At 62.3% G+C, this 57,671-nt stretch carries 47 protein-coding genes (1 of these 47 only partly in view); 27 read left to right on the top strand and 20 right to left on the bottom strand.

Annotated features, from left to right (window positions below; genetic code table 11):
- Positions 1 to 348 carry the beginning of an alpha/beta hydrolase gene (locus tag B9A19_RS04945; protein WP_084089482.1) on the bottom strand. The gene continues 474 nt to the left of window position 1, outside the view, so 348 of the gene's 822 nt are visible here — the first part of the coding sequence; its start codon is at positions 346 to 348; the stop codon falls past the left edge of the window.
- 96 nt (positions 349 to 444) lie between these two features.
- Between B9A19_RS04945 and B9A19_RS04940 the strand changes: the two genes are divergently transcribed.
- The 4 genes from B9A19_RS04940 to B9A19_RS04925 all read left to right on the top strand — a co-directional run bounded on the left by B9A19_RS04940 (position 445) and on the right by B9A19_RS04925 (position 6,961).
- Positions 445 to 954, top strand: coding sequence for a TIGR00645 family protein (locus B9A19_RS04940; protein WP_084089582.1), 510 nt, complete (start codon positions 445 to 447; stop codon positions 952 to 954).
- Positions 955 to 1,039: 85 nt separating this feature from the next.
- Positions 1,040 to 4,498 (top strand): FtsK/SpoIIIE family DNA translocase, encoded by a 3,459-nt coding sequence (locus B9A19_RS04935; RefSeq protein WP_245804270.1) that lies wholly within the window; start codon positions 1,040 to 1,042, stop codon positions 4,496 to 4,498.
- A 157-nt stretch (positions 4,499 to 4,655) separates the two neighbouring features.
- Positions 4,656 to 5,411 (top strand): pseudouridine synthase, encoded by a 756-nt coding sequence (locus tag B9A19_RS04930; protein WP_084089480.1) that lies wholly within the window; start codon positions 4,656 to 4,658, stop codon positions 5,409 to 5,411.
- A gap of 218 nt (positions 5,412 to 5,629) precedes the next feature.
- Positions 5,630 to 6,961 (top strand): MFS transporter, encoded by a 1,332-nt coding sequence (locus B9A19_RS04925; protein WP_084089478.1) that lies wholly within the window; start codon positions 5,630 to 5,632, stop codon positions 6,959 to 6,961.
- A 51-nt stretch (positions 6,962 to 7,012) separates the two neighbouring features.
- Here B9A19_RS04925 and fumC read toward each other — a convergent pair whose 3' ends face one another.
- Positions 7,013 to 8,413, bottom strand: a complete 1,401-nt coding sequence (gene fumC, locus B9A19_RS04920; RefSeq protein WP_084089476.1) for a class II fumarate hydratase — start codon at positions 8,411 to 8,413, stop codon at positions 7,013 to 7,015.
- Positions 8,414 to 8,545: 132 nt separating this feature from the next.
- Here fumC and ettA point away from each other — a divergent pair, with 132 nt between their 5' ends.
- From ettA to B9A19_RS04895, 5 genes are all read left to right on the top strand, one after another.
- Positions 8,546 to 10,213 (top strand): energy-dependent translational throttle protein EttA, encoded by a 1,668-nt coding sequence (gene ettA, locus B9A19_RS04915; protein WP_084089474.1) that lies wholly within the window; start codon positions 8,546 to 8,548, stop codon positions 10,211 to 10,213.
- 54 nt (positions 10,214 to 10,267) lie between these two features.
- On the top strand, positions 10,268 to 10,507 hold the full coding sequence (locus B9A19_RS04910; RefSeq protein WP_084089472.1) for a VF530 family protein: 240 nt from the start codon (positions 10,268 to 10,270) through the stop codon (positions 10,505 to 10,507).
- The gene (locus B9A19_RS04905) at positions 10,504 to 11,049 is read left to right on the top strand and encodes an NADPH-dependent FMN reductase (RefSeq protein ID WP_084089470.1); all 546 of its coding nucleotides are present in this window, start codon (positions 10,504 to 10,506) and stop codon (positions 11,047 to 11,049) included. The genes B9A19_RS04910 and B9A19_RS04905 overlap by 4 nt, the downstream gene beginning before the upstream one ends.
- Positions 11,050 to 11,122: 73 nt before the next feature.
- Positions 11,123 to 11,305, top strand: coding sequence for a hypothetical protein (locus tag B9A19_RS04900; protein ID WP_139798659.1), 183 nt, complete (start codon positions 11,123 to 11,125; stop codon positions 11,303 to 11,305).
- A gap of 320 nt (positions 11,306 to 11,625) precedes the next feature.
- Positions 11,626 to 12,738, top strand: coding sequence for an HD-GYP domain-containing protein (locus B9A19_RS04895; RefSeq protein ID WP_084089467.1), 1,113 nt, complete (start codon positions 11,626 to 11,628; stop codon positions 12,736 to 12,738).
- A gap of 63 nt (positions 12,739 to 12,801) precedes the next feature.
- Here B9A19_RS04895 and B9A19_RS04890 read toward each other — a convergent pair whose 3' ends face one another.
- Both B9A19_RS04890 and B9A19_RS04885 read right to left on the bottom strand, forming a co-directional pair.
- Positions 12,802 to 13,905 carry a hypothetical protein gene (locus tag B9A19_RS04890; RefSeq protein ID WP_084089466.1) on the bottom strand — a complete coding sequence of 368 codons (1,104 nt, stop codon included), beginning with the start codon at positions 13,903 to 13,905 and terminating at the stop codon, positions 12,802 to 12,804.
- A 1,448-nt stretch (positions 13,906 to 15,353) separates the two neighbouring features.
- Complete coding sequence (locus B9A19_RS04885) at positions 15,354 to 15,632, bottom strand: hypothetical protein (protein WP_139798658.1); 279 nt, start codon at positions 15,630 to 15,632, stop codon at positions 15,354 to 15,356.
- Positions 15,633 to 15,809: 177 nt separating this feature from the next.
- On the opposite strand from B9A19_RS04885, the gene pflB reads away from it, so the two are divergent.
- The 5 genes from pflB (at position 15,810) to B9A19_RS04860 (ending at position 23,650) form a co-directional block, all read left to right on the top strand.
- Positions 15,810 to 18,068, top strand: a complete 2,259-nt coding sequence (pflB, locus tag B9A19_RS04880; RefSeq protein ID WP_084089462.1) for a formate C-acetyltransferase — start codon at positions 15,810 to 15,812, stop codon at positions 18,066 to 18,068.
- Between the two features lie 593 nt (positions 18,069 to 18,661).
- The gene (gene pflA, locus B9A19_RS04875; protein WP_084089460.1) at positions 18,662 to 19,462 is read left to right on the top strand and encodes a pyruvate formate-lyase-activating protein; all 801 of its coding nucleotides are present in this window, start codon (positions 18,662 to 18,664) and stop codon (positions 19,460 to 19,462) included.
- A 115-nt stretch (positions 19,463 to 19,577) separates the two neighbouring features.
- The gene (gene adhE / locus B9A19_RS04870) at positions 19,578 to 22,220 is read left to right on the top strand and encodes a bifunctional acetaldehyde-CoA/alcohol dehydrogenase (RefSeq protein WP_084089458.1); all 2,643 of its coding nucleotides are present in this window, start codon (positions 19,578 to 19,580) and stop codon (positions 22,218 to 22,220) included.
- A 120-nt stretch (positions 22,221 to 22,340) separates the two neighbouring features.
- Positions 22,341 to 23,177, top strand: coding sequence for a threonine/serine exporter family protein (locus B9A19_RS04865; RefSeq protein ID WP_176216779.1), 837 nt, complete (start codon positions 22,341 to 22,343; stop codon positions 23,175 to 23,177).
- 11 nt (positions 23,178 to 23,188) lie between these two features.
- On the top strand, positions 23,189 to 23,650 hold the full coding sequence (locus B9A19_RS04860) for a threonine/serine exporter family protein (protein WP_084089454.1): 462 nt from the start codon (positions 23,189 to 23,191) through the stop codon (positions 23,648 to 23,650).
- Positions 23,651 to 23,703: 53 nt separating this feature from the next.
- Here the strand turns inward: B9A19_RS04860 and B9A19_RS23390 are convergent, their stop codons facing one another.
- The gene (locus B9A19_RS23390) at positions 23,704 to 24,882 is read right to left on the bottom strand and encodes a chitosanase (RefSeq protein ID WP_308418218.1); all 1,179 of its coding nucleotides are present in this window, start codon (positions 24,880 to 24,882) and stop codon (positions 23,704 to 23,706) included.
- A 704-nt stretch (positions 24,883 to 25,586) separates the two neighbouring features.
- On the opposite strand from B9A19_RS23390, the gene B9A19_RS22765 reads away from it, so the two are divergent.
- Positions 25,587 to 27,410 (top strand): glycoside hydrolase family 19 protein, encoded by a 1,824-nt coding sequence (locus B9A19_RS22765; RefSeq protein ID WP_217806985.1) that lies wholly within the window; start codon positions 25,587 to 25,589, stop codon positions 27,408 to 27,410.
- Positions 27,411 to 27,574: 164 nt separating this feature from the next.
- Here the strand turns inward: B9A19_RS22765 and B9A19_RS04830 are convergent, their stop codons facing one another.
- The 4 genes from B9A19_RS04830 to B9A19_RS22475 all read right to left on the bottom strand — a co-directional run bounded on the left by B9A19_RS04830 (position 27,575) and on the right by B9A19_RS22475 (position 31,127).
- Complete coding sequence (locus B9A19_RS04830; protein WP_176216778.1) at positions 27,575 to 28,306, bottom strand: substrate-binding periplasmic protein; 732 nt, start codon at positions 28,304 to 28,306, stop codon at positions 27,575 to 27,577.
- Between the two features lie 297 nt (positions 28,307 to 28,603).
- Complete coding sequence (locus B9A19_RS04825; RefSeq protein WP_084089450.1) at positions 28,604 to 29,110, bottom strand: DUF934 domain-containing protein; 507 nt, start codon at positions 29,108 to 29,110, stop codon at positions 28,604 to 28,606.
- Positions 29,110 to 30,786: a nitrite/sulfite reductase gene (locus B9A19_RS04820; protein ID WP_084089449.1), complete on the bottom strand. Its 1,677-nt coding sequence runs from the start codon at positions 30,784 to 30,786 to the stop codon at positions 29,110 to 29,112. Before B9A19_RS04820 ends, B9A19_RS04825 begins: the two co-directional genes overlap by 1 nt.
- 170 nt (positions 30,787 to 30,956) lie before the next feature.
- Positions 30,957 to 31,127, bottom strand: coding sequence for a hypothetical protein (locus B9A19_RS22475; RefSeq protein WP_176216777.1), 171 nt, complete (start codon positions 31,125 to 31,127; stop codon positions 30,957 to 30,959).
- 195 nt (positions 31,128 to 31,322) lie between these two features.
- Between B9A19_RS22475 and pepN the strand changes: the two genes are divergently transcribed.
- From pepN to fabI, 4 genes are all read left to right on the top strand, one after another.
- Positions 31,323 to 33,959, top strand: a complete 2,637-nt coding sequence (pepN, locus tag B9A19_RS04815) for an aminopeptidase N (RefSeq protein WP_084089447.1) — start codon at positions 31,323 to 31,325, stop codon at positions 33,957 to 33,959.
- Positions 33,960 to 34,185: 226 nt separating this feature from the next.
- The gene (locus tag B9A19_RS04810; RefSeq protein ID WP_084089445.1) at positions 34,186 to 36,600 is read left to right on the top strand and encodes a DUF3141 domain-containing protein; all 2,415 of its coding nucleotides are present in this window, start codon (positions 34,186 to 34,188) and stop codon (positions 36,598 to 36,600) included.
- 17 nt (positions 36,601 to 36,617) lie between these two features.
- A complete protein-coding gene (locus B9A19_RS04805; RefSeq protein ID WP_084089443.1) occupies positions 36,618 to 37,793 on the top strand; it encodes an acetate/propionate family kinase in 1,176 nt (391 codons plus the stop codon).
- Complete coding sequence (fabI, locus tag B9A19_RS04800) at positions 37,790 to 38,569, top strand: enoyl-ACP reductase FabI (protein WP_084089441.1); 780 nt, start codon at positions 37,790 to 37,792, stop codon at positions 38,567 to 38,569. Before B9A19_RS04805 ends, fabI begins: the two co-directional genes overlap by 4 nt.
- Before the next feature lie 346 nt (positions 38,570 to 38,915).
- Here the strand turns inward: fabI and B9A19_RS04795 are convergent, their stop codons facing one another.
- Entirely contained in the window at positions 38,916 to 39,590 is a 675-nt protein-coding gene (locus tag B9A19_RS04795) for a carbonic anhydrase family protein (RefSeq protein ID WP_084089439.1), read from the bottom strand.
- Between the two features lie 105 nt (positions 39,591 to 39,695).
- On the opposite strand from B9A19_RS04795, the gene B9A19_RS04790 reads away from it, so the two are divergent.
- On the top strand, positions 39,696 to 40,610 hold the full coding sequence (locus B9A19_RS04790) for a LysR family transcriptional regulator (RefSeq protein WP_084089437.1): 915 nt from the start codon (positions 39,696 to 39,698) through the stop codon (positions 40,608 to 40,610).
- Between the two features lie 156 nt (positions 40,611 to 40,766).
- Here B9A19_RS04790 and B9A19_RS22470 read toward each other — a convergent pair whose 3' ends face one another.
- The 4 genes from B9A19_RS22470 to B9A19_RS04775 all read right to left on the bottom strand — a co-directional run bounded on the left by B9A19_RS22470 (position 40,767) and on the right by B9A19_RS04775 (position 44,334).
- Complete coding sequence (locus B9A19_RS22470) at positions 40,767 to 40,928, bottom strand: hypothetical protein (RefSeq protein WP_176216776.1); 162 nt, start codon at positions 40,926 to 40,928, stop codon at positions 40,767 to 40,769.
- 2 nt (positions 40,929 to 40,930) lie between these two features.
- Positions 40,931 to 41,440 carry a hypothetical protein gene (locus B9A19_RS04785; RefSeq protein WP_084089435.1) on the bottom strand — a complete coding sequence of 170 codons (510 nt, stop codon included), beginning with the start codon at positions 41,438 to 41,440 and terminating at the stop codon, positions 40,931 to 40,933.
- 71 nt (positions 41,441 to 41,511) lie between these two features.
- Positions 41,512 to 43,257 carry a caspase family protein gene (locus B9A19_RS04780; protein ID WP_084089433.1) on the bottom strand — a complete coding sequence of 582 codons (1,746 nt, stop codon included), beginning with the start codon at positions 43,255 to 43,257 and terminating at the stop codon, positions 41,512 to 41,514.
- A 180-nt stretch (positions 43,258 to 43,437) separates the two neighbouring features.
- Positions 43,438 to 44,334: a LysR family transcriptional regulator gene (locus B9A19_RS04775; RefSeq protein WP_084089432.1), complete on the bottom strand. Its 897-nt coding sequence runs from the start codon at positions 44,332 to 44,334 to the stop codon at positions 43,438 to 43,440.
- A gap of 148 nt (positions 44,335 to 44,482) precedes the next feature.
- Here B9A19_RS04775 and B9A19_RS04770 point away from each other — a divergent pair, with 148 nt between their 5' ends.
- Together B9A19_RS04770 and B9A19_RS04765 are read left to right on the top strand one after the other, a co-directional pair.
- Positions 44,483 to 44,860, top strand: coding sequence for a VOC family protein (locus B9A19_RS04770; protein WP_084089431.1), 378 nt, complete (start codon positions 44,483 to 44,485; stop codon positions 44,858 to 44,860).
- Positions 44,847 to 45,650 carry an SDR family NAD(P)-dependent oxidoreductase gene (locus tag B9A19_RS04765; protein WP_176216775.1) on the top strand — a complete coding sequence of 268 codons (804 nt, stop codon included), beginning with the start codon at positions 44,847 to 44,849 and terminating at the stop codon, positions 45,648 to 45,650. Before B9A19_RS04770 ends, B9A19_RS04765 begins: the two co-directional genes overlap by 14 nt.
- A 352-nt stretch (positions 45,651 to 46,002) precedes the next feature.
- On the opposite strand, the gene B9A19_RS04760 is transcribed toward B9A19_RS04765, so the two are convergent.
- Together B9A19_RS04760 and B9A19_RS04755 are read right to left on the bottom strand one after the other, a co-directional pair.
- Positions 46,003 to 46,323, bottom strand: coding sequence for a DUF2325 domain-containing protein (locus tag B9A19_RS04760; protein ID WP_084089429.1), 321 nt, complete (start codon positions 46,321 to 46,323; stop codon positions 46,003 to 46,005).
- Positions 46,324 to 46,476: 153 nt separating this feature from the next.
- Positions 46,477 to 47,724 (bottom strand): MFS transporter, encoded by a 1,248-nt coding sequence (locus B9A19_RS04755; RefSeq protein WP_084089427.1) that lies wholly within the window; start codon positions 47,722 to 47,724, stop codon positions 46,477 to 46,479.
- 80 nt (positions 47,725 to 47,804) lie between these two features.
- On the opposite strand from B9A19_RS04755, the gene B9A19_RS04750 reads away from it, so the two are divergent.
- Complete coding sequence (locus tag B9A19_RS04750; RefSeq protein ID WP_084089425.1) at positions 47,805 to 48,059, top strand: hypothetical protein; 255 nt, start codon at positions 47,805 to 47,807, stop codon at positions 48,057 to 48,059.
- A 268-nt stretch (positions 48,060 to 48,327) separates the two neighbouring features.
- Here the strand turns inward: B9A19_RS04750 and B9A19_RS04745 are convergent, their stop codons facing one another.
- Both B9A19_RS04745 and B9A19_RS04740 read right to left on the bottom strand, forming a co-directional pair.
- A complete protein-coding gene (locus B9A19_RS04745) occupies positions 48,328 to 49,377 on the bottom strand; it encodes an NADP(H)-dependent aldo-keto reductase (RefSeq protein ID WP_084089423.1) in 1,050 nt (349 codons plus the stop codon).
- Complete coding sequence (locus tag B9A19_RS04740; RefSeq protein WP_084089421.1) at positions 49,332 to 50,495, bottom strand: sigma-54 interaction domain-containing protein; 1,164 nt, start codon at positions 50,493 to 50,495, stop codon at positions 49,332 to 49,334. The genes B9A19_RS04745 and B9A19_RS04740 overlap by 46 nt, the downstream gene beginning before the upstream one ends.
- A 258-nt stretch (positions 50,496 to 50,753) precedes the next feature.
- Here B9A19_RS04740 and B9A19_RS04735 point away from each other — a divergent pair, with 258 nt between their 5' ends.
- The 4 genes from B9A19_RS04735 (at position 50,754) to B9A19_RS04720 (ending at position 55,673) form a co-directional block, all read left to right on the top strand.
- Complete coding sequence (locus tag B9A19_RS04735) at positions 50,754 to 51,089, top strand: PadR family transcriptional regulator (RefSeq protein ID WP_084089419.1); 336 nt, start codon at positions 50,754 to 50,756, stop codon at positions 51,087 to 51,089.
- On the top strand, positions 51,086 to 51,919 hold the full coding sequence (locus tag B9A19_RS04730; RefSeq protein ID WP_084089417.1) for a DUF1700 domain-containing protein: 834 nt from the start codon (positions 51,086 to 51,088) through the stop codon (positions 51,917 to 51,919). Before B9A19_RS04735 ends, B9A19_RS04730 begins: the two co-directional genes overlap by 4 nt.
- Before the next feature lie 76 nt (positions 51,920 to 51,995).
- Positions 51,996 to 53,765: a monovalent cation:proton antiporter-2 (CPA2) family protein gene (locus tag B9A19_RS04725; RefSeq protein ID WP_084089415.1), complete on the top strand. Its 1,770-nt coding sequence runs from the start codon at positions 51,996 to 51,998 to the stop codon at positions 53,763 to 53,765.
- A gap of 63 nt (positions 53,766 to 53,828) precedes the next feature.
- A complete protein-coding gene (locus tag B9A19_RS04720; RefSeq protein ID WP_084089413.1) occupies positions 53,829 to 55,673 on the top strand; it encodes a sensor domain-containing diguanylate cyclase in 1,845 nt (614 codons plus the stop codon).
- A 15-nt stretch (positions 55,674 to 55,688) separates the two neighbouring features.
- On the opposite strand, the gene B9A19_RS04715 is transcribed toward B9A19_RS04720, so the two are convergent.
- Entirely contained in the window at positions 55,689 to 56,228 is a 540-nt protein-coding gene (locus tag B9A19_RS04715; RefSeq protein WP_084089411.1) for a hypothetical protein, read from the bottom strand.
- 97 nt (positions 56,229 to 56,325) lie between these two features.
- Entirely contained in the window at positions 56,326 to 57,540 is a 1,215-nt protein-coding gene (locus B9A19_RS04710; RefSeq protein WP_084089409.1) for an MFS transporter, read from the bottom strand.
- Positions 57,541 to 57,671 lie beyond the last annotated feature (131 nt).

Genomic DNA, 57,671 nt, shown 5'->3' with positions numbered 1-57,671 from the left:
CAGTGCAATGCCCGGCACCGGCTGGCGGCGCGCCACACTCTGCACCACATAGCCGCCCAGCGAATGCCCCACCAGCAGCGGCGTGCGCGGCAAGCTGGCCATCACTTGTTGCACGTCTGCTGCGTAATCGTGCAGGCCGAAGGTATCGAGCCGGTCGCGCCCCTCGCTACCGGCGTGGCCCGACAGGCTGAGCGCGTGCACATCGAAGCCGCGCGCGGCCAGCCAGGGCAGAAAGGTCTGCGACCAGCACCAGGCACCGGTATAGGCGCCGTGCACCAACAGCAATGGCGGCGCATCCAGCGCTTTGCCCTGCGGCGGATGGTGCAATACTTCAAGCTGGCGACTCATTCAATATTTCCTGTGTTGCGCACGCTGCCTAAGCACCTCGTGCGCGGTACAATTGCGGGCCGGATCATTGCTGCCCGCCCGAAGGAACTGCCTGCCATGCGCGACAAAATCGAATCCTCGCTTGAAAGCGCGATCTTCAACAGCCGCTGGCTGCTGGCCCCGTTTTATCTGCTGCTGATCCTTGGCATTCTGGCCTTGTTCGTCAAGATGCTCAAAGAGGTTGCCGGGCTGTTCCACATCCTGATGACCGGCGAGGGTAACCTGATTATTGCCATTCTGGGCATGGTCGATGTGACGCTGGTGGCCAACCTGCTGTTGATCGTGGTGTTCAGCGGCTATGAAAACTTCATTTCCAAGCTGGATGTCGCCCACAACTCGGTGGATAAACCCAGCTGGATGGGCAAGGTGAGCTATGCCGACCTCAAGCTCAAGCTGATCGGCTCCATCGTGGCCATCTCGGCCATCGACCTGCTCAAGGCCTTCGTCAACATCCAGTCCACCGACCAGACCCAGCTGGCCTGGCAGATCGGCATCCACCTCACCTTCGTGGTGTCGGGCGTGCTGTTCGCGGTGATGGACCGCATTGCCTTTGGCGGCAAGCACTGATTAGCCGCACCGGGCGCCCGCGCGGCGCCCAGCCTTCCGATTTACCGGCCCTGCGCGCGCAAGGCCATGCACCACAGCGACACGCATGACCGACGTTCCCGAACCTACCCCCGCCACCGGCAACGAGCCACGGCAATTTGCCCTCACCCTGGCTTGGGTGTTTGCCACAGTCACCATCGCCCTGATGTGCTGGCCGGGTGGCCCGCTGTTTGCGCTGATCGGCCATGCCGCCCCGCTGCTGCTGATTCCGGCCGCCCGTGCCGGCTGGCGCAGTCACCGCGGCTTGCCACTGCACCCGGCCCGCTGGCAGCCAGCGGCAGGTTTCGCGCTGCTGTTGCTGGGCTTTGCCTGCACCGATTTTCTGGCCGGCAACGACAGCCGGCCGCTGCTGGGTGCCTGGCTGTTGCAACCGTTGGGGCTGCACGCCGACAACGCCATCGCCACCGTGCTGACACTGGTTGCCACCGCTGCTGCCTGCGTGCCACTGCTGACCGGCCACGGCTGGCAGGCGCTCTGGAAGCTGCTGCGCCCCGAGACGAAAAGCAGTGACGAGATTGCCGACGATGCCGAACCTTTTGCCGCCGAATCGGCTGCGGCAGCAACGCCAGCCAGCCCGCTTGCCGCAGTGCGCGCCTGGTGGCAATCGCTGCGCAGCACGCCCTATTACACCCCGGAAACACCTGCACAGCCTGAACCCGTATTCACCACCGCCACAGACCACGATGATGATCTTGACGACAAGGTGGCGGAAGAAGAAGCCGCAGCACCATCGGCGTTGCAGCGCATGCGCGCCAGACTGCAGCAATCGCTGTCGCCCGAGCACCTGCGCAACACCGCGCAAATCGAGGCACCGGCACCCGCTACAGTAGCGAGCACGCCAGCGCCTGCCCCGGCTGTCGCCAAAGCTGCGGCCACGCCTGCCCCTGCGCCGGAAATCATCAAGCTGGCCCCGCCGCCGCCCAAACCGGCCACCCGCCCAACCGCCGGCAAGCCGGTGTCGACCATCGAACTGCCGCAAGTGCTGAACAACCTGCGCCGTGCCACCATTGCCAAGCACGGCGAGCTGCCACAGCCCCCCGCTCCGACCGAGCTGCCGGTGATCAGCCCGAACGAAATCCGCGCACGCCTGCGCGAGATTCATGGTGAAAAGCTGGATGATGCAAGCCCTGTACCGGCCGCCGCACCCGCCCCGGTGGCCACACCCCGCTCCACCAGCCAGACCGGCAGCCGCTCGCGGCTGATCCGCCCGGCCACCCCCATCGCCGCGAGCAGCAATGAGGCAACAGGTGCCGCGTCGGCCCCACCCCTCGAAGCCGTACCGGCCACGCCCCCCCCGCCACCGGCTGCCGAGCTTGCCCCGTTGCTGCCACCGCTGGACGTTGCGACAGAAGACTTGCTGCCGCCCATCACGCTGCCGGCCGCAAGCACGACCGTGGCCGCCCCGCAACTGCCTGCCACAGACATCGTGGCAAGCCCGATGTCGGCTATTCATGCTGCCGCGCCGGCAGCTACCGGCCTCATCCCCGAATTGCCGCCAGTAGCGCCGGCATTGATCGATGTGCCAGCACCCGAACTGGCTGCGCAAATCACTCCCCCTCCAGCCACGCCGGCACCTTATGCATATGGCGAGGTAGTCGAAGAGCCCACGGTGGCAGCGGTGGAAACCGTGCCGGAGGCTCAAGTCGGGCACGCAGCAAGCGAACCCGCCTACGCTCCAGCGGCACTGGATGACATCGTCTTGCCAGAGAGCTATCACGCGCAGGTCCGTGCCGCCTTTGCCGGCAACTTCGCGCCTTGGCAGGATGAGGAAGAGGCCGAATCCCCTGCGTTGGCCACAACACCAGAAAACCCTTGGGCACCCGCTGCGGCATTGCCGGAAGCCGAAGTGGCCACGCTGCCCTGGCAAACAAGCACCGCGCCAGATACGGCCCTTGGCCACGCCCTGGCCGCAGCAGTAGCCCGCCAGCAAGAGGCTGCGCCGACCAGCAGCATGCCGACACCTGCCGTTGCGCCGTGGCAAGCCCCGCAGGCCGCAGCACCGACAGCGCCAGCCGCACCGCGCTTCGATTTTTTCATGCTGCCGCCGCTGACTTTGCTGCGTGAGGCCGCCGCAGCGGTTGCCGCCCAATCGGAAGAAGAGCTGATCGAACGCGGCATCGTCATCGAAGAAAAGCTGGCCGAATTCCGCGTGAAAGTGCGCGTGCTGGATGCCTATGCCGGCCCGGTGATTACCCGCTACGAGATCGAACCTGCCGTGGGCGTGCGCGGCGCACAGATCGTCAACCTGATGAAGGATCTGGCGCGCGCACTGGGGCTGGCGTCGATCCGGGTGGTGGAAACCATCCCCGGCAAGACCTGCATGGGCATGGAGCTGCCCAACCCGGTACGGCAGATGATCCGCCTGTCCGAGGTGCTGGCCGCCGATGTATTCCTGCAGTCCGAATCACGCCTGACCATGGCGCTGGGCATGGATATCACCGGCAAACCCATCGTCACCGATCTGGCCCGCGCACCGCACATGCTGGTGGCCGGTACCACCGGCTCGGGCAAATCGGTGGGCGTGAATGCCATGATCCTCAGCCTGCTCTACAAGGCCACGCCTGAGGAAGTTCGCTTCATCATGGTGGACCCAAAGATGCTGGAGCTGTCGGTGTATGACGGCATTCCGCACCTGCTGGCCCCGGTGGTGACCGACATGAAGCTGGCCGCCAACGCGCTCAACTGGTGTGTGGCCGAGATGGAAAAGCGCTACCGGCTGATGAGCGCGCTGGGTGTGCGCAATCTCGCCGGTTACAACCAGAAAATCCGCGAAGCCGCTGAATCAGGCCGCAAGCTGACCAATCCGTTCACGCTGACGCCGGACAACCCCGAGCCGCTTGAGCACCTGCCCTTCATCGTGGTGGTGGTGGATGAATTTGCCGACCTGATGATGGTGGCCGGCAAGAAGATTGAAGAACTGATCGCGCGGCTGGCACAGAAGGCGCGCGCCGCCGGCATCCACTTGATCCTCGCCACGCAACGCCCGTCGGTGGACGTGATTACCGGCCTGATCAAGGCCAATATCCCGACGCGCATTGCCTTCCAGGTCTCGAGCAAGGTCGATTCGCGCACCATCCTCGACCAGATGGGCGCCGAGGCGCTGCTGGGCCAGGGCGACATGCTTTACCTGCCGCCGGGCACCGGCTATCCGCAGCGCGTGCATGGCGCGTTCTGTACCGACGAAGAAGTGCATGCGGTGGTCGAGCACCTCAAGCAGTTCGGCGAGCCGGATTACGTCGATGGCGTGCTCAACCCCGGCTTCGATGCCGAAGCCGCGCCAGGCGCAACTGGCGCACCGGCCGATGCCGAAGCCGATCCGCTCTACGATGAGGCCGTAGCCTTTGTGCTGCAAAGCAGGCGTGCATCCATTTCGTCGGTACAGCGGCAATTGCGCATTGGCTACAACCGCGCGGCAAGGCTGATCGAAAGCATGGAAGCCGCTGGCCTGGTCAGCGCGATGGAGAGCAACGGCAACCGCAGCGTGCTGATGCCAGCAGGAGAATAAGCACCGCTAACACGATCTGGTCAACGGCAAGCAGCAGCTTGCCGTTCATCCAGATCACATTCCGACCCGGGCTGCAGCGGCAGATTTTTTCCGCCAGCCCGCTATCATTTGATCTTCCGCTGCGGCAGTTGGCCGCAGCGTTTCCGGTTTTTGCATCGTGAAAGAAACGCTCCCGGTCCTGTATCAGGACGACCAAATCATCGCCGTACACAAACCGTCGGGCCTGCTGGTGCATCGTTCGATGATAGACCGGCACGAAACCCGTTTTGCCATGCAGATCGTGCGTGACCAGATCGGCCAGTATGTCTATCCGGTACACCGGCTGGACAAGGGCACGTCGGGCATCCTGCTGTTTGCGCTCAACCCGCAAGCCGGCCGCGTGCTGTCGGAAGCCTTCGAAGCCAAGACCATCGGCAAGGAATACCTGGCCGTGGTGCGCGGCTGGCTGCCCGAGGCCGGCCATATCGACCACCCACTCACCCGCCAAGCCGATGACTACGGCAACCAGCTGGGCCTCGCCTCGCAGGAACTGGCGGTGCAGGATGCGGAAACGCGCTTCACGCGGCTAGCCACCGCCGAGCTGGCCGTCGCCAATGATCGCTACCCCACCAGCCGCTATGCGCTGGCGCACCTGCACCCGCTCACCGGCCGCCGCCACCAGTTGCGCCGGCACATGAAGCACCTGAGCCACCCCATCATCGGTGACGCCACCTATGGCAAGGGGCCGCACAACCGCATGTTTGCCGAGCGCTTCGGCATCCAGCGCATGCTGCTGGCGTGCACGCGCATGTATTTTGCCCACCCGGCCACCGGCATCCAGGTAGACATCCACTGCCCGCTGGCCGCCGACATGCACAGCATCATCGATGCCTTGGGCTGGCACGATGCGCTGCTACCCCAGCAGCAACCCTGATCACACGGGCAAACACACCACATCCGGACTAGCGGCAACTGCCGCCACACCGTAAACGCGCTTACAATGCACGCTGGCTGTGCATGCCGGCTCCCCACCGGGGCAACACCCCTGCCCCGGCCCACGCGCCCCCACCCAGGGCCACCACCCATGCCGGCAGGCCCACCCCCGCCATGTCAACGTGCAGCCGTTTGATCGACTCTGCCTGCGATACAACCATGACCACCACCTTTACCGATGCCGAACTGCACCGGCCGCTGAACCGCTCCGACTACAAAACCATGGCGCTGTCCGCCTTGGGCGGCGCGCTCGAATTCTACGATTTCGTTATTTATGTGTACTTCGCCAACGTAATCGGCCAGCTGTTTTTCCCGCACAATATGCCGGACTGGCTGATCCAGTTGCAGACCTACGGCATTTTCGCTGCCGGTTATCTGGCACGTCCGCTGGGCGGCATCATCATCGCCCACTTTGGCGACAAACTCGGCCGCAAGCGCATGTTCACGCTATCCATCTTCCTGATGGCCGTGCCCACCCTGGCCATCGGCCTGCTGCCAACCTATGCCACCATCGGCGTCGCCGCACCATTGCTGCTGCTCTTGCTGCGCATCCTGCAAGGGGCAGCTATCGGTGGTGAGGTACCTGGAGCCTGGGTCTTCGTTTCCGAACACGCGCCTGCACGCAAAACCGGTTTGGCAGTAGGTACACTGACTGCCGGTCTGACCTTCGGCATTCTGCTCGGCTCGCTGATCAAGCTGTATCTGAATACCCACTACACTCCGGCTGAAATCGCCGCCCAGGCCTGGCGTTATCCCTTCCTGCTGGGCGGCATCTTTGGCTTCTTCGCCGTTTACCTGCGCCGCTTCCTGGACGAAACGCCCATTTTCAAGGAGCTGCACGCCCGCAAGGCACTGGCCGATGGCCTCCCGCTCAAGCCCATACTGGAACGCCATCTACCCGCAGTCGGCGTGTCGATGCTGCTGACGTGGGTACTGTCTGCCGCCATCGTCGTCGTGATCCTGATGACGCCGAACTACATCCAGAAGGTGTTCCACGTCACCGATGCCATGGCGTCCGAAGCCAATGCACTGGCAACGCTAGCGTTGACCATAGGTTGCGTCGTGTTCGGCTGGGCGACCGACCGCTTTGGTGCACGGATCACCATGCTGGTGGGTTTTACCGGCCTGCTGCTCACAAGCTGGCTGTTCTACGGCAGCCTGCCTGCCGCCGATGATGTGCTGCTGCGCAATTACACGCTGGCCGGCTTCTTTGTCGGCGCCATCGCCACCGTACCTTATGTGGCCGTGCGAGCCTTCCCGGCTACGGTGCGCTTCACCGGGCTGTCGTTCTCATACAACGTGGCCTACGCGATCTTTGGCGGCATGACCCCTGTGGTGCTCGCTGCCTGGATCAACAAGAATCCGCAAGCACCAGCCATCTACGTGGCTGCGCTGGCGGTGCTGGGCTTTCTGCTCGCATTCAGCCCGCAAGTCACCAGCACCCTGCCGTCTGCCGAGGCAGATCGCAAACTGGCCAGCAAGGCGGCGTGATTTGACACATGGCTCCTGACACACAGCCCGGCCCAGCCGGGCTGCGTTGTTTCAGGCACTGGGGTGGGTCATGTCGAGTGGCACGATCCAGCGCTCATAGTCCGCTTCACTCAGCGCCCCCAGCGCCAGCGCTGCCTGCTTGAGCGTCAGCCCCTCCTTGTGCGCTTTCTTGGCAATCGCTGCCGCCTTGTCATAGCCGATGTGGCGGTTGAGCGCCGTCACCAGCATCAGGTTACGCGCCAGGTTTTCATTGATGCGCGGCAGATTGGGTTCAATGCCCAACGCACAATGGTCATTGAAGGCGGCGCACGCATCGGCCAGCAGCTCGATGCTCTCGAGCACGTTATGCACCATCACCGGCTTGTAGACATTGAGCTGGAAATTACCCTGCGTGCCGGCAAAGGCCACGGCGGCATCGTTGCCGAACACCTGTACGCAGACCATGGTCAGCGCCTCGCACTGGGTGGGGTTGACCTTGCCAGGCATGATGGATGAACCCGGCTCGTTCTCGGGGATATTCAGCTCGCCAATACCGCAACGCGGGCCGGAGGCCAGCCAGCGCACATCGTTGGCCATTTTCATCAGCCCGCCCGCCAGCGTGCGCAACGCGGCCGAGGTTTGCACCAGCGCATCGTGCGCAGCCAGTGCAAAGAACTTGTTGGTGGCATCCGCAAAGGGCTGGCCGGTGATGGCAGCGATTTTCTGCGCAGCCAGCCTGCCGAATTGCGGGTGGGCGTTCAGCCCGGTGCCGACCGCCGTACCGCCGATGGCCAGTTGCAGCACGCCAGGCAAAGCCGCCTTTATCGCCTCTATACCGAAGTTGATCTGCGCCACCCAGGCGCCGATTTCCTGCCCCAGCGTGATCGGCGTGGCGTCCTGCAGATGGGTGCGGCCGGTCTTGACGATGCGTTCGTATTCCTCGGCCTTGTGCGCCAAGGTGTCGCGCAAGTCGCGCACGGCAGGCAGCAGCCGGGCATGCACTTGCTCCACCACCGCAATATGCATGGCAGTGGGAAAGGTATCGTTGGAGCTTTGTCCGCGATTGACATGATCGTTGGGGTGCACCGGCTGCTTGCTGCCCATCACGCCGCCGGCCAGCTCGATGGCGCGGTTGCCGATCACCTCGTTGGCATTCATGTTGGACTGCGTGCCGCTGCCGGTCTGGAACACCACCAGCGGGAAATGCGCATCCAGCTTGCCGGCGATCACCTCGTCGGCCGCCTGCACGATCAGCGCCGCCACATCGCCCGGCAGCTCGCCCAGCTCGCGGTTGGCTTCGGCCGCAGCGCGCTTGAGGATGCCCAGCGCGCGGATCATCGGCCGCTGCCAGCGAAAGCGTGCCACGCCGATGGGGAAATTGATGATGGAGCGCTGCGTCTGCGCGCCCCAATAACGATCTGCCGCCACGTCGATAGCGCCCATCGAGTCGGTTTCGCTGCGGAATGTGCTCATGGCCTTGGCTCCCGGCAGGGGAATGCTTCCACGCTAGACCGCTTGCGCAGCAAAATGATGGTCAAGAATGCATCGAAGCCGACCGGCGCCTGTTAAAATCGCGCATCGTTCATTCCAACCGGTTGTTTGCAAATGGCTCAATACGTGATGTCCATGCTCCGCGTGAGCAAGATTGTTCCGCCCAAGCGTCAGATCATCAAGGATATTTCGCTGTCGTTCTTCCCTGGCGCCAAGATCGGTTTGCTGGGCCTGAACGGTGCGGGTAAATCCACCGTGCTGCGCATCATGGCCGGTGCGGACAAGGAATTCGACGGCGAAGTGCAGCATCTGGCTGGCGTGAAGATCGGCTATCTGGAGCAGGAACCCAAGCTGGATGCCGACAAGACCGTGCGCGAAGAAGTAGAAAGCGGCATGGGCGAAGTCATGGCGGCGCAAAAGCGCCTCGAAGAGGTGTATGCCGAATACGCCATGGAAGACGCGGATTTCGACGCACTGGCCGAAGAACAGGCCAAGCTGGAAGCCATCATCTCGGCCGGCGCTGGTGACAACACCGAGCTGCAACTGGAACTCGCTGCCGATGCGCTGCGCCTGCCGCCGTGGGATGCCAAGATCGGCAACCTCTCCGGCGGTGAAAAACGCCGCGTGGCACTGTGCAAGCTGCTGCTGTCCAAGCCGGACATGCTGCTGCTGGACGAGCCGACCAACCACCTGGACGCCGAATCGGTGGAGTGGCTGGAGCAGTTCCTGGTGCGCTTCCCGGGCACCGTGGTGGCGGTAACCCACGATCGCTACTTCCTCGACAACGCCGCCGAGTGGATTCTGGAACTCGACCGTGGTCATGGCATCCCCTGGAAGGGCAATTATTCGAGCTGGCTGGAGCAGAAGGAAGCCCGCCTGAAGCTGGAAGAGTCGCAGGAATCGGCCCGCCAGAAGGCGCTGAACAAGGAACTGGAATGGGTGCGCCAGAACCCCAAGGCACGCCAGGCCAAGTCCAAGGCGCGGATTGCCCGCTTCGAGGAACTGTCCAGCTTCGAGCACCAGAAACGCAATGAAACGCAGGAAATCTTCATCCCGGTGGCCGAGCGCCTCGGTGACAAGGTGATCGAATTCAAGGGCGTCTCCAAGTCGTTCGGCGACCGCCTGCTGATGGACAACTTCAGCTTTGCCGCCCCGGCTGGCGCCATCGTCGGCATCATCGGCCCCAACGGCGCCGGTAAATCGACGCTGTTCAAGATGATTGCCGGCAAGGAACAGCCGGATTCGGGCGAAGTGGAAATCGGCCAGACCGTGCAGATGGCCTTTGTCGAACAAAGCCGCGAAGGGCTGGAAGACGACAAGACCGTGTTCGACGATGTCTCGGGCGGCAACGACCTGATCACCGTCGGCAAGTTCGAAATGAGCAGCCGCGCCTATCTGGGCCGCTTCAACTTCAAGGGCGGCGACCAGCAGAAGAAAGTCGGCTCGCTGTCGGGCGGTGAACGCGGCCGCCTGCACCTGGCCAAAACCCTGCTCAAGGGCGGCAACGTGCTGATGCTGGACGAACCGTCCAACGACCTCGACGTGGAAACCCTGCGCGCACTGGAAGACGCACTGCTGGAGTTCGCCGGCACCGTGTTCGTGATCTCGCACGATCGCTGGTTCCTCGACCGTATCGCCACCCACATCATCGCAGCGGAAGGCGACAGCCAGTGGACCTTCTTCGACGGCAACTATCAGGAATACGAAGCCGACAAGAAAAAGCGCCTGGGTGAAGAAGGCGCCAAACCCAAGCGTATCCGCTACAAGCCGGTTACCCGCTAAATCGCACCGACGAGACGGGCTGGCTTCGGTCAGCCCGTTTTGCTTTTACCACCTATGAACACCCCACAAAACAACAACCCGCTGCACGGCATCAAGCTGGAAACCATGCTGCTTGATCTGGTCGATTTCTTCGGCTGGCCGGAGCTGGGCCGCATAATCAATATCCGCTGCTTTCAGGACAACCCCAGCATCAAGTCCAGCCTGGTCTTTCTGCGCCGCACGCCATGGGCGCGCCAGCAGGTTGAGGACTTGTATCTGGAATGCCTGCGGCGCTATGGCAAGGAGTCACGATGACCACCATTCTTACCGTCTGTGGCAGCTTGCGTGCTGCCTCGTATAACCGGGGCGTGTTGCGGGCTTTGCATGGGCTGGCGCCTGCCGGTGTCACTTTGCTCGACTACACCGGCCTAGCCCATTTGCCGCCGTTCAACCCGGATCACGATGCCGACACCGTACCGGCAGCGGTGCGGGATTGGCGGGCAGCGCTGGCCGGAGCAGATGCGGTGTTGATTGCGTCACCCGAGTATGCGTTTGGCGTGCCGGGCGCACTCAAGAATGCACTGGATTGGGTGGTGTCATCGGGTGAGTTCGTCGATAAACCCACGGCCGTGGTTACTGCATCGTCATCCAGCGCCGGTGGTGACAAATGCAATGCCGCACTGGTGCAGACGCTGCGGGTGATGAGTGCCGTAGTGGATGAAAACGCCATCCTGACCATTGCGCAGGTGGCCAAGCGCTTCAGCCTGCAGGGTGAGATACTCGATCCCGAACACGCTGCCGCACTGCGTTGCGTGTTGCTGACGCTGGATACGCAGACGCGCCTGGCGTCACGCTAGTCTTTTCTCACCCGGTTTTACGGCCACCACTGCGCTTGGCTACACTGTTGCCATCACAACACGGATCATGATCATGAAATGGATTGCTTTGCTGTGCCTGACCAGCCTGTTGCTTGCCTGTGGCGACAAAGAACACCCGGCCAAGATTGCCCAGCCGCAGCGCGATGCGCTGGAAAAAGCCAAGGGCGTGGATCAGACAGTGCAAAAGGCCGCTGAAGATCAAAACAAGCAGGCCGATGGCGACGAGAAAAAGTAAGCCCAAGCCTGCCTGCCAGCCGCCCCTGCCGGGCGGCTTTTTATCGTGCGTTGTTCACTGTGAATAGTTGCTGATATAACACCAGTTACTGCTCCAGCCTTAAATACAATTTTGCATCTTTGCTTGCACGTTCGCTGCATATTCGCGGCATTTGTTTCCAACTTGCCAGCACCGGCCGACGTTGGCGCCCCATAAAATACCGTTCAGCAGAAAAGTGCCTTCAAATCCCTGATTTAGCAGCTGCTTATCTTACAAAGCGCTCGGCAGCATGGTTAACTGAAAGCATACCAATTCCGGCTGACCCTGCGGGGTAAGGACAGATGGAGCGTTTTGCGTCCAGCAGATTGAATGCGGGCTATACCATTCCCTACAATCTTTACGATGAGAAGGGCACGCTGCTGCTGCGCGAAGGGTTTGTGATTGAGGCCGGCAGCCTGCTGGAGAAGCTGCAGCAAAAGGATTTGTTCTACAAGCCACCCTCCGCCCAGGGCGGCAATGGCGTTGATCTGCACCCGGTCTTGCGTGACCCGTTTGGCTTTTACAGCAATATCGTGCGTGAGCTGGATCTGCTGCTGTCTGGCCGCACGGCCAAATGCGATTTCGCTACCCGGCTACAAGGCGTGCAGACCGATCTGCAGTTGCTGTGGAAATACAAGCCCGATGCCGCGCTGGCAGCGCTGCTGCATCAACGCGAGGCCGGCTGTTACGCCACCCAGCATGCGGTGCATTGTGCAGTGCTGGTGCTGTGCGCCAGCGCCCAGCTCACCTTGCAACAAGCGCAACTGGCCTCGTTGCTGTCGGCCACGCTCACCATGAACATCAGCATGTATGCGCTGCAGAACAAGCTGTTTCAGCAGGCGCAACAGCTCTCCAGCGAACAACGCCGCCAAATCGATGCGCACCCGCAGCTGAGCGTGGAATTGCTGCGCGATGCCGGCGTAACCGACGAAGAATGGCTGCAGATCATCGCCCAGCATCACGAGGAATGGGATGGCAGCGGCTATCCCAATCACCTGGGCCGGCCCGGCATCGACCCGCTGGCGCACATCCTGCACGTGGCCGACGTGCTGGGGGCCAAGCTGTGGCCACGCGGCTACCGTGACGCACTGCCACCCAACAAGGCGCTGGCGCTGGTCTTCCAGGGCAAGCAACTAGACCAGCAAGTTTCAGGCGCCTTGATCAAGGGGCTGGGTGTTTACCCACCCGGCACCACGGTACGACTGAAAAACGGCGATATCGGACTGGTGGTGCGGCGCACCGACAAAGCCAACGCGCCCAAGGTACTGACCCTGTTCAACCAGCACCGCTCGCCGGTGTGGCCGCCACAGCCACGCAATACGGCCGACGAGCAGTATGCGGTCAGCGAAGTGGTCAACGCCCACAAGCTGAATTTGCGGCTGCCCGCCCCTCCCCGGGTGTGGGAATACGCCTGAGCGCCGCCCCCGGGCCAAACGGGCTTGACCGGGCGTGATGCCAATCGCCCGGTCGGCGATGCCTCAGCCGCCAAATACCTGATCCTTGCAGGCCAGTTTGTCGCCCGCCCGGAACGCCACGATGCCGGTGCCACCCGGCTGCACCAGCCAGATCGACTCACCCTGCGCCGGCACCACGGCGGTATAAGTCCGTTTTTTGCCCGGCTGGGCAAAACCGAACACCTGCGAGACGGGCTTGCCGTTGACGGTGCAGGTGGTGATCAGGTCACCGCCATCCGGCGTGGTGGCGACAAAGCGCAGATTGCGCGCACCCGGCGCGGCCTGACGCACATCAACCACGCGATGGGTGCCATTACCGGCGATGGCCGCAATCACCACATAGCGGGCGCTGCCCTTGCGGACCGGATAAACCGTGATCTTGCCCTCGGGCATTTCATTTGACGCAAAAGGTTCCAGCCTGGCGTTATAGGCGTCAAACCCAAAGACCTGGTAGGGCAAGGCCATGACCGGGAAGACCTTCCCGATCAATGCCGCATAAGCATCATTGCCCCCCTTGGCCGGGATGCTGTCTGCCGTCTTTGTAGTGGCCCCACCACGCTGCAGTTCGGCTCGCTCGCCGTCGCGCAAGGCACGACTGAACCGCAAAACCGTATTGGGCGCCGGCCAGCCCATGTCCCCCACGACGCCGGCATCGCGGCAACGCCCGCTCAAATGTTTGATAGCCGTGCCCTCAACCACAAAGCGACCATCACAATCCCCATCCTCGCTTTTGCCGCTGAGCTGCCACGCGCCATTGCTGAAGACCGCCACGCCGCTCACCTGGGTTTCGCCGGTCATCAAGCCGCCGGCACCGCCGGGGTCAGCTGCGCTGGCTTCACCGGCAAAGCGGATTTGGGCCCGTCCTCCCCCCAAGTCCAGCACTGTATAGCTGTAGCGGGCCACTTCGCTTTGCAACTTGCCCCGGCCATCCTTGTGCTGGGTCTGCGCCTGATAACTGTAGATGCCCGATGGCAAGGCAGCCGCTGCCGTTGTCTTTACCGGCTGCGGCGCGGCATCACGCTGCTGCGTGGGCAGGGCTGAAACGGTCTTGGTACCCTCAGGGGTTTTGACTGCCACCTGGCAACCTGCCAGTGCAAAAGGAATGATCCAGAAAATGAGCTTGTGCATGGTCGGTCGCAATCCGCTTGTTGCAAAGAAAATGGGAAGTCTGATTGCGCAGCATCATGCCATACGAGGTCAATAATAAGACAGCAAAAAGACAGAAATCAGATACGCGGCGGCGCCCGCCGGGCATGGGCACAGCATCAGTTGCGCGCTGCTCATTTTTTGAGCGGATAAAAATAGGCCAGCCAGATCAATAACTTGAGCGGCTTATGCACAGCGTGTACACATAGGCATCCCCGTTGCATGTGCATGATTGGGGAAAATGCCTGTCAAGCCGGCTGCGCACCTCTTGCCGCCCTGTCCACCGTACTCAAAACAGTATTGCCCGTTTTTTAATCAGGCCAGGATATTGCTGCCATATCAATGGCTTGGCCGCATCATCCACAGGGTTTGCACACGACCATCCCCGCTGCATGTGCATGACTGTGCAAAACGCCGCTGGCAGCAGCCAGCGCCGGCTTGTTGCACCTGCGGCGGGCTTGGCAAGCCGCAATGCCCACTTTTTAGTCAGCGATAAATATGTCTGCCACTTCAATCACTTGGCCGTGTCATCCACAGGGTGTACACATGACCATCCCCGCTGCATGTGCATGAATGTGCAAAAGCGCCCCGGCTGCAGCGAACATCACCCTGGCGCTCCCGCTACCTTGCTTGCCCATTTTTTGGGCAGCATAAAATATGTTTGCCATTTCAAACACTTGGCATCGTCGTCCACAGGGTGTGCACATACCCATCCCCGTTAGGTGTACATGGATGTGCAAAAAGTGCGGCTGCAACGCAGTGATATCACCCTGCAATGCTTGCGACAGCCCCCGACAGCTGCATTGCCCGTTTTATAGTCAGCATGGAATATGCCAAATATTTCAACTACTTGGCCACATCATCCACAGGGTGTGCACATAGCCATCCCCGTTGCGTGTGCATGAATGTGAAAAACATCCACACGCATGCGGGGCTTGCCTGGTAAAGCTTGCCCGGCACCGCAAACCCGTGCCGCTCATTTTTCAGGCAGGCCGGAATATTGTTGCCGATTCAGCAACTTGGCCTCGCCATCCACAGGGTTTGCACATACCCTTCCACGCCGGCTGTGCATTGATTACCCGCCGCATGCACATTGTGCTGCAAGCCCGAGCATGATGCGGCAACCCAAAGGTGCCTGCCCCGTTTTTAGGCAGATCAAAAATCACCCTTATCTTCAATTACTTGATGACGTTATCCACAGCATGCTCACAGCGCCATCCCCGGCAAATGTGCATGGGTGCAGAACAATGCCATGCATACGCTGCACTCAGTAACGACGCGGTTTACAGGCCGATTTCGGCCGGTTGATCATATTTTTGGCAGGCCAGAAATTCCCTGTGGCATCAGCATCTTGGCTGATTTATTCACAGGCAGTACACATGACCATCCCCGTTGTTTGTGCATGACTGTGCAAGCCGTATCCGCGCTCATTACTGGCAAAGGAAAATGGCTGCACGCTCCAGCGGGAAATCCGCAGCCGTACCGCATTTGCGCTTGTTGCCGCCGCGTTGCTGGAATGCACAGTATTCCTGGTCGTGATCATCCGGATCGTGGCGTATCTCGCCAAACTGGCCGTTTGCGCACCGGATATGAAACGTCTGCACCCTGGCGCCAGCAGGCGTGTGATCACTCAGGTCATAGCTCACTGCCAGGCAGTGCATGGTCGTCAGCAAAAGAAGGCTGGAGAGGATGATTTTCACGAGGTGCATTATTCGTAGGCCAATGCCCCGACGCTACCAGAAAAGCGCCGCCCGGTAGTGCACGCGCTCGTTTCCTTTGGCAATTTGCACAGGCAAGGCAATCGCCAAGCTTGATCTGCGCCAAGTTCTTACAAGCGGGTTGGTCGTAACCTAGCGCTACACCAATAGATTCGCTGGAGAACCCACATGAACGCACCGCTACTGCAGTTGCATCACGAGGCCTGGCAGGGCTTCCTGCCGGGGGATTGGCAACACAAGGTTGCCGTGCGCGATTTCATCCAGCGCAACTACACCCCATATACCGGTGACGCCAGCTTCCTGGCCGGCGCAACCGAACGCACTACCGCGCTGTGGGCCAAGCTGTCCGAATTGCTGACACAGGAGCGCGCCGCTCCCGGCGGCGTGCTGGATGTGGCTGCCGATCGCGGCACCGGCATCATCGCCTTTGGTCCGGGCTATATCGACCGCAATCTGGAAAAGATCGTCGGCGTGCAGACCGATGCACCGCTCAAGCGCGCCATCTTCCCCAATACCGGCCTGCGCATGGTGCAAGCCTCGCTGCGTGAAATCGGCCGCAAGCTCGATACGCAGATCGAGGAAATCTACAGCTATTACCGCAAGGATCACAACAGCGGCGTGTTCGACGTCTACAACCCGCTGATCCGCGCCTGCCGCTCGTCCGGCATCATTACCGGCCTGCCCGATGCCTATGGCCGTGGCCGCATCATCGGCGACTATCGTCGCGTGGCGCTGTATGGCGTCGATGCGCTGATGGCCTACAAGGAACAGGAAAAGGCCGAGACCGACGATCTCGATTTCACCGAAGACGTGCTGCGCCTGCGCGAGGAATTATCCGAGCAGATCCGCGCGCTGAGTGAACTCAAGCAGATGGCCACCGCCTACGGCCATGACATCGGCCGCCCGGCGGTCACCGCGCAGGAAGCGGTGCAGTGGGTCTACTTCGGCTATCTGGCGGCGGTGAAGGAGCAAAACGGCGCGGCCATGTCGCTGGGTCGGGTGTCTACCTTCCTCGATATCTATATCGAGCGCGACCTGCGCGCCGGCAAGCTGACCGAGCGCGAAGCGCAAGAGCTGGTCGACGATCTGGTGATCAAGCTGCGCATCGTGCGTTTCTTGCGCACCGAGGAATACAACAGCCTGTATTCGGGCGACCCGACCTGGGTGACCGAATCCATCGGCGGCATGGGCAAGGATGGCCGTACGCTGGTGAGCAAGAGCAGCTTCCGCTTCCTCAATACCCTGTTCAATCTTGGCCCCGCGCCCGAACCCAACCTGACCGTGCTGTGGTCGCCCGAGCTGCCGCGCGGCTTCAAGGATTTCTGCGCGCGCGTGTCGATCGAAACCAGCTCGATCCAGTATGAATCGGACGACCTGATGCGCCCGCACTGGGGTGATGACTACGGCATTGCCTGCTGCGTGTCGGCCATGGAAATCGGCAAGCAGATGCAGTTCTTCGGCGCACGCTGCAATCTGGCCAAGGCGCTGCTGTACGCCATCAACGGCGGCGTGGACGAAAAAACCGGCAAGCGTGTGGTACCGGGGTTTGAGCCGATTGCCGGCGATTATCTCGACTACGATACCGTGGTGGCACGCTTCGAGCGCATGATGGACTGGCTGGCGCAAACCTATGTGAAGGCACTCAACGCCATTCACTACATGCACGACAAGTATGCCTACGAGCGCATCGAAATGGCGCTGCACGACCGCGACATCCTGCGCACCATGGCCTGCGGCATTGCCGGCCTGTCGGTGGCGGCCGATTCGCTGTCGGCCATCAAGTACGCCAAGGTCAAGGTCATCCGCAACGAAGCCGGCATCGCCGTGGACTTCCAGATTGATGGCGATTATCCGGCCTACGGCAATAACGATGACCGCGTGGACAGCATCGCCGTGTGGTTGACTGAAACCTTCATGAGCAAGATCCGCAAGAACCCGACCTATCGCAACGCCATGCCGACGCAATCGGTGCTGACCATCACCTCCAACGTGGTGTACGGCAAGAAAACCGGCAATACGCCGGACGGCCGCCGCGCCGGTACCCCGTTTGCACCGGGCGCCAACCCGATGAACGGCCGCGACCACGAAGGCTTTGTCGCCGCCGGTGCCTCGGTGGCCAAGCTGCCCTACGACGCCGCGCTGGATGGCATCAGTTGGACCGCATCGGCCACGCCGGACGCGCTGGGCCACACGCTGAGCGACCGGGTAAACAATCTGGCCAACTGCCTGGACGGTTTCTGCAACGCCACGGGTTTCCACATCAATGTGAACGTGTTGAACCGTGAAACGCTGCTGGATGCCATGGATCACCCTGAGAAGTATCCGCAACTGACCATACGCGTGTCCGGCTATGCCGTGAACTTCATCAAGCTCAGCCGCGAACAGCAGCTGGATGTGATCAACCGTACTTTCCACGTGCACGCCTAGCGCCTCGGGAGAACATGGCTGCCGTCGAGGGCGTTGGAACCGGTATCAAGAACCCGGCCAAGCCGGGTTCCAACCAGCGTTGGCAGGGGAGGCTCCGGCTCTACCTGTTTGGCCCCCCCTGCCCTCGCCGCCGCGAGGGGGCCTCGCTGACGCTCGCAAGCGGCACGGATCAGGCTTCTAAAATTAGCGCCGCGTCACAATCACCAAACGACACGTGGCTAGTCAGTTTCACCCTTGCATGCCCAACCGGCATGCGGCCCCGGTACTTCCGATTGCACCAGGGGCCACCTGTTTTACCTTGCATGCCCACCCGGCATGCGGCGCCGGCGTCCTCGGGGGAGTGTCGCCGGCGCCACCCGTTTCACCCTGCACGCCGGATGGCGTGCGGCGTCGGTGCGTTGGAGGGCGTCACCGGCGCCACCTTTTCCCTCTGCACGCCCAACGGCGTACCCCGGCGCACCTGCGTGCAGGGGGCGCCCATAGCAGCGTTGCGACAACGAGCGCACGCAGTGTTCCCGGCCCGGCCGTGGAACCGGTCATCACTGGCAACACGGCCCGGCACCGGACACGGCACAGGGCGAAGGAGAACTTGCATGTCGATTACCCCTGCGCCGGGCGAAATCGCCCCGGCCGTGGTCAATGAAGCCGGTCAGCTGTGCGGCTTTGTCCATTCCGTGGAAACCGGCGCTGCCGTCGACGGCCCCGGCGTACGCTTTGTCGCCTTCATGGCCGGCTGCCAGTTCCGCTGCCTGTATTGCCACAACCCCGACACCTGGAAACTGCACAACGGCGAGCCCCGCCCGGCCGACGAGCTGGTGGACCAGATCGGCCGCTACGCCGGTTTTCTCAAACTCACCGGCGGACTGACCATCTCCGGCGGCGAACCGCTGATGCAGGCGCATTTCGTGCGCGAGGTGTTCTACCGCGCCAAGCAGCGCTACGGCCTGCATACCGCGCTGGATACGCAGGGCTTTCTGGCCGGCCACCTGCCGGATGACTGGTTCGACCCGGTCGATCTGGTGCTGCTCGATATCAAGCACATCGACCCGGCCAAGTACCTGCACATCACCGGCAAGCCGCTGCAGCCCACGCTGGACTTTGCCGAGCGGCTGATCCGGCTGCACAAGCCGATGTGGCTGCGCTATGTGCTGGTGCCCGGCCTGACCGACGACCCGGCCGACATTGCCGCGCTGGCGCGTTATGCCCAAGGACTGGCCGAGCGCGGCCCGGGCCTGATCGAACGCGTGGAGGTATTGCCCTTCCACAAGATGGGCGAGCCGAAATGGCAGGCGCTGGGGCTGGATTACCAGCTATCCGCCACTCCGGTGCCCACGCCGCAAGCCACCGAGTCCGCACGGCAGATCTTCCGCGACCACGGCCTCAATTGCTGCTGATGCAGTGCAACAAAGCATTGGCACAAGTACCACCCCAACGCTTGATGTGGATCAACCCCGCTACCCCGCTGCGGCCTTAATCTGAGCCTGAACGCGGACCACTGGAGAAACCGAAATGGCTACGAAAACCACACAGGAACTCGACGCCCTTGTAGCGCGAGTCAAGGCAGCACAGGCGGTATTTGCCAGCTACACCCAAGCGCAGGTCGATGAAATCTTCCGCTGTGCGGCCTTTGCCGCCGCCGATGCGCGCATCCCGCTGGCGCAGCTGGCGGTCGAGGAAACCGGCATGGGCGTGCTGGAAGACAAGGTAGTGAAAAACCACTTTGCCTCCGAGTACATCTACAACAAGTATAAGGACGACAAGACCTGCGGCGTGCTGAGCGAGGATGATGCCTTCGGCACCATCACCATCGCCGAACCGGTGGGCCTGATCTGCGGCATCGTGCCGACCACCAACCCGACCTCCACCGCCATCTTCAAGGCGCTGATCGCCCTCAAGACCCGCAACGGCATCATTTTCAGCCCGCACCCGCGCGCCAGACGCGCCACCTGCGAGGCAGCCCGGCTGATCCTGGAAGCCGCCGTCAAGGCCGGCGCCCCGGCCGACATCATCGGCTGGATTGACGAACCATCGGTTGCGCTGTCCGAGCAGCTGATGCGCCATCCGGACATCAACCTGATCCTCGCTACTGGCGGCCCGGGCATGGTGCATGCAGCCTATTCCAGCGGCAAGCCGGCCATTGGCGTCGGCGCCGGCAACACGCCGGCGGTGATCGACGAAACCGCCGACATCAAGCGCGCGGTGGCATCCATCCTGATGTCCAAGACCTTCGACAACGGCGTGGTATGTGCCTCCGAGCAGGCCGTGATCGTGGTGGACAGCATTTACAAGGCCGTGCGCGACCGCTTCATCGGCGCGGGCGGCTATGTGCTCAATGCGGCGGAGCGCAAGGCCGTCAGCGAGGTGATCTTGGTGAACGGCGGGCTGAACAGCGCCATCGTCGGCCAGAGCGCGACCCAGATCGCCACCATGGCCGGCATCAAGGTACCGCCCTACACCAAGGTGCTGATCGGCGAGGTGAACGAGGTCAGCAACGACGAAGCCTTTGCGCACGAGAAGCTCAGCCCCACCCTTGGCATGTATCGCGCGCGTGATTTCAAGCACGCGGTCGAGCTGGCCGAGGCGCTGGTCACGCTGGGTGGCATCGGCCACACCGCCGCACTCTATACCGACCAGGACCTGCGCGAAGACCGCGTGCGCTACTTTGGCGAACGCATGAAGACCGCGCGCATCCTGATCAATACGCCGTCCAGCCAGGGCGGCATCGGTGACCTGTACAACTTTGCGCTGGCACCGTCGCTCACCCTGGGCTGCGGCTCGTGGGGCGGCAACTCGATTTCGGAAAACGTGGGGCCACAACACTTGATCAACAAGAAAACCGTCGCCAAGCGTGCCGAGAACATGCTGTGGCACAAGCTGCCCAAGAGCATCTACTTCCGTCGCGGCAGTCTGCCGTTTGCGCTGGAAGAGCTGGCCGACAAGCGCCGTGCCGTCATCGTGACGGGTCGTTATCTGTTCGAGAACGGCTATTGCGATGAGACCATCCGCGTGCTGAAAAAGCTGGGGCTGGAAGTGGACGTGTTCTACGGTGTCGAGGCCGACCCGACGCTGGCCGTGGTGCGCGAAGGCGTGCGCGTGCTCAACGCCTTCAAGCCGGACGTGATCATCGCGCTCGGCGGCGGCAGCCCGATGGATGCGGCCAAGATCATGTGGGTGATGTACGAGCACCCGGACGTGCACTTCCAGGAACTGGCACTGCGCTTCATGGACATCCGCAAGCGCATCTACCGCTTCCCCAAGATGGGGCAAAAGGCCAGCCTGGTGGCAATTCCCACCACCTCGGGCACTGGCTCGGAAGTGACGCCGTTTGCGGTAGTGACCGATGAAGTGACCGGCATCAAGTACCCGATTGCCGACTACGAGCTGACCCCGGACATTGCCATTGTCGACCCCAACCTGGTGATGGACATGCCCAAGGGGCTGACCGCCTTCGGTGGCATCGACGCAGTCACCCACGGGCTGGAAGCGTATGTGTCGGTGATGGCGAACGAGTATTCCGACGCGCAGGCCCTGCAGGCGCTGAACATGCTCAAGCAGCATCTGCCGTCGGCCTACCTGAACGGCGCGCGTGACCCGCATGCCCGCGAGGCAGTGCACAATGCAGCCACCATTGCCGGCATTGCGTTTGCCAATGCCTTCCTCGGCGTGTGCCACAGCATGGCGCACAAGATCGGTGCCGAGTTTCATCTGGCACACGGCCTGGCCAACGCGCTGCTGATCAGCAATGTCATCCGTTACAACGCGGCGGACATTCCGACCAAGCAGACCTCGTTCAGCCAGTATGACCGACCGCAGGCCAAGTGCCGCTATGCCGAAATTGCCCGCCACCTTGGCCTGCCGGCCAAAAACAACGAGCAAGGCGTAGCCAGCCTGATTGCCTGGGTGGATGACCTCAAGGCCACACTGGGCATCCCGGCGTCGATCCGCGAGGCCGGCGTGCCGGAGCACGAGTTCCTCGACCGGATCGACCAGTTGGCAGTGGAAGCGTTTGACGACCAGTGCACCGGCGCCAACCCGCGCTTCCCGCTGATCAGCGAACTCAAGCAACTGCTGCTGGACAGCTACTACGGCCGGCCGTATCAGGAAGCCTACGAGCGAGCCGAAGCACAGGTCGATACCAAGACCGAGGCCTGACCCTACACCCCCGGCCCTGACCGGGGGTTTTCAATTGCACGCCCGGAAATCGGCCGCTCTGGCTGCTGCGCGCAGCGCACCGGCTTCCGGTCGCCGAATATGCCGCCACACAAGGACACCATGAACCGGCTCGCCCCGCCTGTCCCGAATGACCTGACCCCGGCCCCCAGCCCCTGCCCCGCCCCGCCGGCCATCGAAGCCACCGCCAGCATGGCATTGTCGCGCGTGCTCAATCTGGCGCTGCAAGCCGGCCTGCTGGCGCACCAATCCGGCTCGGCCACGCATGCCACCTCGCTGCTGATGCAGCGTGTGGCCCGCTGCCTGGGGGCAGAGCGCGTGGACGTGCTGATTTCGTCCACCAATGTGGGCATCACCATCACGGTGGGCAATCAGAGCGAAACCGCCATGCGCAAGGCACCGCATCTGGGGGCCGATTTTGCGCTGCTGTGCGCGCTGACGCGCTGGGTGCGCCAGCTGGAAGACCATGCCCTGACGCTGGCCGGCGCAGAGGACGCACTGGCGGCACTGGCTACCCCCTGCCCGCATTACCCGCTGCCATTGGTGGTCGGTATGGTGGGGCTGGCCTGCGGCGGCTTTGCCGCGCTGTTCGGCGGCGACCCGGTGGCCATCGCCATCACCACGCTGGGCGCGGCCTGCGGCAGCGCGGTGAAAACCTGGCTGGCGCGGCGCCACTTCAGCCCGGCGGTGTTTGCCACCGTGGCCAGCTTTGTGGCGCTATTGCTGACCGGCGCGCTGCGCGGCCTGAGCGCCACGCCCAGTGCGGCGCTGGCTGCATCGGTGCTGTTCTTGATTCCCGGCGTGCCGTTGATCAATGCCGCCAGCGACCTGTTGAACGCCAACTACCTGAACGGCATGGTGCGGCTGACGCTGAGTGCGGTGGTGGTATTCGGCATCGCGCTGGGTATGAGCCTGGCGCTGCGCATGATCGGCTTGTAGGCCAAGGAGGCATGATGCACTGGTTGACCGAACTCTGGGCCGCACCGGCCGCACTGGGCTTTGCCCTACTGTTCAATGTACCGCCACGCACCATCGTGGCTTGCGGCATACTGGCCATCATCGGCCATGCCGCCCGTAGCGGTGTGCTGGCCCTGCATGGCGACGTGGTGCTCGGCACCCTGATCGCCGCCGTTGTCATCGGTCTGCTGGCCGATCTGTGGGCCGGCCGGCAGGGCGACCCACCCGCCATTTACGCCATCAGCGCCGCCATTCCGCTGGTGCCGGGCAAGTTCATGTATGAATCGGTGCAGGCATTGCTGGGCATTGCCGTGCTGCCGGCCGACGGCAACGGTGCAGCGCTGATTGCCACCGCGGGCATCAGCGCGGTGAAGGCGGCGATGATTTTGCTGGCGCTGAGCTTTGGCATTGCGGCACCGCTGCTGCTGCGACCCCATCTCGGCAAGGCGGGGTGAGCCGAGATGACAAAGCGTGCGGAAGGCAATCCGCACGCTTTGCCTAACCGTACTTATTGCAGGATCTGGTACGAATCCCCGTACACCTTCCAGTACAGCGGCGTATTCAGGTCCAGATTGCCGTTGTTCAGGAACACGCGCTGTGCGGTTTCGATGCGGCTGACATCCTCATGCGCCGCTTCCTTCTTCATTTCCACCACGCGGGCGTCGAGAAAGGCTTGCAGATAGGTCACTTCCGCCCCGCCCTGCGTCGGCGTCGATGCTTTCTTCAGGGCTGCCTTGCGCACGCTCTGCAGGCCGTCGAAGCCGTGCACCACGGCAGCGTCGTAGTAGGCGAACTGGCCCAGTGCGTGCAGGCCGTCCTGCTTGGCCAGTTGCACGGCCGGGTTGAAGTAGACGGTGTCGCGCTCGTAGTCCTGCGCGCTCTGGAAGTGCGGATCGGCAGCTGCGGTTTTCCAGTCCTTGGTGAAGTTCGGGTCCAGACCGGCGTGTGATGCACTGTTGTTCACCGAACGCAGTGCCGGCAGGTATTTGGCCAGCACATTGCCCGGATACTGGTTGGTGTAGGCGTCGACCAGCTCCAGCATGTCGCCGGTGCCCGAGCAGAAACCGATGATGCCGGCGGTATAGCCGCGGCCATCACCGATATCCTCGATATAGCTGTACTGGGCGCGCCAGTTCAGCGACGAATTCTCGGCGCTGGAGACCAGCTGCATGGCGATTTCCTTCTTGGCCGGGTCATCCAGGCCCACGCTGCTCGGCTTGGGTGTCGGGGTAACCGGCACCGGCGTCGAGGTCGGGCGCGGCGTCGGTGTTGCCGGCACTGGAGTGGCAGTGGGGCGCGGCGTCGGCGTGGCCGGGGTGCTGGTCGGCACCGGTGTTGCGCTGGGCTTGGGGGTGGCCGTCGGCGCGGTGGTGGGCTTGCTTGTCGGGGCCGTGGTCGGGCGCGGGGTCACGGTCGGGGCCAAGGTTGGCACCGGCGTAGCACTGCTGGTGCCCTGCGGCGACCACAGGCTCGGGGTAGCCGCCGGGTTCCAGTTAGCGCCGACATAGGCGGTATGGGTGACCAGCGCCTTGTAGTCCTGGCCGTTATAGGTCACGACCGTGCCGGCAGTATAGGTATTGCCTTCCTGCCAGGTCGGCGCGGCCATAGCCACGCTGGCCAGCAGGCCGCAGCCCAGCACGAGGCCCAGCAGCGATTGCAGCGTGCGGGATGTACGCTTCTTCATCATGAATTCTCCATCCTGGGTGTTCGCCCGGATTTTTGGTTATGAAAAGCGCCGCCAGGCCATGAGGCACCGGCAACGCTGCGCCCATCTTTGCGCGCGCAGGGCGCAGCGCCCAGCCCCCGCAACGATGCGTTTCACGGCCACGGCAAGAATCAGCAATAAATCATTTAATAATCAATATATTAAGACTAAAAGATGGTCGCTTTTCTTTTCACGGCCACGCGTGGTTTGTGGCGGCAATGAGGGGGACTCCTGGGCTGGTGTGCCAACTCCGCGCCCGGTAATCCTCGTGCGCAGCGTGATCGGCGGCACTTTTACTGCGGCGCCATGCGCCTGCGAGGGCCGCCCGCATGCATCGGCTCACGCACATGCAAGAACGCAGCGCGCCGAATTTTTTGTCTAAATCCGGCCAGATTTGAGCAAAAAACAGCAGATCAGGGATAGCCGCAATGTGTCCGTTTTGAAAACATACCAAGTCAAAAACCGGCAAGTTAAGCCCCTGAATTCATGCACCATTTTGGTTTCATGGCGGTTTTGGCCAGTGCACCTTCGCGCACCGCAACATTAGAATATATTCATATATTATTGATTCTTAACGATTTTTGTCACACAAACCGTTTGACGAACTGTAAGCACTCGTCCACCATCCGCCTTACAACGCGCGGAGTGTCCACCCGGGCGTAAAAACAAGGATGATGGAGAAGGAAATGTCGAAGAAACCGTTCGCCCTGTGGCTCGCGGCAGGGCTGCTTGCAGCCAGCGCATACGCCGCCCCGACCTGGCAGGAAGGCAGCACCTACACCGCCGGCACGCAAGTTGACTACAACGGCAGCACCTATCAGGCGCTGGTCACGCACACCGCCTACGTGGGCGCCAACTGGAACCCCGCCGGCACGCCGACACTGTGGAAAGTGGTAGGCACCGCCAGCCCGACGCCGACACCGACCACCAAGCCCACCACCGCGCCCACCGCGACACCGGTTCCGACCAGCAAGCCGACGGCAACTCCGGTTCCGACGACCAAGCCGACGAGCACGCCCGTCCCCACCGCTACCCCGGTGCCGACCAGCAAGCCCACCGTCGCTCCGACATCCACGCCGGTGCCGACCACCGCACCGACCGCCACACCCAAGCCGACCAGCACCCCGGTGCCGACCGCTACCCCGGTCCCCACGACTGCGCCGACCACCGCCCCGACAGCAACACCCACCGGCACCCCGAGCGGTACGCCGTGTGCAACGGCCTGGAGCGCCGGTGCCATTTACAACGGCGGCAACAGCGCCAGCTACCAAGGTCACAACTACACCGCCAAGTGGTGGACACAGGGCAATGACCCGTCCCAAGGCGGCGTATGGGTTGATGCAGGCAGCTGCAGCAACGGTGGCACGGGTGGCATCGGCGGCACGCCGGTTCCGACCACTACCCCGGTGCCTTCCGGCCCGCCCACGCTGCAACAGGCACTGGCCCGCGAAGCCGAGCTGACCAACAACGATTTCTTCCGCAGCATCAAGGCCACCATCCGCACGCTGCCGAATGCAGACGTCGAGAAGGTTGCAGCGGGCAATACCGCCAACCCGATCAACGTGAAGCGCGTTGAACGCCTGCTGCCGGAAGCGAAGTGGAACTACTACTTCGAAATCCGCGACACCAGCTACAGCTACCAGCGCTTCCTGCAAGCCGTGGCCAAGTTCCCGGCCGTGTGCGATGACTACAAGGATGGCCGCGATGCCGACGCCATCTGCCGTCACTCGCTCGCCACCATGTTCGCGCACTTTGCCCAGGAAACCGGTGACCACAACGCCAACATTGCCACCCCGCAATGGCGTCAGGGCCTGAAGTATCTGCGTGAAATGGGTTGCGACGAAACCGGCGCCGGCTGCGGTTACAACACAGAATGCGCCGATCCGGTGTTCAACAAGGTATGGACCTGCGGCAAGAACGCCGACGGTTCGTGGAAAAAGTACTTCGGCCGTGGCGCCAAGCAGCTGTCGTACAACTACAACTACGGCCCGTTCTCGCAAGCCATGAACAACGGTGACCAGTTCGTGCTGCTGAACAACCCGGACCTGGTGGCCAGCACCTGGCTGAACCTGGCCTCGGCCACGTTCTTCTTCGTCTACCCGCAACCGCCCAAGCCGTCCATGCTGCAAGTGATCGACGGCACCTGGGTACCGAACCAGGTGGACGTTGCCAACGGTGCCGGCAACAACTTTGCCACGACGATCCAGATCATCAACGCCGAGTGCGGACTGGGGACCGAGAAGCAGGCAGCGCAGAACCGCATCGACTACTACAAGCAGTTTGCTGCCGATCTGGGCTGGGACTACAGCAAGGAGCAACTGAGCTGCGCCACCATGAAGCGTTTCGACGCCGGCAGCTCGGCCGCCTACAACATCTACTGGGAAAAGAACTGGAACGTCGGCGGCGACAACCAGTGCCAGCTGGTGAGCTACCAGACCCCGTACAACGCGCTGATGGAAGGCAACTACGTGAAGTGCGTGCAGGACAACTGGGGCATCACCCTGAAGTAACACATGCAGCCGGGGCGCACGCCCCGGCGCATCATCGGTGTCGTGTAGTTGGGTATACCGACCTTGCGGGCGTCTTCGGACGCCCTTTTTGCTGCCTGCGCCAGGCAGAACGCCATGCAGGTAGCGCCCGCAAGCGCTGCGGTAGCCGGATCAGCGCCCGGCCATCACCGGTAGCGCTGCAGGATGCGCTCGATCTCGCCGCTGCGGCGCAGGCTCTCGATGGCGCCCTGTACCTGCAGCGGGTCCAGCTGGCTGCGCTTGCTCACGCCGCATTCGACGTCGAAGCGCTGTACCGGATAAATGATGGTGATGGCGGGCAGCGGCTCGACCTTGCGCAGCCAGTCCATCATCAGGCGGTGCATGATGACCAGATCGGTGCGGCCGTACTTGGCCTTGCGCGCCGCAGTCAGCTCATCGGCGGCATCGTCGCGCACCAGCGCGCCCGAAGCAAACGCCTCGTCCAGCGGCGGATAGACATAGCCCAGCACCGTACCGACATGCGCACCGTTGAACGACGACAGCGTTGGCACGGGCTTGCGTTGCTGGAAGCTCACGATGAGGTCTTCGTTGCTGAACAGTGGCCCGCTCCACAGATAGCTGTCCGGCTTGGCCACCCAGTTGCGGCTGACATAGCAACGCACGTCGGCCAGGTTCTGCTGGAACGCAGCATCAATGCGCTTGCGCGGCAAGACGACGAATTCGGGCTTGCTGCCGGCGTTTTGGGCAATCGCCTGCATCAGGTCAAACATGATGCCCTCGACCAGGCGCCCCTGCACGAAGCGCCCCAGCGGCATGCTCCATGATTCGGTGACAGAAAAACGCAGCGTGCCGGCCCCCGCCACTTCAAAACAGCCCAGCGCCATCAGCATCAGCGAGCATTTCGCCAGTTTGACCACTTCCCGCGCCATCCGTAAGGAAAAGGAATCGCGAGTATAAAGCGTTTAAAACGCGAAGATGAATATTTGCGCTTTCTGTTGCGATGCAACAACTGCCCTGCCGCCACATCCAGGCTTGACACGCAGGCAAACGGCGCCAGCACTGGTTTTGCACAAGAAGTTTGGTTTCGGCTTTGATATAGACTGAAAGTATTTTACTGACCAAATTAGTCAGAAAATAAAAACCGCCCCTGAGGGCGGTCTATCTGGCGGGATCAGTCTGCATCCTCGCCGAACTGGCGGGATGCAACTGACAACTCAAGCCAGTGTGCGGCGGCGGAACAGCGGCACCGGTTGCTGTACGCTGGCCTGATAGAACTCGGTAAAGTCGTCCAGACCCTTGGCAGCTTCGGCGATATCCTTGTCGGCACGCACGGCAAAGGCATTGAAACCACAGCGATACAGATAATTGATTGTGTCCTTGAACACATCGCCGAAGGCACGCAGCTGGCCGGTATAGCCGTAGCGCTCGCGCAGCAGGCGGCCAATCGAGAAACCACGGCCGTCGGTAAACGCCGGGAATTCGACGGCGATCACCGCCAGCGCTTGCGCGTCGGCACCGAGGTCTTCCGGCTCGTCGTCCGGGGCAAACCACACGCCCACGTCGCCACGCGCCCTGAGTGCTTCCTTCTGCGCCAGATACTGCTTGAGCGGCACCAGCACCGGGCCGGTGGCCGGCACATCGGCAAAGCTGCCGTCTTCATTCAGGCGCAGCAGCTGGGTGCTGTCTTCCACGATCTGGCGATCAACGATGATCTGGCTCATTACACGGCCTCCTTGGCGACAACCTTGCCCGGGTAAACCTTGGCCTTGAACGGGTCCATGCCGATGCGGTCGAACACTTCGATAAAGCGCTCGTCGCCGTGGCGGTTTTCCACGAAGACGTTGATGATCTTCTCGATCACATCCGGCATGTCGTCCTGCGCGAACGACGGTCCAATCACCTTGCCAATGGATGCAGCATCGCCCTGGCGACCGCCCAGCGACACCTGGTACCACTCGGAGCCGTTTTTATCGACGCCAAGGATGCCGATATTGCCGATATGGTGGTGACCGCAGGCGTTCATGCAGCCGGACATATTGAGCTCAATCTCACCCAGATCGTGCAGGTAATCGAGGTTGTCGAAACGCTCTTCGATCGCCAGCGCGATGGGAATGGACTTGGCATTGGCCAGCGAGCAGAAATCGCCGCCGGGGCAGCAGATCACGTCGGTGAGCAGGCCCACGTTAGGCGTGGCAAAGCCGATGCGCTTGGCTTCTTCCCACACCGCGAACAGATCGGCTTGCTTCACATACGGCAGGATCAGGTTCTGGTCGTGCGAGACGCGTACTTCGCTGAAGCTGAATTTGTCGGCCAGATCGGCCACGTCGTCCAGTTGCTTGTCGCTGGCATCGCCCGGCGCAATGCCGCGTGCCTTCAGCGACAAGGTCACACAGGCGTAGCCCGGCTTCTTGTGGCCGAATACATTGCGCTCCACCCAGCGCGCAAACGCCGGGTTGCTGGCCTTGGCGGCCAGGAATGCGGCATCGTCGCCCGGCAGCGCTTCATAAGCCGGATCGACAAAGAACGCAGCCACACGGTCGATTTCGGCCTGGGTCAGTGTTTGCGGACCATCCTTCAGGAAAGCCCATTCTTCTTCAACCTTGGCGGCAAAGGCTTCCGGCGTCATCGCCTTCACCAGGATCTTGATGCGCGCCTTGTATTTGTTGTCGCGACGACCGTAGCGGTTATACACACGCAGTACGGCGTCGAAGTAGGACAGCAGGTGTTCCTTGGGCAGGAAGGGCTTGATCAGTGCGCCGATGATGGGCGTACGGCCCAGACCACCGCCGACATACACCTGGAAGCCGGTTTCACCCGCTTCGTTGCGCACCACGTTCACGCCAATGTCGTGCACCAGGATGGCCGAGCGATCTTCGGCTGCACCATTGACGGCAATCTTGAACTTGCGCGGCAAGTGGGCAAATTCCGGGTGGAAGGTGCTCCACTGGCGAATGATTTCGCACCACGGGCGCGGGTCGATGATTTCATCGTGCGCCACGCCGGCAAACTGGTCGCTGGTGGTATTGCGGATGCAGTTGCCCGAAGTTTGCACCGCGTGCATCTGCACCGTGGCCAGATCGGCCAGGATTTGCGGCACGTTTTCCAGCGCCGGCCAGTTGTACTGGATGTTCTGGCGCGTGGTGAAGTGGGCGTAATCGCGGTCGTACTTGCGGGCAACCTCGGCCAGCACGCGAATCTGGCGGCTGTGCAGCTCGCCGTACGGAATGGCCACACGCAGCATGGGCGCATGGCGCTGTATGTACAGGCCGTTCTGCAGGCGCAGCGGGCGGAATTCGTCTTCGGTGAGTTCACCGGCGAGGTAGCGGCGGGTCTGGTCACGGAACTGCGCCACACGCGCATCCACGATCTGCTGGTCGATTTCGTCGTAAACGTACATCGGGGTTTACCGGTCACACTGAGGTCACAATGGCCAGTATTCTAACAGCCCGCCGTTATCTATAAAACAAATCATTTTTCATATTTATATCGCCAGAACTGATGAGCGAAGCAACACCACCCCCTGCCGGCGCAGCGGTGTGCCGGCACTGGCGAACACTGCCAGCCCGCTCAATCAGCCTTGCGATGATTGCCCGGGTCGTAGAGCTGGCCGGTGTCGTGGTCGAACGGCTTTTGCAGCGGCACATCGACGCGATGCACGCGCCGCAGGCCGATCAGCCGGGCATGCACCAGCCGGTTGGGCGGCTGGATCAAACGCTGTTGCAACTCATGCTTGCTCATGGCGTGCTCCTGCAGACGGTGTAAGGCATGGGACGCCCGCCGGCATGCCACAGTTCACCCACCCGGTGCCTGTCGCCGACGGATGGCAGCACGGCGGCGACCTGTGCCACATCGGGGAATCTCCGACATGCCACGGCGGGCACTTTGCGGCACAATAGCGGCTTACCTCGCCCGTCATCTTCTGCTGGCCTCATAATGACCGCTTCCCGCTCTGCCATTCGCCGTCTCGACTACACCGCACCCGCTTATCTGATCGATCGTGTCGATCTGACCTTCGAGCTGGATGAACACAGCACCCGCGTGCTGTCGCGGCTGGTGGTCAAGCGCAATGCCGATACTGCCGAAGGCACGCCGCTGGTGCTGCATGGCGAGGAACTGACGCTGGAAGCCGTCAAGCTGGACGGCGCACTGCTCTCCCCCGAGCAATACACGCTTAGCGAGCGCGACATCACCCTGCCGGCGATTGCCGACACCGCCATCCTGGAAATCTGCACCCGCATCGACCCGGCAGCCAATACCGCGCTGTCCGGACTGTATGCATCCAACGGCAACTTCATCACCCAGTGCGAGGCCGAGGGCTTCCGCCGCATTACGTATTATCTGGATCGCCCGGACGTGATGGCCAAGTTCACCACCACCATCATTGCCGACAAAGCGCGCTACCCGGTGCTACTGTCCAACGGCAACCGCGTGGGCAGCGGCAACAGCGACAAGGGTCGCCACTGGGTGAAGTGGGTCGACCCGTTCCGCAAGCCGGCCTACCTGTTTGCGCTGGTGGCCGGCCGCTTCGTGGCGCTGACCGATACCTTCGTCACCGCATCGGGCCGCAATGTGGCGCTGGAAATCCATGTCGAGCCGGGCAACCTCGACAAATGCCACCATGCCATGGCCGCCGCCAAGAAAGCCATGCGCTGGGATGAAGAACGCTTCGGCCTTGAATACGATCTGGATGCCTACATGATCGTCGCCACCAGCGACTTCAATATGGGCGCGATGGAGAACAAGGGCCTCAACGTCTTCAACACCAAATACGTGCTGGCGCGCCCCGATACCGCCACCGATGCCGATTTCGACGGCATCGATTCGGTGGTGGCGCACGAATACTTCCACAACTGGACCGGCAACCGCGTGACCTGCCGCGACTGGTTCCAGCTCAGCCTGAAAGAAGGGCTGACCGTTTACCGCGATCAGGAGTTCAGCAGCGATCTGGGCAGCCGCGCCGTGCAGCGCATCCAGAACGTGCGCAGCCTGCGCGAGGCGCAGTTTGCCGAAGACTCCGGCCCGCAAGCCCACCCGATCCGCCCGGATGAATATCTGGAAATCAACAATTTCTATACCTGGACGGTGTACGAGAAAGGTGCCGAGGTGGTGCGCATGTATGCCACCCTGCTGGGCCGCGACGGCTTCCGCAAGGGCATGGACCTGTACTTCAAGCGCCACGATGGCCAGGCGGTCACCTGTGACGACTTCCGCGCCGCCATGGCCGATGCCAATGGTGTCGATCTGGAACAATTCGGCCTGTGGTACAAGCAAGCCGGCACGCCGGTGCTGGACGTGGAAGGCGTTTACGACGATACCGCACGCACCTGGACGCTGACCGTCAAGCAACACACCCCCGCCACACCGGGCCAGCCGGACAAGCTGCCGCTGCACCTGCCGCTGACCGTGGGCCTGCTCGACCGCCGTGGCCAGGAACTGCCGCTGCGCCTGAGCGGCGAAACCGTCGCCACCGGCGGCAGCCGCGTGCTGGCACTGCGTAACGCGGTGGAAACCTTCACCTTCGTCGATATGCCCTGCCAGCCGGTGCCATCGCTGCTGCGCGATTTCTCGGCCCCGGTGCGGCTGAACTACGCCTACACAGACGACGAGCTGGTGTTCCTGATGGCCAACGACAACGACGCCTTCGCGCGCTGGGAAGCCGCCAACACCTACGCCGGCAACCTGCTGCGCAACGCCTACCACGCGCTGGGCCGCGACGAAGCCGCCGAAGTGCCGCAGCAATTCATCGACGCCTTTGCCAAGCTGCTGGCCAACGAGCAGCTCGACCCGGCCCTGGTGGCGCTGATGCTGGAGCTGCCATCCGAAAACGCGCTGTTCGAGGCATTGAACGAAGTCGATCCCGGCCGCGTGCATCAGGCCCGCCAGACCGTGAAGGAAACACTGGCCCGCGAGCTGCGCGCCCTCTTCCTCGCCATCTACCAGCGCCTGAACGACGGTAGCGCCTATCACTATGATGGCGATGCCGTGGCGCGCCGCAGCCTGAAGAATGTCTGCCTCGACTATCTGGCCGAGCTGGACGAGCCGATGATTGCCGAGCTGCTGGCCAACCAGTACCGCCGTGCCGACAACATGACCGACCGCCTGGCCGCGCTGGCCGCGCTCACCCAGCGCGACGACGGCGAGCCCTTCCTGGCCGACTTCGGCAACGTGTGGCAGGACGATGCACTGGTGATGGACAAGTGGTTCGCCCTCGCCGCCACCAGCAGCCGTGCCGGCGCACTGTCGCGCGTCGAGGCGCTGATGCAGCACCCGGCGTTCTCGCTGAAGAACCCCAACAAGGTGCGCGCGCTGATCGGCGCCTTCTGCCTGCGCAACCCGCAGCACTTCCACGCCGCCGACGGCTATGGCTATGCCTTTGCCGCCGACCGCATCATCGAGCTGGATGCCATCAACCCGCAGATTGCCGCGCGCATGGCCAGCTGCTTCAACCGCTGGACCAAGCTGGAACCGGCCCGCCGCGCCATGATGAAGGGCGAGCTGGAGCGCATTGCCGCCGTGGCAGGGCTGTCGCCCGACACCTTCGAGATCGTGAGCAAGGCACTGGCGGTCTGAAAGCCCCAAGCGCATTCACCGTCGTGATGCGCCCGCAACCACAAAAACCCGGCCAGCCCGGGTTTTTGTTTGCCCATGCCATGCACACGCAGTACCTGCTGACCCCATGCCGACAGCAGGTGGGCGTGGCTGTCGTTTTGCCGTAAAACAGTGGCAAGATTTCATGCTGCGCCGCAGCACGATATGCATATAATGGACGGCAAACCCGGTATGCGGAGGAAGTGCCATGCTGTCCACGTCGTCGGTCGTTTCTGCCATTCCCGCCTCGCTGTCGTCGTGGGCCGATTACTGGCTCGATGCATGGCAGCGCAGCATACTGTTCGTCGATGTGCTGCGCGAGCGCGGCAACATCTATCTGGACCACGCCCGCGAGGGCAAGCCACCGGTACTGGTGTTCGACTACGAAGTGCTGCTGGATGGCCGCACGCTGCCGCAGCCGGCCAACTATGCGCTGGCCCGCATTATTCCACCCGCCGACTTCCCTGCCACCGAAGCACACAAGCGCCCCTTTGTGGTCATCGACCCGCGCGCCGGCCACGGCCCCGGCATCGGTGGCTTCAAGTTCGACAGCGAAATCGGCATTGCGCTGCGCTCGGGTCACCCGTGTTACTTCCTGATTTTCTCGCCGCAACCCGTGCCGGGCCAGACCATAGAAGCCGTTGCCCGCGCGGAAAAAGCCTTTCTGGACGAAGTAAACCGCCGCCACCCGCATGCTGACGGCAAGCCCTTCGTGATCGGCAATTGCCAGGGGGGCTGGGCATTGGCCATGCTGGCCTCGGCCGCGCCCGATACGGTCGGCCCCATCCTGCTGGCCGGCGCGCCGATCTCTTACTGGGCCGGCGTGGAAGGCAAAAACCCGATGCGCTACGCCGGCGGCCTGCTGGGTGGCTCGTGGGCGGCATCGTTCGCCAGTGATCTGGGCAACGGCGAGTTTGACGGCACCTATCTGGTCAACAATTTCGAGCAGCTCAATCCTGCCAACACGTATTGGGGCAAGCTCTACAATCTGTATGCCAACGTGGATACCGAGCGCGAGCGCTTTCTGGAGTTCGAGCGCTGGTGGGGCGGGCATTTCCGCCTGAACCGCGCCGAGATCGACTGGATCGTGCAGAATCTGTTCATCGGCAACCGGCTGTCTGCCGGCGAGATCACCGACCAGAAAGGCGACATCCGCCTCGACCTGCGCAATATCCGCTCGCCCATCATCGTGTTTGCCTCGTGGGGCGACAACATCACCCCGCCGCAACAGGCGTTGAACTGGATACCCGACCTGTACGGCAGCGTGGCCGACATCCGCGCACACGGCCAGACCATTGTGTATTGCCTGCATCAGAGCGTGGGGCACCTGGGCATCTTTGTATCGGGCGGCGTGGCGCGCAAAGAGCACGAGCAACTGGCCTTTACGCTGGACCTGATCGACGTGCTGCCACCGGGGGTATACGAGGCGGTGATCACCGATACCCAGCCCGACATGCTGGGCCACGAGTATGTAGACGGCCGCTATCTGGTGCGCTTTGAAGCGCGCGAGGTGGCCGACATTCTGGCGCTGGACGATGGCCGCGATGACGAAGCCGCGTTCGAAGTAGTCAAGCGCGTGGCCGAGGCTAACCAGCGCCTGTACGACACCTTTATCTCGCTGTGGGTGCGCGCCGCCAGCAACAGCCAGACAGCGGCATGGCTGCGCCTGGCCAACCCGGCGCGGCAGGAACGGCTGTTCTTCTCCGACCTCAACCCGGCCGTGGCGGCAATCAAGCCGCTGGCCGATGCGGTACGCCGCCAGCGCCGCAATATCGGTGCGGACAACCCGCTGCTGCGCAGCGAAGCCCGCAGCTCGGATGCGATCGAAGATGCGCTCAACCAGTACCGTGACCTGCGCGATACGCTGCAAGAGCAACTGTTCCAGTCCATCTACCAATCACCGTGGCTGGCGCGGCTGGTCGGCGTTGATCTGACCGCGCCCCATCGCGAAGGCAAGCATCGCACCTGGCAGCAGGATGAATTGCTGCGCCTCAAGCGCATCGAGCTGGAGCACCAGTTGCTGCAAGCCGCCCGCCACGCCAGCCCGCTCGAGGCCCAGCTGCGCGCGCTGCTGTACTGCGCCAGGAACGCCAAGGTGGTGGACGAGCGCCCGTTCAACGCGCTGCGCCAGGTGTTGCGCGATGCCGGGCTGGACCGCGAAATCACCCTGCCCCGGCTCAAGGAAGCAGTAAAACGGCAAACGCTGCTGATCCTGCAGCACGAAGACGAAGCACTGGCCAGCCTGCCCACGCTGCTGCCCGATACCGCACAGCGCCAGCGCTGCGTTGACCTCATCACCCGGCTGGCCGCGCTGCAAGGCCCACTACGCGATGAATTCAAGCAGCGGCTGGACCGGGTGACCGCCGCACTGGGCGTGAACCCCGCCACCGCAGCGGTGCAGCCCACGCAGCTTCAGCCCACTCCGGCACAGCCCGACCCGGTGCAACCCACGCCAGCACCGGAAGCACACCTTGAGCCCACGCCGGCCCCGGCTGCAGCCAAGGCCACGCGCGCTCGCAAGCCAGCAGCGCCCAAGGCCGTTGCAAGCAATGCTGCAGAGGCTACGACGACTGAAAACGCCACGCCCGCACCCCGCAAACGCCCCACCAGGAAACCAACCTAGCCGCAAGGACAGCCCTCATGAGCGACGCGATTCTGGTCATCAATGCCGGTTCTTCCAGCCTGAAGTTTTCACTATTCGGGCTGGAGCAGGATTTGCTCGACCTCACGCTCTCGGGCCAGATCGAGGAACTGAGCGGCCACGCCCGCTTTATCGCACGCGATGGCAGCGGCGCGGGGGTCGATGAGCATCGCTGGTCAGACAGCAAGCCACCCGGCCACGTGGGCGCCATGCACTTCCTGCGCGACTGGCTGGGCGCACAGCTGGGCAGCACACGGCTGCTGGGCGTGGGGCATCGCATCGTGCATGGCGGCAGCCGCTTTGCGCGGCCGATGCGGGTGACGCCCGCGCTGATCCCCCAGCTGGAAGCACTCACCCCGCTGGCGCCGCTGCACCAGCCCTACAACCTGCTGCCGATCAAGGCCGTGCACGAGGCACTGCCCGATCTGCCGCAAGTGGCCTGTTTCGATACCGCCTTCCACCGCAGCCAGCCCAAGATCGCGCAGATGTATGCGCTGCCGCGCAAATACATGGAAGCCGGCGTGCGCCGCTATGGCTTTCACGGCCTGTCTTTCGAACACATTGCCGACGTGCTGCCCTCCTACGACGAGCGCGCCGCGCACGGCAAGACCGTGGCGCTGCACCTGGGCAACGGCGCCAGCATGTGCGCGCTGGACAACGGCCGCAGCGTGGCGGCCACCACCGGCTTCAGCGCGGTGGAGGGCCTGCCCATGGGCACGCGCAGCGGCAGCATCGACCCCGGCGTGCTGCTGTATCTGCAGCAGCAAATGCAGCTGACACCCAGTGATCTGGAACACCTGCTCTACAAGGAATCGGGCCTCTTGGGGGTATCGGGCATCTCCAGCGACATGCGCGTGCTGCTCAGCTCGGGCAACCCCGATGCACAGGAAGCCATCGAGCTGTTCTGTTACCGCATAGGGCGCGAGCTGGGCTCGCTGGCTGCTGCGCTGGGCGGGCTGGATGCCGTTGTGTTTACCGGCGGCATTGGCGAGCACGCCGCCGCCATCCGCGCCCGCGTATGCGAGTCCGCCGCCTGGCTGGGCGTGCAGCTGGATGACGCCGCCAACCGCCAGCATGCGCCGCGCATCAGCAGCGCCGACAGTCGCGCCAGCGCATGGGTGATTCCGGCCAACGAAGAAATCGCCATCGCCCGCCATACCAAGGAGCTGCTATGAGTACCACCGCCCACCTGCCGCTGGCCGGCCACAAGGTATTGATTGCCGGCATCGCCAACGAGCATTCTATCGCCTGGGGCTGTGCACAGGCGTTTCGCGAGCTGGGCGCCGAGCTGGCCATCACCTACCTGAACGACAAGGCCCGCCCGCACGTGGAGCCGCTGGCGCAGCAAGTGGGCGCCGCGCTGTTCCTGCCGCTGGACGTCGCCAAGCCGGGCGAGCTGGAAGCCGTGTTCGCCGCCATCAGCAAGCGCTGGGGCCGGCTGGACAGCGTGGTGCACGCCATTGCTTCGGCCCCCAAGGCCGATATTCAGGCCGGGCTGCTGGAATCCAGTGCCGAGGGCTTTGCCATGGCCATGGATATCTCCTGCCACTCTTTCATCCGCATGGCTCGGCGGGCCGTGTCGCTGATGCACGACGGCGGCACGCTGTTTGCCATGAGCTACCACGGCGCGCAAAAGGTGGTGCCCAGCTATCAACTGATGGGCCCGGTAAAAGCCGCGCTGGAAGCCAGCTGTCGCTATCTGGCCTACGAGCTGGGCCCCAGGGGCATACGCGTGCACGCCATCTCGCCCGGCCCGCTGAAAACCCGCGCCGCATCCGGCCTGAAAGACTTTGATCTCCTGTTGAGCGAAGCGCAAGAACGCGCCCCGCTGGGCGAACTGGTCGACATCATGGATGTCGGCTTCGCCACCGCCTACCTCGCCACCCCGTATGCGCGCCGGCTTTCGGGCAATACGGTGTATGTGGACGGCGGCGTGAACATCATGGCTTGAGCGCCTGTCATGCACGCTCAACCGTTATCTACACGCAACCCGCCATCAAGCACCCGGCAAAGCCGGGCGCTCACCGCTTGCTGAAGGTGAAGCAGCGGCGCTCATCCGTTTGATGCCACTCCCCCCGCCATCGCCGCCGCGTGGGCGCCTCGCTACGCTCGTCAGTGGCACGAATCGGGCCTTTGCCAATCAAGCATTGCGCCTCAGGCGCTAAGAGCCGCTAACAAAACCCTGCTGGCGGCGTTACGCTCACTGGCCGTACGCCTTGTACTGTCTGCGTTTCGCGTGCCTTGCCAGCACCGCTGCACTGGGTTTTGTTAGCGGCTCTAAGCGTAACGACCGCCTGTTAGCCGGCCATGGCCTGCACAGACGCCTTGTCGTTCAACCAGGTGTCATCAAAGAAGGTGACTTCGCCCGTGGCCAGATCATGCTTGGCGCCAATGATGCCGATCTGGCCGGCGGCAACCATGTGCTCAAGGATGTAGCTGCGGTTGATGATCGAGCGCACCGCATGGCGCACGTTCAGGTCGGCCACATTCTCGACGAACTCGGGGTTCTTCGAAGTGCGCTTGGCCGGCTCCAGCGTTTGCCCTTCCTGGTACACGGCGGGCTGGATTTTGGACAGCAGTTCGGTCAGGTTGCCCAGTTGCACGTGGTCGCAAGCGCCCTTGATGGCGCCGCACGACGAATGCCCGAGCACCACGATCAGCCGAGACCCGGCCACGTTACAGGCAAACTCCAGGCTGCCGAGGATATCGGTGTTGATCACATTACCGGCAATACGCACCGAGAAGATATCCCCAAGGCCCTGATCAAAGATCAGCTCGGCCGAGGTGCGGCTGTCGATACAGCTGACGATGGTGGCAAACGGCCATTGGCCATCGCGCGTTTCATTGGCTTGCTGCAACAGATCGCGGCTGACGCGCAGGTTGTTGACGAAGCGCGCGTTGCCTTCCTTGAGGAACTGCAGCGCGAGTGCCGGCGTGACGGTGGCCTGGGTTTCCGAGGTATGCGTTTTCATGGTGGGCGTATCCAGCTATCCAGCGATTGCGTTGGGCCAGATAGTACCGATGACGAGAAATAAGCAATAATCGATATTTACGATGATATTGATCGATAAATATCTATGAATGCCACTTTTCGCCAGTTGCGCCTCTTCCTGGCGCTGGCCGAGCGCGGCAGCGTCACTGCTGCTGCAGAAGCCTGCCACGTCACCCAGCCGACGGTATCGATGCAACTGCGCGAGCTGGCCGAGGCCGCCGGCTTGCCGCTGTACGAACAAATCGGCAAACGCCTTTACCTGACCGCCGCCGGCGAGGCACTGGCCGCAACGGCACGGACGATGCTGGACGAATGGCTGGCGTTCGAGCAAACGCTGGATGCCATGAAGGGGCTGGAACAAGGGCGCTTGCGCGTGGCGCTGGTCAGCACGGCCACCTACTTTGTGCCGCGCCTGCTGGGCACCTTTTGTACTGAACACCCCAATATCGACATCTCGCTCGAGATTCTGAACCGCGACGGCGTAGTCGCCCGCCTGCGCGAAAACCTCGACGACCTCTACATCATGTCGATGCCGCCAGAGAACCTCGATCTGGAGCAGCACGCCTTCCTGCCCAACCCACTGGTGCTGATTGCCTCTGACCAACACCCGCTGAAGGGCCGCCAGCTGCAACTCGCAGACCTCGCCGCCGAACGCTTCATCCTGCGCGAGCGCGGCTCAGGCACCCGCCTGGCGTGCGACGCGTTTTTCTCGCGCGCCCCCTTCGTGCCACAAGTCCGGCTCGAATTGGGCAGTAATGAGGCGATCAAGCAAGCCGTCGCCGGCGGCCTTGGCCTGGCCGTGGTGTCGCGCCACGCGCTGGCGGCACGCCCAGCGGACGATCAGCTGACCATCCTCAACGTGGCCGGTTTTCCACTCCAGTCACGCTGGTTTACGCTTTATCCGCGCGGCAAAAGGCTATCGCCGGTTGCGGCAGTTTTTCTTGAACATCTGGAACGGACGGCACTGGAATGGAGTGAGCGGCGTGAATCGGGGTTATAGGTGGCGGCTTCCTCGCCACCTCGCATACACGCCAGCTTTCGGGAAAAACCGTGCATATGGATAGCGAAGCCATGGCCATGGCGTAAGATTAATGGGCGATATGCAGCTTTAGCATGCATCACCTAGTAACAGAAAGAAGCGTAGTTAAGTAGAGGATCAACCCTTTTTCTTCTCATTTTTTGCAATAGTGATGGGAGCTGGATTTGAAGGTTTCACCTTCGGCATTGGGGTTCCTGTAGAGGCGGGGGCAAGGGCGCGATCATTACCGATTACGACCCATGGCTTACTTGGCACCAAAGGTTTTTTTGGGGTGGTCATACCTACTCCTCAAACATATAGAAATTTTCGAAATACTGTCTTGCACTCTTAGTTGCCTCATCCATCAAGTTTTTTTTGTGAGGCAAATCGATAGAACCAATATTTTTTTGAATAATTAATCTTCTTTGCTCTTTTATTTTCATATGCAGCTTATGTATCTCTTCGTTATTCAACCTCGCCTCAGAAACATTAAACCAATGATTTTCCATCGACAAAAAAAGACTTTCCAATTCGGCCGATAGCGTACTCAGTGCCTTAAGGCGTTTCGAATACGGAAGATACCCTTTAACTGCATTAACAACTTGAGAAGCTGCAACGAGGAAAGCCCATACGTATTGGTACTCGCTCCATACGGCCCAGCCAGCGATGCCGCCACTTGAGGTCACCGCTAGCAGCATGCTTATAATTCGGTCTGTTTGGGCCGTTTTTTCGTAATACCCTTCGATATAGGTAGCATGAATTCGGAGTTGATCTAATTCACGCCAGAATTTTTCTTGATAATTTCCGCTCATCAAACCCTCATGCAGTGCCAAGTTTTTCAAGTAATCAACATGAACTTTTTTTCACCTAAATTGATTAGAACTCACCACCACCGTAGATCGCCAAGTAATTGCGCTAGATGGTCAGCGGCATTGTCAAATCGTTCTATATCTCCACCGAATAGGCCTGCCTTTAATGGCATCCACTCTCCCCTCTGAACTTTTGCCTCTTTCAGCACTCGTTCGAATGGTGAGTTGTCATGTCTCTGTTTCCACCCGAACCTACCAATTGGCCCCCAAGCAGACTTTCCATTGATAAGCCGATCGTCGACAGCACAAAGGGAAAAATAAACTTCAAAAACATCGAAAGCAGTTTCATAGTTCTTACCCAGAAAGAGGGCATCATCGAGTCTTGGCTGAAGTACCTTTAGCAAATAATCGCTCAAGGGTGTGTAGTTACGCTCGTGACCAGGAATCTGGTTCAGTACAGTTGATCTGTTCAATTCAAGTATCGCCATCGATGCAGCCCCTACAAAGGTATCTGGCATTCGCTGAGAATCCGAACTCGGAAGATGTGTCCCAAAGATCGCAGCTAGCGAATCAAAACGTCGAGCATCTACTGCGGCAATGCCACTACAGTAGAGTTCAATCAGTAGTGGATACCAACGCAGAGCTAGCCAGACTGTGAGTCCGCCTATTGAGTCTAAACGGTCACTTGATCGAGCAACACACTTTTGGAGAGTGGCTAGATGAGATAGCCGCCCCCAGTGAGACACGCAGGCCAGCAATAGGGCAACATCCTGCACAGCCGCCTCATAGCGCTCTAAGCGCGATACGAATTCTGGCAGAGAATACTGTCCAGAGAAGGCAAATGTATCTTCTGAGGTAACGGCCAAGAAGCGTCTAACTTCTGCGCTGAGCATATCATGTAGCTCAATGGTTCCCGATTCGCTTGCTAACAGGGTCTTAACTCTTTTGACCTTTAGCTCTGTGCTATCAATCTCTACAGATGGGTCGGCGAATGGAATTGAGATGAGACGATCAATGTCTTTGGTATCGCTCTGCTCAAGCTCGCCCAACCCCGGGGCGAGAAGCAGCATATCGCCATCGCCATCCACATGGCCATAATGCGGGGTTTGATGGGAGTTTTGATCGCTGGCAACCTTCGCATACACGTAGGACATGACTGCACTAGCGGTTAGTACCCCATCGGGGGTGGCTGCCTTTCCCTGGAGCGCTTCGAGTAAGTGCCCAGTAAACACCGAGTGGTTTGGAATAGGTCCTCCCGAATCTGAGACTACCTCGTCCGCCTTTCCCGCTGTCAAAACTTGCCGAGAAGTGCGGAGCATCATGTCTTTAAGAAATCTAGTTGTCCCTGCTGCTGTCGTACGAACAAGGGCTAATCCACCGTAGCATGCATCCATAATAAAAAGAACGTGCTTGGCACGAATTAAGTCGGCATTCCGGGTTAATTCATCCCAACGTATTAAGGTAGAAAAATCAGCCAAGTCTGCATCATGAGGAACAAGGTATCCGATTTCACCTCTACTTCCAGTTCGTGTATGACCATGCCCAGCGAAGAATACAATCAACCGGTCATCCAAACCAATGTCCTCGTTTGCGAATCTAAGGAAAGCCCTGAGGATAGCCTGCCTTGTAGCTGCTTCGTTGGTTAATGTTGTAACCTCGAGCTCAGAGAAGCCGAGGCTGGAAACAAGTAGCTCTTTAATCGCGACCGCGTCACTGACCGCATATGATAGAGGTGAGGCGGTCTGGTACTCGTCAATGCCGATAACTAATGCACGGCTAATACCATAATGCGTCTTAAAAAGAAATCGAAGATCACGCATAGTAATGGACTCTAAGTTTTAATGTTGTAGCAGTTCAACTACTCCAAACATACATTTTTCTTTCCGGTATCTCACCTCTAATTATGAATCTCAAGAGACATCCACGTTTTTCTGGAAGGGTCGCATTGCCCAGAAATGCAGCCTCTCACTCTCTCAAGCCTGAACCAATAGTACTCCCTACTACCCCACAACCAACTCCCCCGCCATCACCTCAAACCCCTCCACCACAAAATCAAGCAGCGCGCGGATGCGTGGGGTGTCGCGCAGGTCGGGGTGGTAGCCCACGCGCACGCTGCGCGGGGGTTGGGGTGGGCCGAGGGGGATGCGGCGCAGGGTGGGTTCGCGTTCGCCCAGCAGGCAGGGCAGCACGGCCATGGTGGCGCCGCTGCGGGTAGCGGCCAGGTGGGCGCGCAGGCCATTGGCGTGCAGGGCGATGTTGGCATGCGGGGCGATGGCGCTTAGCCAGGCTTCGTGCGGTACATCGCCGGCGGCGCGGTCCAGCAGTACCAGTTGGTGGCCGCGCAGGCCGTCGCCCTCGCTCGGCTGGCCGTAGCGGGCCAGATAGGCGTCGCTGGCGTAGAGTGCGTATTGCACCTCGCCCACACGGCGTTCGATCAGGTTTTCTTGCGTGAAGGGGCCAAAGCGGAAGGCCAGGTCGGCCTCGCGCCGCGCCAGGTTATAGACCTTGCCGTCGTTGATCAGCTCTATGGTCAGCCCCGGGTGCTGGGCGCCAAAGCGCGCCAGCATGGGGGCCAGCACTTCGTCACCCAGCCAGTCGAGGCTGGTGACGACGATCTCGCCATGCAGGCCAGTATCGCGCGCGGCAATCTGCCGTTCTACGGCTAGCGCGCCCGTTTCCATCTGCGCCAGCCCAGCCAGCAGTGCATCGCCCAGCGCGGTCAGCCGCAGGCCGCAGGCTTCGCGTTCGAACAATTGCGCGCCCAGCCGCTGCTCCAGCGCATCCAGCCGGCGGCTGACGGTGGGCTGCGTGCTGCCCAGCGCCCGCGCCGCAGCGCTGAGCGTGCCGTTGCGGGCAATCGCCAGCGCGATTTTCAGGTCGTCCCAATCCAGTGCCATAGGCGGTGTTTACCCCATACCGTTTTGCAGAGCGGGCATGCCGATTCGTTGACTGCACCCGTCAGCCTTGCTGCGTAGACTGCCATTCAGTGCCGCAAGCCACAAGCGCGGCAGTGATCAGCACACGCAAATGCCATAGGGAAAAGCCATGCCACAACTCGACCACCTCATCGTCCGCGTCAGCGATCCGCAGCGCTCGGCACGTTTTTATGAACAATTGCTGGGCTTTGCCCACGAGGGCAACGGCGGGCCGTTCGAGATCGTGCGCGTGAACGAGGCCACCACGCTGGATTTGCTGGGCGAGCCGCCCAAAGACGCAATGCATCTGGCCTTCACGCTGGACCGTGCCAGCTTCGAGGGCGTGCGGGCGCGTTTGCAGGCGCGCGGCATTGCGTACGGCGGCCACCCGTTCACGCGGGACGGGCACAGCGCGCCGCAGCAAGGAGCGCGCGGCTGGGCGGATTCGCTCTATTTCCATGACCCGGATCAGCACAATATCGAGGTACGTACGCATGACGACGTCTGAGCGCATCACTACACCCTCCTCCACCGTGCCGACCTTTGCCGATTTGCGTGGCAAGGTGGCAGTGGTCACCGGTGGCTCGCGTGGTATTGGCGCGGCTACTTGCCTGGCGCTAGCGCGCAACGGCGTGCTGCTGGCCATCAACGGGCGCGATCCGCAGGCGCTGGCTGCCAGCGTGGCGGCAGTACGCGCAGTGGGAGGCGAGGCGATAGCCATCCCGGCCGATTGTGCCGATCTGGCACAGGTAGAGCGGCTGCGCGATGAGGTAGAAGCACACTATGGCGTGCCGGATTTCGTGCTGGCCTTTGCCGGCGGCGGCACCGGCAAGCCCGTGCCGCTGCACGAAATCAGCGAGCAGGATTGGCGCTCCAGCCTGGACAACAATCTGACCGCCACCTTCTTCACGCTCAAGAGTTTTTTGCCCGGCATGCTGGCGCGCGGCATGGGCAGCATCGTCACCATGGCGTCGGCCGGGGCACGCGTGGCATCCGGCGCACCGGCCGGCTATGGGGCGGCCAAGGCCGGCATCATCATGCTGACGCGCCATCTGGCCAACGAAGTCGGCCCCGCCGGCATCCGCGTGAACTGCATCTCGCCCTCTGCCGTACTGACCGAGCGCACCCGCAATACCATGCCGCCAGAGCGGCTGGCGCAGATGCAGGCCGGCTTTCCGCTCGGCCGCTTGGGCACGCCGGATGATGTAGCGGCAGCGGCCTTGTTCTTGCTGAGCGATGCGGCGGCGTGGACGACGGGGGTGGTGCTGGATGTGGCGGGGGGACGGGTGATGGTGTGAGGTGGGCGGCATGGCCTGCATTCGGCAGCGGGTTGTTTTTCAGCGCCTGCGGCGCGGCGTTTTGGGGCGGGAGTGTGTCCCGCATGCCGCCTCCCTTTTCTTGTCCCGCCAAGAAAAGGAAGCAAAAGAATGCGGCCCTGCCTACGCGCTACCCGGTTTTGCTAACGCAAATCCGGGCAGTGCCCTGCGCTGCGCGCCAAGCCCGGCGGGTCGGTAACTCGGCCCTGTGGGCCTCAAACATCCCTCCCCTTCATCCGGGCTTGGCTGTGCTGCTCGGCGCTTCAGAAGGGAATTTCCCGCTCAAGCACCGACAGTGGATAACTGGGCAGCGAGCGCACCCCTTGCCATTTGATTAGTGGCGTTTCTGCGCCGGGCAATCCTCGCAGCGCTTGGCGGCGATTTTTTCCAGCGAGGTGGTCAGCGCGCAAGTAGAGCGGCGGCAAGCGACGAAGCGGACGTTGGCGGCCTGGGCGGCCTGGCGGTAGTTGCGCATCACGTTATGGCCGAGGAAATCGGTGAACAGGATCACGATGTCCATGCCCTTGATGCCGGCGGGCTTGCGCTGGTGCGACGGGTTGCGACCGGTCACGTGATGGCCGATACGGATGCCGTAATCGGCCAGCACATCCGGGATATTGCCGAGCACGTCGGCACCGACGATATACGCTTGCATGCAGAACCCCTTCTTGGCCGTGTGGGCCGACAGGGCAAGATTAGCAGCGCCGCATTATTCCAATAAATAATATATTTTCAGATTTATATAACCAACAACCGCAATCAACAAACCCGCCTCCGCCGCTGCCGGCAAGACAGGTTTTGTACGCGATCAGGCTGCCGCCGGCACCGGCTCCCGCTGCAGGGTGTTGCGCTCGGTCAGCGACGGGAACCAGCGCATCCACAGCGCCACGACAATCAGCGTGCCCACGCCGCCCAGCACCACGGCAGCTACCGGGCCGAACCAGGCGGCAGTCGCGCCGGATTCAAATTCGCCCAGCTGGTTGGATGCGCCGATGAACAAGCCGTTGACGGCGCTGACGCGGCCGCGCATTTCGTCCGGGGTTTCCAGCTGTACAAACGCGCCACGGATCACCATGCTGACCATGTCGGCCGCGCCCAGCACAGCCAGCGCCAGCAGCGACAGCCAGAACGAACGCGACAGGCCGAATACGATGGTGGCCACACCAAACACCGCCACCGCACCAAACATGATGCGGCCCACGCGTTGTTTGATGGGCCGGTGCGCCAGATACAGCGACATGCCGATGGCGCCCACAGCCGGGGCCGAGCGCAGCAGCCCCAGCGCCCACGGGCCGGCGTGCAGGATGTCCTTGGCAAACACCGGCAGCAGCGCGGTCGCGCCGCCCAGCAGCACGGCAAACAGGTCGAGCGAGATGGCGCCGAGGATATCGGGCCGCGCGCGGATGAAGCGGATGCCAGCCAGCAGCGAATCCAGCGCCCCGCCCTGCTGCACGTATTGCGGCTTTTGTGGTGGCAGGCGCAGCATCAGCACGGTGGCAATCACATAGACCAGCGCAGACAGCACATAGGTTTCCACCGGGCCGATGGCATACAGAAAGCCGCCCAGCGCTGGTGCCACAATGGTGGCCGCCTGCATGGCCGAGGCCGACGCAGCAATCGCCGTCGGCAGCACGCTGGCCGGCACGATGCCGGGCAGCATGGCCTGCATGGCTGGCATTTCGAACGCGCGTGCGGTGCCAAACAAAAACGCCAGCACGAAGATCAGCTCCCGCGTCACGCCGTGATAGGCGGTGGCCACCGCCAGCACCACGGCGGCGATCAGCTGCAGCACCTTGGTCAGCGCCGAGATATAGCGGCGGTCATAGCGGTCGGCCACGTGGCCGATCTGCAGCATGAAGAGCACGCGCGGCAAAAATTCCACCAGCCCGACCAGGCCCAGGTCCATGGCGCTGCCGGTCAGCGTGTACATCTGCCAGGCTATCGCCACGCTCATGATCTGGAAGCCGCCAGCGGTCAGCACGCGCGACAGCCAGAAGGCAACAAAGGGGCGATGGTGGCGTAGCGCGATGGGCTCGGCAGGCTGGGTGGCGGTCATGGCAGCAACTTGATAAATAGGTAGATAATCAAAAACGCAATTAATTCTACGGCGTTGACACGAAATGCGTACAGCAATGAATGACCGGCGGCGGCCGGGCCATCCTGCATGTGCGGCAGACAAAAAAAGACCGGGCACACAGCCCGGCCCAATCCCCTATCAAGACGCAAGCATGCCCGTCGGGCAAGGCGTATGCCTTGCCCGACAGTAAAACAATGATTCAGCCCGGCATGCTCATGCGGGCATTAGCGCGCCTGGAGCGGCTAACAAAACCCAGCGCAGCGGTGCTGGCAAGACGCGCGAAACGCAGACAGTACAAGCCGTACGGCAAGTGAGCGCAACGCCGCCAGCAGGGTTTTGTCGACTGCGCTTGAGAGCCGTCAACAAAACCCAGCGCAGCGGTGCTGGCAAGGCGCGCGAAACGCAGACAGTACAAGTCGTACGGCAAGTGAGCGCAACGCCGCCAGCAGGGTTTTGTCGACTGCGCTTGAGAGCCGTCAACAAAACCCAGCGCAGCGGTGCTGGCAAGGCGCGCGAAACGCAGACAGTACAAGTCGTACGGCAAGTGAGCGCAACGCCGCCAGCAGGGTTTTGTTTACGGCTCTAAGGCGCCGGGTTCTGGATGCGGGTATGAATCGCATCAATCTCGTTCAGAATGTCCTCACCCAGCTTCACCTGCACGCTGTCGATGTTTTCCTTGAGCTGATCCAGCGTAGTGGCACCAATCAGGTTGCTGGTGGTGAACGGGCGGCTGTTGACGAAGGCCAGCGCCAGCTGTGCGGGCGACAGGCCATGCTTGCGCGCCAAGGCAACGTATTCGGTCACCGCCTGTTCGGCTTCCGGCTTGTTGTAGCGGCTGAAGCGGTCGAACAGCGCCAGGCGCGAGCCTTCCGGGCGCACACCGTTCAGGTACTTGCCGCTCAGCACGCCAAACGCCAGTGGCGAATACGCCAGCAGGCCAACCTGTTCGCGGTGGGCAAACTCGGACAGGCCGATCTCAAAGGTACGGTTGAGCAGGCTGTACGGGTTCTGGATCGACACCACGCGCGGCAGGCCGAGCTTTTCCGAATACTTGAGGAACTGCGCCACGCCCCACGGCGTTTCGTTCGATATGCCCACATGGCGGATCTTGCCGGCCTTGATCAGCTCGGCCAGCGCACTCAGCGTTTCTTCGATGGCGACGGTTTCTTCGTCCTCGATCCACGGATACGCCAGGCGGCCAAAGGTATTGGTACTGCGATCCGGCCAGTGCAACTGGTAAAGGTCGATATAGTCGGTCTGCAGTCGCTTCAGGCTGCCGTCCACCGCCTCGTTCAGGTTCTTGGCATCGTGGCGCGTTTCGCCATTGCGCAGGTGGCGCGGCTGGTGCGGCTGGCGCACCGGGCCGGCGGCCTTGGTCGCCAGCACGATGTCCTTGCGGCGGCCGGTTTTGGCGATCCAGCTGCCGATGTATTGCTCGGTGCGGCCCTGGGTTTCGGGCTTGGGCGGCACCGGGTACATTTCGGCGGCATCCAGCAGGTTGACGCCCTGGGCGAGCGCGTAATCGATCTGGGCGTGGGCATCAGCCTCGCTGTTCTGCTCGCCCCAGGTCATGGTGCCCAGGCCGATCAGGCTGACTTCCAGGTCGGTAGTGCCGAGTTTGCGGTATTCCATGTGCGGTTGTCTCTTGCTTGCAGGGTGGTGGAGTTGGGGTTGGCCGTGACGGGCGCGGCGGTCGAATCGCTCAGCAGGCCGTGTCGCTTCAGCAGCGTGCGCAGCACGTTGCGGGTAATGCCCAGCAACTCGGCGGCGCGCACCTGGTTGTAGCGGCTGTGCTTGTAGGCACGTTCGACCAGCAGGTTTTCCAGATCGTCGAACAGCGTCTCGCCCGGCGCAGCAAACAGGCGGTCGAGCTGGCGGGCAATCGCGGTCAGCGGCGCCTCGTCACTCGGGGCGGCGGCCGATATCGATGGGCTCAGACCGCCGGAAAACTTCAGGTGCTCGGGCTGGATGGTTTCGCCGCTGGAGACCAGCAGCGCAAAGTGCATCACGTTCTCCAGCTCGCGGATATTGCCCGGCCACGGATAGCGGATCAGCGCCTGGCAAGCCGCCTCGGACAGCGCAGGAATCTGCACCCCCAAACGCTGGCCATATACGCCGATAAAGTATTCAGCCAGCGGCAGGATGTCGCCGGTGCGTTCGCGCAGCGGCGGCAAGCGCACTTGGGCAATGTTCAGCCGGTACAGCAGATCAAGGCGGAAATGGCCGGCCGATACAGCCTGATCCAGATCGATGTTGGTGGCGGCCACCAGGCGCACATCCACCGGGATGGGCTTGCGCGAGCCGATGCGCACCACTTCGCGCTCTTGCAGCACGCGCAGCAGCTTTACCTGCAGCGGCAGCGGCAGATCGCCGATTTCATCCAGGAACAGCGTGCCGCCGTGCGCAGCCTCGAACCAGCCCTCGCGGCGGCCTACGGCGCCGGTGAACGCGCCCGATTCGTGCCCGAACAATTCGCTTTCGGCCAGTTGCTCGCTGATCGCGCCGCAATTGACCGCCACGAATGGCCCCTTGCGGCCGGACAGGTGGTGCACGTGGCGCGCCACCAGCTCCTTGCCGGTGCCGGTTTCGCCAATGATGAGCACCGGCGCCTCGGACGGCGCCAGGCGCTCCAGATATTGCAGCAGCTGGCGCGAGGCCGGGTCGGCAAACACCAGCGCCTTGGCGCGGATGGACAGTGGCTGGACTTCGCCCCCTTGCAACGAGAGCAGCGTGGGTTGTTCGGTACTCATGGCATCCCCCTCTGGCCACCGTGCATGTGGTGGCACCTTGAACGAGTTGCAATGTAAACCCCGCTTTATATATCCACAAATAATTTTGAATAAATGCGATATAACAATTTGCATATTTTGTGCTGTTTGCAGCAAGCCTTACACCGACTGCTGAATTTGCATTGCCAAATACCTTGCATTACAAAGTACATGGTTATAGAGTGTAGCAAGCGGCATGGGCAACACACGCCTGCCCCCTCACGCAAGGACAACACCGCCGTGAAAACCCAATTGAAAAAAGGCGCACTGGAGCTGTGCGTGCTGGCCGTGCTGGCACGTGGCGACAGCTATGCCTATGACATCGTCAACCAGCTGTCCCGCTCGATGGCCATCAGCGAGGGCACCGTCTACCCGCTGATGCGCCGTCTGCAGGACGAAGCGTGGGTGAGCACCTATCTGGTCGAATCCAGCAGCGGGCCATCGCGCAAGTACTACCGGCTCACCCCGGCCGGCCATGCCGCGCTGGCCGCCATGCAGACTGAATGGCGTGAATTCGTATCCGAAATCGACAGCGTGCTCGTCCCGAGCAGCGCAAGCCTGGAGTTGCCGCAATGAATCAGCACACTTATCTGCATCAGCTGGAATTCGCCCTCAAGGGCCTGCCGCGCCCGCTGATCGACGAAACACTGGCCGACTGCCGCGAATACTTCCGCGACGGTCTGGCCGATGGCCGCAGCGAGGAAGACATCGCCCGCGCACTGGGTGACCCGCAGCAACTGGCACGCGAACTGCGCGCCAAGGCCACGCTGCAGACGTGGGAGGAACACAAGTCGTTCAGCAACCTGTGGCGCGTGGTGGCCGCCACGGCCGGGCTGGGGGTGCTCAACTTCCTGCTCGCCATCCCCTTGCTGGTGTATCTGTGGCTGCTCACCTGCGGCGTGCTGGCAGCCTTTGGTACGAGTCTGGCCGGGCTGGTACTGCTGCTGTGCTGGGGTGGCAATGCCTTGTTCGGCTGGCCGGATGACCAAATGCTGCTGAGCAACTGGCAGCAGCAGGTGCAAGTCAGCGGCAGCAACGGGGAATTGGCCATCAATATCGATGGCGACAATGGCGAGCATGTGTTCATTGGTCAGGCCAGCGGTACGGCCGGCATTCATATCGAATCGCCCGATGGCAGCGTGCACATTCAGTCCGGTGCCAACGGTGGCAGCATGATCCTGCAGGACGGGCAGCAGAAGCTGCAAATCAACGGACTGCCGGCGCATGGCAAGCGCGCGGTACTGATCGTCGGCCTGGTGCTGCTGCTGATCGGCGGCCTTGGCCTGCTGCTGGGCTACTGGCTGATCAAGCTCACCGCCCGCCTGCTGGGCCGCTATATCCGTTACCAGTTGGCACTGTTGCACAGCGACGACGACAGCACGCCACAACGCTGGGCCGAAACCTGATTGGCCTTGCGGCCTGAACAGCCGACACACTTTCGCGTTATGCTGGCGGGCCTGAATTTGCCCTGACACCCGCCCCATGACGTTGACGACCCAGATTGCCGCCTTCCTCGCCGCCGCCGTAGTCATGGTGCCGCTGTTCCGGCGCGGCGGGCTGGGCGCCATTCTGGGCTATCTGGCTGCCGGCATGCTGCTGGGGCCGTTCGGCCTCAAGGTGGTGGCCAATGTCGATGCGGTGCTGCACTTTGCCGAGCTGGGCGTGGTGCTGCTGCTGTTCGTGATCGGGCTGGAGCTGCAACCGTCGCGACTGTGGGTGCTGCGCCGCTCGGTGTTCGGTCTGGGCAGCCTGCAGGTGGGCGGCACCGCGCTGGTGCTGACCGCAGCCGGCTGGGCGCTGGGCCTGACCCCTGCCGCAGCCGCCATTGCCGGCCTGGGGCTGGCGCTCTCCTCCACCGCCTTTGTGCTGCAGATGCTGGCCGAGAAAAACCAGCTGACCACCCGCCACGGGCGCGAGGCTTTTGCCATCCTGCTGTTCCAGGATCTGGCAGTGATCCCGGTATTGGTGCTGCTGCCGCTGCTGGGTGGCGGCAAGCAACTGGCGGTACATTGGGGCGCGCTGGCCATCGGCGTCGGCAGCGTGGTGGCCGTGGTGGTGGGCGGGCACTATCTGCTGCGCCCGGCCTTGCGGCTGGTGGCCAAGAGCGGCAGCAACGAAGCCTTTACCGCTGCTGCGCTGCTGCTGGTGCTGGGCACCGCGCTGCTGATGGAGCATGCCGGGCTGTCGATGTCGCTCGGCGCCTTCCTCGCCGGCGTGCTGCTGGCCGATTCGGAATACCGCCACGAGCTGGAAGCGGATATCGAGCCGTTCAAGGGGCTGCTGCTGGGCTTGTTCTTCATCGCCGTCGGCATGTCAGCCAATCTGGGCCTGCTGGCGGCACATCCGCTGTTGCTGCTCGGGCTGACCTTGGCGCTGATGGCCGCCAAGTTCGCACTGCTCTATGTGATCGGCCGCGCCACTGGCGCCAACGACCACAGCGCACGGCATCTGGGCGTGGCACTGGCGCAGGGGGGCGAGTTTGCCTTCGTGCTGTTCAACCTGGCCACCCAGCAGGGGGTGATGGGCGGCGAGCATGCCGATCTGCTGGTGCTGGTGGTTACGCTGTCGATGGCGGCCACCCCACTGATCGCGCTGGTGCACGAGCGCTGGGTGGCGCCCGTGCTGGCGCGCAAGGCACCGCGCGAGTTCGACCAGATCACCCCGCACGAAACCAGCCGCGTCATCATTGCCGGCTTTGGCCGCTTCGGCCAGATCGTGGCCCGTATGCTGCGCATGAAGAAAATCCGCTTTACCGCGCTGGAAGTCAGCCCGGACCAGGTGGACTTCGTGCGCCGCTTCGGTAACAAGGTATTCTATGGTGATGCATCGCGGCTGGATTTGCTGCGCGCCGCCGGGGCCGACAAGGCCGAGCTGTTCGTGCTGGCCATCGATGATGTAGAAGCCTCGATCAAGACCGCGCAAATGGTGCGCGAGCACTTCCCCGCCCTGCCCATTTACGCCCGTGCGCGCAACCGCTTCCACGCCTACCGGCTGATGGACCTGGGCATCAACGTGATGCAGCGTGAAACGCTGCTGTCCAGCGTGGCGCTGGGCCGGCAATCGCTGGAGGCACTGGGCGTAGACAGCAATGAGGCAGAGAAGACCGCCGCCACCTTCGTGCTGCAGGATGAAATGCTGCTGGAACGCCAGCACGCCACCTGGCACGACGAAACCCAGCTGATCCAGACCACGCGCGATGCCATGAAGGAACTGGAAAGCCTGTTTGAATCGGATGACGGCAGCAAGCACTGAAACCGCTCGCCCGGCCTATAAATCCAGTATGCATCAGACGCGACACATGCAGGACCACCACCCGTGATCATTGCCCCGCACCCCGAGAACGAAACGCTGCGACTGGCCGTGCTGCAGCGGCTTGCCATACTCGATACGCCACCCGAGGCGGAATTCGACCGCGTTGCACGGCTGGCCGCGCGCATCCTGCACGTACCGGTGGCCATGGTGACCTTGATCGACCAGGACCGCCAGTGGCTGAAGGCCAAGGTGGGTGTGACCTTCAGCGAGACCCCGCGCGAGCAGGCCTTCTGCAGCCATGCCATCCTGCAACGCGATGCCCTGGTGGTAGGTGATGCGGGCCAGGACCCGCGCTTTCACGACAACCCTTTGGTTACCGGGCCCCCACACATCCGCTTCTATGCCGGCCAGCCGCTGCATTCACGCGATGGACTGGCACTGGGCACCCTGTGCGTGACCGACACCCAGCCCCGCGTGCCGAGCGAAGACGACCTGCAAGCGCTGCGCGATCTGGCACACATCGCCGAGCAGGCGCTGCAGGCGCGCGAGGCCATGCTGCTGTCGCGCCAGTTGCACGCCGAGGATGCCCAGGCCAGCCTGCAGGCCACCGCGCTTTACCGCGATACCGTCGAGCAGGCACCGGTCGGCATCGCCCATATCACGCCGGATGGCGACTGGCTGCTGGTCAATAGCTGTCTGTTGAGCATGCTGGGCTATCGGCGCGATGAGCTCTTCCGCCGCCCGGTGGCCGCCCTGATCGACGAGAGTGACTGGCATCGGCTGGAAGGGCTGACCAGCCGGCTGCGCTCGGGTTATGTCACCGAGTTCCAGCAGGAACTGCGGCTGCGCCACAACAACGGCAGCCAGCTCTGGGGCAACCTCACCGTGGCGCTGCACCGCAACGAACGGGGCGAGGCCGAGCGCTTCATCCTCATCGTCGAAGACATAGAACGGCGCAAGTATGCCGAAAACGCACTGCTGGACATGCACCATGAGCTGGAACGACGCGTGGAAGTGCGCACGCGCGAGCTGGCCGCGGCGCGCCAGGAGCTGATCACCATCACCGACCATTTGCCCATCCTGATCGCCTATATCGACCGCGAGCACATCTATCGCTTCGTCAATGCCACCTATGGCGAATGGTTCGGGGTCGATCATCAACAACTGATCGGCAAACCAGCGCGCCAGCTGCTGGAAAAAGAAGCGCAGCAGACGCTGACCCCTTATGTCGAAAAGGTGCTGCAAGGCTTGAAGGTGCGCTTCAATGCCAGCTTCCGCTTCAACGGCTTGCTGCGCGACGTGCGCTTTACCATCGTGCCGGACGAGGATGAAGAACACCACGTGCGCGGTTATTACCAGATGGTGCAGGACATCAGCCAGCTCACCCGCTTGATGGAGCAGCTGCGCGGTCAGGCCTTTGCCGATGCGCTCACCGGCCTGCCCAACCGCCGCGCCATGCTCGAACACCTGAAAAACGCCATTGCCCGGCAAAAACGCCACCAGCGCCCGCTGGCGGCGCTGTTCCTTGATCTGGATGGCTTCAAAGCCATCAACGACACCTATGGCCACGATGCCGGCGATGAATTGCTCAAGCAGTTTGCCCAACGGCTGAAAGGCTGCGTGCGCGAAACCGATACCGTGGCACGGCTGGCTGGCGACGAGTTCACCATCTTGCTGGAATCACTCAATGACGCCGTCGGCGACAGCACCCAGGTGGCAGAAAAAGTCATCGCCGCGATGACCCATCCGTTCAGACTGGAAAATGACGATGTCACGGTGTCGACCAGCATCGGCATTGCCATCCGTGCGGCCTATGCCAAGACCGACAGCGACAGCCTGCTCACCCAGGCCGACGAAGCCATGTACCGCGCCAAGCGCTCGGGCAAGAACCGCTACGTGCTGGGGTGACAGCCACCGGGGCGATCACCCCAATGGCGACCAGGCGGCCTTGTCCAGCTTGGGAAAGGTCACCTGGCAGGTATCGGGGTCCAGCCCTTCCAGCCTGGCCATGCCTTCGGCATTGAGCGTGCCGGAAAACTTCAGCCCGTTGGACAGGGTGATTTCGTATTCCTCGCCGGCAATCGGCTGGTCATCCTCGCCGACCAGCTGGATTTCGATCCAGGTCTTTTCTGCTGCCGGCGCAGGTGCGGGCGCCGGGGCCGCAGCCGGCACCGTCGTGGCCGTCGCGGTGGCATAGGGGCCGGCATTGCTGGCTTTGGCGGGTGCCGGCGCAGGCGCTGGCGGCGCCGGGGATGCCGCACGCGGCGTGCTGCGCTGGGGGCTGGCGCTCATGTGCGGCCAGCGTTCGCGCTCGGCAAAGTAAACGCGCAGCACCTGCGCATCGCTCCAGCTGCCGCTGGTGGGGTGGCGCTCGATCAGCTGGCGACGTACGCGGCGCACGGTATCGGCATCGGCCAGCGCATGGCGGAACTCGGCCGAGTGTGTGAACTCGTCGAAACTCATCGCCCCTCCTTGCACGCATCCGTTGACACCGCGACCGGGCAGCTTGCTGCTGCCCGGTCGACCCGAAGCCTATTGTAACCTTGAAATCAGATGCAATTCAGTGATGCACACTCAGTGCTGGCACCTTGCCTGCCAGCCGCCACGCCAGCGCAGTGCCCAGCATGGCCACGGCACCAGCCAGCGCATACACCACCCCATAACTGGCACTGCCGGCCACCAGCCCGGCCAGCGGGCCCGTTACCGCAAAAGCCAGATCGAAGAAGGCGGCATAGGCCCCCAGTGCAGCACTGCGGCTTTGTGGCGGCACGCGGCGGATGGCCTCGACGCCGAAGGACGGAAACACCAGCGAAAAGCCCAGCCCCACCAGCACTGCACCGGCAAAGGCAAGCTGGGCAGTCGGTGCCTGCCAGATTAACGCCAGCCCGGCGGCCTCGACCAGCAGGCTCACCATGGCGACGCGTGCGCCACCCAGCTTGTCGGGCAGATGGGCCAGGAACAAGCGCAGACCGATATAGCCGATGCCGAACAGCGTGAGCGCAAAGGCCGCGTTGCCCCAGCCGCGCTGGGCGAACAACAGGGTGATGAAGGTGGCAAGTACGGCAAAGCCTGCCACGCCACTGGCAAGGCCCAGCCCCGGCAACCAGATCAGCCCCAGCACCTGCGAGAACGGCAGACGCTTGCCGGCAATCGCCGGGGTGCCGGCCAACTGGCTGGCGGCAAACAAGGCCAGCGCCGGCAGTGCGATCACCGCCGCAGCCAGCAGCGACAAACCGCCCTGTGCCTGCACCGCCACGCCCAGCGGTGCGCCCAGTGTCATGGCAGCAAACATGGCCATGCCGAAAATGGCCATCATGCGGCCGGCGTTTTGCGCGCCGATGCGGCCCATGCCCCAGGCAAAGCAGCCGGTGATCACAAAGCTGTCGGACAGCCCCAGCGCCACCCGGCCCAGCAGCAGCGCAGCCAGGCTGGCAACCGGCATGGCGGCCAGCGCATGTGCCAGCAGATAGAAGGCGCCCGACGTTGCCGCCAGCGCCAGGCCGATCAGCGTGGCACGCTTGCCGCCACGTTCATCGACATAGCGCCCGACCGAGGCGCGGGTCAACAAGGCGGCCAGCGCCTGCGTGCCGATGACCACGCCAACCATCACGTTGCCATAGCCCAGGGTGCCGTGTACGTAGCCCGGCAACACCGCCAGCGGCAGGCCGACAGCCAGAAAACCTAATAGTACGAATAATGCCAGCGGCAACAAGGCCGGCAGGATGCTGCCTGCAGCGGGTGTCGCTGCGGCGGCGGGTTGAGTCGCAGTGCGCATGCAATTCTCCAGAAACGATATGGATGTCATTCAATAGAAACGTGAACAATTGCTCACATTCAGTCACCCATGTTAGGGACAATTGCGCATCTGCCCTATTCGCATGCCTGCACCGGCTGGCGCATGCTGCC

The sequence above is a fragment of the Andreprevotia lacus DSM 23236 genome (assembly GCF_900176275.1).
Classification (GTDB): domain Bacteria; phylum Pseudomonadota; class Gammaproteobacteria; order Burkholderiales; family Chitinibacteraceae; genus Andreprevotia; species Andreprevotia lacus.
This window is presented reverse-complemented; position numbering and strand designations above follow the sequence as displayed.

Excerpts from the sequence above, each read along its gene's own strand:
- B9A19_RS04940 (WP_084089582.1), top strand. The coding sequence starts at position 445 with ATGCGCGACAAAATCGAATCCTCGCTTGAAAGCGCGATCTTCAACAGC.
- B9A19_RS04935 (WP_245804270.1), top strand. The coding sequence starts at position 1,040 with ATGACCGACGTTCCCGAACCTACCCCCGCCACCGGCAACGAGCCACGG.
- B9A19_RS04925 (WP_084089478.1), top strand. The coding sequence starts at position 5,630 with ATGACCACCACCTTTACCGATGCCGAACTGCACCGGCCGCTGAACCGC.
- fumC (WP_084089476.1), bottom strand. The coding sequence starts at position 8,413 with ATGAGCACATTCCGCAGCGAAACCGACTCGATGGGCGCTATCGACGTG.
- ettA (WP_084089474.1), top strand. The coding sequence starts at position 8,546 with ATGGCTCAATACGTGATGTCCATGCTCCGCGTGAGCAAGATTGTTCCG.
- B9A19_RS04910 (WP_084089472.1), top strand. The coding sequence starts at position 10,268 with ATGAACACCCCACAAAACAACAACCCGCTGCACGGCATCAAGCTGGAA.
- B9A19_RS04905 (WP_084089470.1), top strand. The coding sequence starts at position 10,504 with ATGACCACCATTCTTACCGTCTGTGGCAGCTTGCGTGCTGCCTCGTAT.
- B9A19_RS04900 (WP_139798659.1), top strand. The coding sequence starts at position 11,123 with ATGAAATGGATTGCTTTGCTGTGCCTGACCAGCCTGTTGCTTGCCTGT.
- B9A19_RS04895 (WP_084089467.1), top strand. The coding sequence starts at position 11,626 with ATGGAGCGTTTTGCGTCCAGCAGATTGAATGCGGGCTATACCATTCCC.
- B9A19_RS04890 (WP_084089466.1), bottom strand. The coding sequence starts at position 13,905 with ATGCACAAGCTCATTTTCTGGATCATTCCTTTTGCACTGGCAGGTTGC.
- B9A19_RS04885 (WP_139798658.1), bottom strand. The coding sequence starts at position 15,632 with ATGCACCTCGTGAAAATCATCCTCTCCAGCCTTCTTTTGCTGACGACC.
- pflB (WP_084089462.1), top strand. The coding sequence starts at position 15,810 with ATGAACGCACCGCTACTGCAGTTGCATCACGAGGCCTGGCAGGGCTTC.
- pflA (WP_084089460.1), top strand. The coding sequence starts at position 18,662 with ATGTCGATTACCCCTGCGCCGGGCGAAATCGCCCCGGCCGTGGTCAAT.
- adhE (WP_084089458.1), top strand. The coding sequence starts at position 19,578 with ATGGCTACGAAAACCACACAGGAACTCGACGCCCTTGTAGCGCGAGTC.
- B9A19_RS04865 (WP_176216779.1), top strand. The coding sequence starts at position 22,341 with ATGAACCGGCTCGCCCCGCCTGTCCCGAATGACCTGACCCCGGCCCCC.
- B9A19_RS04860 (WP_084089454.1), top strand. The coding sequence starts at position 23,189 with ATGATGCACTGGTTGACCGAACTCTGGGCCGCACCGGCCGCACTGGGC.
- B9A19_RS23390 (WP_308418218.1), bottom strand. The coding sequence starts at position 24,882 with ATGATGAAGAAGCGTACATCCCGCACGCTGCAATCGCTGCTGGGCCTC.
- B9A19_RS22765 (WP_217806985.1), top strand. The coding sequence starts at position 25,587 with ATGTCGAAGAAACCGTTCGCCCTGTGGCTCGCGGCAGGGCTGCTTGCA.
- B9A19_RS04825 (WP_084089450.1), bottom strand. The coding sequence starts at position 29,110 with ATGAGCCAGATCATCGTTGATCGCCAGATCGTGGAAGACAGCACCCAG.
- B9A19_RS04820 (WP_084089449.1), bottom strand. The coding sequence starts at position 30,786 with ATGTACGTTTACGACGAAATCGACCAGCAGATCGTGGATGCGCGTGTG.
- B9A19_RS22475 (WP_176216777.1), bottom strand. The coding sequence starts at position 31,127 with ATGAGCAAGCATGAGTTGCAACAGCGTTTGATCCAGCCGCCCAACCGG.
- pepN (WP_084089447.1), top strand. The coding sequence starts at position 31,323 with ATGACCGCTTCCCGCTCTGCCATTCGCCGTCTCGACTACACCGCACCC.
- B9A19_RS04810 (WP_084089445.1), top strand. The coding sequence starts at position 34,186 with ATGCTGTCCACGTCGTCGGTCGTTTCTGCCATTCCCGCCTCGCTGTCG.
- B9A19_RS04805 (WP_084089443.1), top strand. The coding sequence starts at position 36,618 with ATGAGCGACGCGATTCTGGTCATCAATGCCGGTTCTTCCAGCCTGAAG.
- fabI (WP_084089441.1), top strand. The coding sequence starts at position 37,790 with ATGAGTACCACCGCCCACCTGCCGCTGGCCGGCCACAAGGTATTGATT.
- B9A19_RS04795 (WP_084089439.1), bottom strand. The coding sequence starts at position 39,590 with ATGAAAACGCATACCTCGGAAACCCAGGCCACCGTCACGCCGGCACTC.
- B9A19_RS04790 (WP_084089437.1), top strand. The coding sequence starts at position 39,696 with ATGAATGCCACTTTTCGCCAGTTGCGCCTCTTCCTGGCGCTGGCCGAG.
- B9A19_RS22470 (WP_176216776.1), bottom strand. The coding sequence starts at position 40,928 with ATGACCACCCCAAAAAAACCTTTGGTGCCAAGTAAGCCATGGGTCGTA.
- B9A19_RS04785 (WP_084089435.1), bottom strand. The coding sequence starts at position 41,440 with ATGAGCGGAAATTATCAAGAAAAATTCTGGCGTGAATTAGATCAACTC.
- B9A19_RS04780 (WP_084089433.1), bottom strand. The coding sequence starts at position 43,257 with ATGCGTGATCTTCGATTTCTTTTTAAGACGCATTATGGTATTAGCCGT.
- B9A19_RS04775 (WP_084089432.1), bottom strand. The coding sequence starts at position 44,334 with ATGGCACTGGATTGGGACGACCTGAAAATCGCGCTGGCGATTGCCCGC.
- B9A19_RS04770 (WP_084089431.1), top strand. The coding sequence starts at position 44,483 with ATGCCACAACTCGACCACCTCATCGTCCGCGTCAGCGATCCGCAGCGC.
- B9A19_RS04765 (WP_176216775.1), top strand. The coding sequence starts at position 44,847 with ATGACGACGTCTGAGCGCATCACTACACCCTCCTCCACCGTGCCGACC.
- B9A19_RS04760 (WP_084089429.1), bottom strand. The coding sequence starts at position 46,323 with ATGCAAGCGTATATCGTCGGTGCCGACGTGCTCGGCAATATCCCGGAT.
- B9A19_RS04755 (WP_084089427.1), bottom strand. The coding sequence starts at position 47,724 with ATGACCGCCACCCAGCCTGCCGAGCCCATCGCGCTACGCCACCATCGC.
- B9A19_RS04750 (WP_084089425.1), top strand. The coding sequence starts at position 47,805 with ATGACCGGCGGCGGCCGGGCCATCCTGCATGTGCGGCAGACAAAAAAA.
- B9A19_RS04745 (WP_084089423.1), bottom strand. The coding sequence starts at position 49,377 with ATGGAATACCGCAAACTCGGCACTACCGACCTGGAAGTCAGCCTGATC.
- B9A19_RS04740 (WP_084089421.1), bottom strand. The coding sequence starts at position 50,495 with ATGAGTACCGAACAACCCACGCTGCTCTCGTTGCAAGGGGGCGAAGTC.
- B9A19_RS04730 (WP_084089417.1), top strand. The coding sequence starts at position 51,086 with ATGAATCAGCACACTTATCTGCATCAGCTGGAATTCGCCCTCAAGGGC.
- B9A19_RS04725 (WP_084089415.1), top strand. The coding sequence starts at position 51,996 with ATGACGTTGACGACCCAGATTGCCGCCTTCCTCGCCGCCGCCGTAGTC.
- B9A19_RS04715 (WP_084089411.1), bottom strand. The coding sequence starts at position 56,228 with ATGAGTTTCGACGAGTTCACACACTCGGCCGAGTTCCGCCATGCGCTG.
- B9A19_RS04710 (WP_084089409.1), bottom strand. The coding sequence starts at position 57,540 with ATGCGCACTGCGACTCAACCCGCCGCCGCAGCGACACCCGCTGCAGGC.